General features: G+C 64.8%; 50 protein-coding genes, 1 tRNA gene and 1 pseudogene (2 of these 52 cut by a window edge). 16 read left to right on the forward strand and 36 right to left on the reverse strand.

Annotated features, from left to right (window positions below; all coding sequences use genetic code 11):
* The 11 genes from PEP31012_RS07540 to gatC form a co-directional block, all read right to left on the reverse strand.
* On the reverse strand, nt 1-1,314 hold the 5' portion of the coding sequence (locus PEP31012_RS07540; protein WP_174978145.1) for a GspE/PulE family protein. 405 nt of this gene lie to the left of the window's left edge; the window shows 1,314 of its 1,719 coding nt (coding positions 1-1,314); it begins with the start codon at nt 1,312-1,314; its stop codon lies beyond the left edge, outside the window.
* Nucleotides 1,298-1,759, reverse strand: coding sequence for a hypothetical protein (locus PEP31012_RS07545; protein ID WP_150588686.1), 462 nt, complete (start codon nt 1,757-1,759; stop codon nt 1,298-1,300). Before PEP31012_RS07545 ends, PEP31012_RS07540 begins: the two co-directional genes overlap by 17 nt.
* Nucleotides 1,749-3,104, reverse strand: a complete 1,356-nt coding sequence (gene pilO2, locus PEP31012_RS07550; RefSeq protein WP_150588687.1) for a type 4b pilus protein PilO2 — start codon at nt 3,102-3,104, stop codon at nt 1,749-1,751. Before pilO2 ends, PEP31012_RS07545 begins: the two co-directional genes overlap by 11 nt.
* A gap of 1 nt (nt 3,105) precedes the next feature.
* The gene (locus PEP31012_RS07555; protein WP_150588688.1) at nt 3,106-4,884 is read right to left on the reverse strand and encodes a secretin N-terminal domain-containing protein; all 1,779 of its coding nucleotides are present in this window, start codon (nt 4,882-4,884) and stop codon (nt 3,106-3,108) included.
* A gap of 50 nt (nt 4,885-4,934) precedes the next feature.
* The gene (locus PEP31012_RS07560; RefSeq protein ID WP_150588689.1) at nt 4,935-5,522 is read right to left on the reverse strand and encodes a toxin co-regulated pilus biosynthesis Q family protein; all 588 of its coding nucleotides are present in this window, start codon (nt 5,520-5,522) and stop codon (nt 4,935-4,937) included.
* 55 nt (nt 5,523-5,577) lie between these two features.
* On the reverse strand, nt 5,578-6,225 hold the full coding sequence (locus PEP31012_RS07565) for a type 4 pilus major pilin (protein WP_174978146.1): 648 nt from the start codon (nt 6,223-6,225) through the stop codon (nt 5,578-5,580).
* Between the two features lie 505 nt (nt 6,226-6,730).
* On the reverse strand, nt 6,731-7,537 hold the full coding sequence (locus PEP31012_RS07570) for a polyphosphate kinase 2 family protein (RefSeq protein WP_150588691.1): 807 nt from the start codon (nt 7,535-7,537) through the stop codon (nt 6,731-6,733).
* A 127-nt stretch (nt 7,538-7,664) separates the two neighbouring features.
* Entirely contained in the window at nt 7,665-9,137 is a 1,473-nt protein-coding gene (gatB, locus tag PEP31012_RS07575) for an Asp-tRNA(Asn)/Glu-tRNA(Gln) amidotransferase subunit GatB (protein WP_150588845.1), read from the reverse strand.
* Nucleotides 9,138-9,264: 127 nt separating this feature from the next.
* Nucleotides 9,265-9,753: a hypothetical protein gene (locus PEP31012_RS07580; RefSeq protein WP_425494939.1), complete on the reverse strand. Its 489-nt coding sequence runs from the start codon at nt 9,751-9,753 to the stop codon at nt 9,265-9,267.
* 17 nt (nt 9,754-9,770) lie between these two features.
* Nucleotides 9,771-11,261 (reverse strand): Asp-tRNA(Asn)/Glu-tRNA(Gln) amidotransferase subunit GatA, encoded by a 1,491-nt coding sequence (gene gatA, locus PEP31012_RS07585; protein WP_150588693.1) that lies wholly within the window; start codon nt 11,259-11,261, stop codon nt 9,771-9,773.
* A gap of 122 nt (nt 11,262-11,383) precedes the next feature.
* Nucleotides 11,384-11,683 carry an Asp-tRNA(Asn)/Glu-tRNA(Gln) amidotransferase subunit GatC gene (gene gatC / locus PEP31012_RS07590; RefSeq protein ID WP_150588694.1) on the reverse strand — a complete coding sequence of 100 codons (300 nt, stop codon included), beginning with the start codon at nt 11,681-11,683 and terminating at the stop codon, nt 11,384-11,386.
* Between the two features lie 550 nt (nt 11,684-12,233).
* On the opposite strand from gatC, the gene PEP31012_RS07595 reads away from it, so the two are divergent.
* The 5 genes from PEP31012_RS07595 (at nt 12,234) to rodA (ending at nt 18,438) form a co-directional block, all read left to right on the forward strand.
* Nucleotides 12,234-13,277 (forward strand): rod shape-determining protein, encoded by a 1,044-nt coding sequence (locus PEP31012_RS07595; protein ID WP_010805637.1) that lies wholly within the window; start codon nt 12,234-12,236, stop codon nt 13,275-13,277.
* A gap of 184 nt (nt 13,278-13,461) precedes the next feature.
* On the forward strand, nt 13,462-14,430 hold the full coding sequence (mreC, locus tag PEP31012_RS07600; protein WP_150588695.1) for a rod shape-determining protein MreC: 969 nt from the start codon (nt 13,462-13,464) through the stop codon (nt 14,428-14,430).
* Nucleotides 14,431-14,439: 9 nt separating this feature from the next.
* On the forward strand, nt 14,440-14,952 hold the full coding sequence (gene mreD, locus PEP31012_RS07605; protein WP_150588696.1) for a rod shape-determining protein MreD: 513 nt from the start codon (nt 14,440-14,442) through the stop codon (nt 14,950-14,952).
* Nucleotides 14,953-14,995: 43 nt separating this feature from the next.
* On the forward strand, nt 14,996-17,290 hold the full coding sequence (gene mrdA, locus PEP31012_RS07610) for a penicillin-binding protein 2 (RefSeq protein ID WP_150588697.1): 2,295 nt from the start codon (nt 14,996-14,998) through the stop codon (nt 17,288-17,290).
* The gene (gene rodA, locus PEP31012_RS07615) at nt 17,290-18,438 is read left to right on the forward strand and encodes a rod shape-determining protein RodA (RefSeq protein WP_150588846.1); all 1,149 of its coding nucleotides are present in this window, start codon (nt 17,290-17,292) and stop codon (nt 18,436-18,438) included. The genes mrdA and rodA overlap by 1 nt, the downstream gene beginning before the upstream one ends.
* 88 nt (nt 18,439-18,526) lie before the next feature.
* On the opposite strand, the gene PEP31012_RS07620 is transcribed toward rodA, so the two are convergent.
* The 3 genes from PEP31012_RS07620 to PEP31012_RS07630 form a co-directional block, all read right to left on the reverse strand.
* The gene (locus PEP31012_RS07620; protein WP_246171175.1) at nt 18,527-19,240 is read right to left on the reverse strand and encodes a tetratricopeptide repeat protein; all 714 of its coding nucleotides are present in this window, start codon (nt 19,238-19,240) and stop codon (nt 18,527-18,529) included.
* Between the two features lie 201 nt (nt 19,241-19,441).
* Nucleotides 19,442-19,864 (reverse strand): DsrE family protein, encoded by a 423-nt coding sequence (locus PEP31012_RS07625; RefSeq protein WP_150588699.1) that lies wholly within the window; start codon nt 19,862-19,864, stop codon nt 19,442-19,444.
* 38 nt (nt 19,865-19,902) lie between these two features.
* Complete coding sequence (locus PEP31012_RS07630; protein WP_150588700.1) at nt 19,903-20,289, reverse strand: hypothetical protein; 387 nt, start codon at nt 20,287-20,289, stop codon at nt 19,903-19,905.
* Here PEP31012_RS07630 and PEP31012_RS07635 point away from each other — a divergent pair.
* Nucleotides 20,288-20,581, forward strand: coding sequence for a hypothetical protein (locus PEP31012_RS07635; RefSeq protein WP_150588701.1), 294 nt, complete (start codon nt 20,288-20,290; stop codon nt 20,579-20,581). The genes PEP31012_RS07630 and PEP31012_RS07635 overlap by 2 nt on opposite strands.
* Here the strand turns inward: PEP31012_RS07635 and queD are convergent.
* The 12 genes and pseudogenes from queD to def form a co-directional block, all read right to left on the reverse strand.
* Entirely contained in the window at nt 20,571-21,011 is a 441-nt protein-coding gene (gene queD / locus PEP31012_RS07640) for a 6-carboxytetrahydropterin synthase QueD (protein WP_425494940.1), read from the reverse strand. The genes PEP31012_RS07635 and queD overlap by 11 nt on opposite strands.
* A gap of 12 nt (nt 21,012-21,023) precedes the next feature.
* Nucleotides 21,024-21,659 carry a 7-carboxy-7-deazaguanine synthase gene (gene queE, locus PEP31012_RS07645; RefSeq protein ID WP_150588703.1) on the reverse strand — a complete coding sequence of 212 codons (636 nt, stop codon included), beginning with the start codon at nt 21,657-21,659 and terminating at the stop codon, nt 21,024-21,026.
* Between the two features lie 21 nt (nt 21,660-21,680).
* On the reverse strand, nt 21,681-22,418 hold the full coding sequence (gene queC / locus PEP31012_RS07650; protein WP_150588704.1) for a 7-cyano-7-deazaguanine synthase QueC: 738 nt from the start codon (nt 22,416-22,418) through the stop codon (nt 21,681-21,683).
* A gap of 210 nt (nt 22,419-22,628) precedes the next feature.
* Nucleotides 22,629-22,704: transfer RNA gene (locus tag PEP31012_RS07655), tRNA-Phe, on the reverse strand.
* A gap of 105 nt (nt 22,705-22,809) precedes the next feature.
* Nucleotides 22,810-23,550 carry a response regulator gene (locus PEP31012_RS07660; RefSeq protein WP_150588705.1) on the reverse strand — a complete coding sequence of 247 codons (741 nt, stop codon included), beginning with the start codon at nt 23,548-23,550 and terminating at the stop codon, nt 22,810-22,812.
* Nucleotides 23,551-25,842, reverse strand: coding sequence for a sensor histidine kinase (locus PEP31012_RS07665; RefSeq protein WP_281355423.1), 2,292 nt, complete (start codon nt 25,840-25,842; stop codon nt 23,551-23,553).
* A gap of 199 nt (nt 25,843-26,041) precedes the next feature.
* Nucleotides 26,042-26,644: pseudogene (locus tag PEP31012_RS07670) on the reverse strand (DUF4390 domain-containing protein); the annotation flags it as partial.
* Complete coding sequence (rsmB, locus tag PEP31012_RS07675) at nt 26,641-27,954, reverse strand: 16S rRNA (cytosine(967)-C(5))-methyltransferase RsmB (RefSeq protein WP_150588708.1); 1,314 nt, start codon at nt 27,952-27,954, stop codon at nt 26,641-26,643. The gene rsmB and the pseudogene PEP31012_RS07670, both read right to left, overlap by 4 nt.
* A 204-nt stretch (nt 27,955-28,158) precedes the next feature.
* Entirely contained in the window at nt 28,159-29,019 is an 861-nt protein-coding gene (gene htpX, locus PEP31012_RS07680) for a zinc metalloprotease HtpX (protein WP_150588709.1), read from the reverse strand.
* Between the two features lie 210 nt (nt 29,020-29,229).
* Entirely contained in the window at nt 29,230-30,213 is a 984-nt protein-coding gene (gene fmt, locus PEP31012_RS07685; RefSeq protein ID WP_150588710.1) for a methionyl-tRNA formyltransferase, read from the reverse strand.
* Nucleotides 30,214-30,243: 30 nt separating this feature from the next.
* Nucleotides 30,244-32,007 carry an ArnT family glycosyltransferase gene (locus PEP31012_RS07690; RefSeq protein WP_150588711.1) on the reverse strand — a complete coding sequence of 588 codons (1,764 nt, stop codon included), beginning with the start codon at nt 32,005-32,007 and terminating at the stop codon, nt 30,244-30,246.
* A 160-nt stretch (nt 32,008-32,167) separates the two neighbouring features.
* Entirely contained in the window at nt 32,168-32,671 is a 504-nt protein-coding gene (gene def / locus PEP31012_RS07695) for a peptide deformylase (protein ID WP_150588712.1), read from the reverse strand.
* A 234-nt stretch (nt 32,672-32,905) separates the two neighbouring features.
* Between def and dprA the strand changes: the two genes are divergently transcribed.
* The 3 genes from dprA to PEP31012_RS07710 all read left to right on the forward strand — a co-directional run bounded on the left by dprA (nt 32,906) and on the right by PEP31012_RS07710 (nt 37,699).
* On the forward strand, nt 32,906-34,288 hold the full coding sequence (gene dprA / locus PEP31012_RS07700; RefSeq protein ID WP_246171176.1) for a DNA-processing protein DprA: 1,383 nt from the start codon (nt 32,906-32,908) through the stop codon (nt 34,286-34,288).
* 91 nt (nt 34,289-34,379) lie between these two features.
* Nucleotides 34,380-34,769 carry a thioredoxin family protein gene (locus PEP31012_RS07705; RefSeq protein ID WP_150588713.1) on the forward strand — a complete coding sequence of 130 codons (390 nt, stop codon included), beginning with the start codon at nt 34,380-34,382 and terminating at the stop codon, nt 34,767-34,769.
* A 227-nt stretch (nt 34,770-34,996) separates the two neighbouring features.
* Nucleotides 34,997-37,699, forward strand: coding sequence for a DNA topoisomerase III (locus PEP31012_RS07710; protein WP_150588714.1), 2,703 nt, complete (start codon nt 34,997-34,999; stop codon nt 37,697-37,699).
* Nucleotides 37,700-37,806: 107 nt separating this feature from the next.
* Here the strand turns inward: PEP31012_RS07710 and PEP31012_RS07715 are convergent, their stop codons facing one another.
* Nucleotides 37,807-38,775 carry a LysR family transcriptional regulator gene (locus PEP31012_RS07715; protein ID WP_150588715.1) on the reverse strand — a complete coding sequence of 323 codons (969 nt, stop codon included), beginning with the start codon at nt 38,773-38,775 and terminating at the stop codon, nt 37,807-37,809.
* Between the two features lie 429 nt (nt 38,776-39,204).
* Here PEP31012_RS07715 and hemN point away from each other — a divergent pair, with 429 nt between their 5' ends.
* Nucleotides 39,205-40,746 carry an oxygen-independent coproporphyrinogen III oxidase gene (gene hemN / locus PEP31012_RS07720; protein ID WP_246171177.1) on the forward strand — a complete coding sequence of 514 codons (1,542 nt, stop codon included), beginning with the start codon at nt 39,205-39,207 and terminating at the stop codon, nt 40,744-40,746.
* A 95-nt stretch (nt 40,747-40,841) separates the two neighbouring features.
* Here hemN and PEP31012_RS07725 read toward each other — a convergent pair whose 3' ends face one another.
* Together PEP31012_RS07725 and PEP31012_RS07730 are read right to left on the reverse strand one after the other, a co-directional pair.
* Entirely contained in the window at nt 40,842-41,039 is a 198-nt protein-coding gene (locus tag PEP31012_RS07725) for a YbdD/YjiX family protein (protein WP_150588716.1), read from the reverse strand.
* Between the two features lie 16 nt (nt 41,040-41,055).
* Entirely contained in the window at nt 41,056-43,122 is a 2,067-nt protein-coding gene (locus PEP31012_RS07730) for a carbon starvation CstA family protein (RefSeq protein WP_150588717.1), read from the reverse strand.
* 365 nt (nt 43,123-43,487) lie between these two features.
* Here PEP31012_RS07730 and PEP31012_RS07735 point away from each other — a divergent pair, with 365 nt between their 5' ends.
* Together PEP31012_RS07735 and PEP31012_RS07740 are read left to right on the forward strand one after the other, a co-directional pair.
* Nucleotides 43,488-44,873 (forward strand): cache domain-containing protein, encoded by a 1,386-nt coding sequence (locus tag PEP31012_RS07735; protein WP_150588718.1) that lies wholly within the window; start codon nt 43,488-43,490, stop codon nt 44,871-44,873.
* Entirely contained in the window at nt 44,870-45,502 is a 633-nt protein-coding gene (locus PEP31012_RS07740; protein WP_150588719.1) for a response regulator, read from the forward strand. The genes PEP31012_RS07735 and PEP31012_RS07740 overlap by 4 nt, the downstream gene beginning before the upstream one ends.
* An 80-nt stretch (nt 45,503-45,582) precedes the next feature.
* Here PEP31012_RS07740 and PEP31012_RS07745 read toward each other — a convergent pair whose 3' ends face one another.
* From PEP31012_RS07745 to PEP31012_RS07755, 3 genes are all read right to left on the reverse strand, one after another.
* Nucleotides 45,583-46,017: a type II toxin-antitoxin system VapC family toxin gene (locus PEP31012_RS07745; protein ID WP_150588720.1), complete on the reverse strand. Its 435-nt coding sequence runs from the start codon at nt 46,015-46,017 to the stop codon at nt 45,583-45,585.
* Between the two features lie 15 nt (nt 46,018-46,032).
* Nucleotides 46,033-46,233, reverse strand: a complete 201-nt coding sequence (locus PEP31012_RS07750; protein WP_130024507.1) for a DNA-binding protein — start codon at nt 46,231-46,233, stop codon at nt 46,033-46,035.
* 253 nt (nt 46,234-46,486) lie between these two features.
* Nucleotides 46,487-48,373, reverse strand: a complete 1,887-nt coding sequence (locus PEP31012_RS07755; RefSeq protein ID WP_246171178.1) for a phosphoenolpyruvate carboxykinase (GTP) — start codon at nt 48,371-48,373, stop codon at nt 46,487-46,489.
* Between the two features lie 537 nt (nt 48,374-48,910).
* Here PEP31012_RS07755 and PEP31012_RS07760 point away from each other — a divergent pair.
* Nucleotides 48,911-49,921: a D-2-hydroxyacid dehydrogenase family protein gene (locus tag PEP31012_RS07760; protein ID WP_150588721.1), complete on the forward strand. Its 1,011-nt coding sequence runs from the start codon at nt 48,911-48,913 to the stop codon at nt 49,919-49,921.
* A 147-nt stretch (nt 49,922-50,068) separates the two neighbouring features.
* Here PEP31012_RS07760 and PEP31012_RS07765 read toward each other — a convergent pair whose 3' ends face one another.
* Both PEP31012_RS07765 and PEP31012_RS07770 read right to left on the reverse strand, forming a co-directional pair.
* Complete coding sequence (locus tag PEP31012_RS07765; protein ID WP_150588722.1) at nt 50,069-50,470, reverse strand: PaaI family thioesterase; 402 nt, start codon at nt 50,468-50,470, stop codon at nt 50,069-50,071.
* A gap of 137 nt (nt 50,471-50,607) precedes the next feature.
* Nucleotides 50,608-51,195: a hypothetical protein gene (locus tag PEP31012_RS07770; protein WP_246171179.1), complete on the reverse strand. Its 588-nt coding sequence runs from the start codon at nt 51,193-51,195 to the stop codon at nt 50,608-50,610.
* Nucleotides 51,196-51,578: 383 nt separating this feature from the next.
* On the opposite strand from PEP31012_RS07770, the gene PEP31012_RS07775 reads away from it, so the two are divergent.
* Nucleotides 51,579-51,986: a DoxX family protein gene (locus PEP31012_RS07775; protein WP_150588724.1), complete on the forward strand. Its 408-nt coding sequence runs from the start codon at nt 51,579-51,581 to the stop codon at nt 51,984-51,986.
* A gap of 222 nt (nt 51,987-52,208) precedes the next feature.
* Complete coding sequence (locus PEP31012_RS07780) at nt 52,209-52,769, forward strand: Spy/CpxP family protein refolding chaperone (protein ID WP_150588725.1); 561 nt, start codon at nt 52,209-52,211, stop codon at nt 52,767-52,769.
* A gap of 71 nt (nt 52,770-52,840) precedes the next feature.
* On the opposite strand, the gene PEP31012_RS07785 is transcribed toward PEP31012_RS07780, so the two are convergent.
* Both PEP31012_RS07785 and PEP31012_RS07790 read right to left on the reverse strand, forming a co-directional pair.
* The gene (locus PEP31012_RS07785) at nt 52,841-53,527 is read right to left on the reverse strand and encodes a Fe2+-dependent dioxygenase (RefSeq protein WP_150588726.1); all 687 of its coding nucleotides are present in this window, start codon (nt 53,525-53,527) and stop codon (nt 52,841-52,843) included.
* Nucleotides 53,528-53,542: 15 nt separating this feature from the next.
* Nucleotides 53,543-55,813, reverse strand: coding sequence for a TonB-dependent receptor (locus PEP31012_RS07790; protein ID WP_150588727.1), 2,271 nt, complete (start codon nt 55,811-55,813; stop codon nt 53,543-53,545).
* A 684-nt stretch (nt 55,814-56,497) separates the two neighbouring features.
* On the opposite strand from PEP31012_RS07790, the gene PEP31012_RS07795 reads away from it, so the two are divergent.
* A protein-coding gene (locus PEP31012_RS07795) for an AfsR/SARP family transcriptional regulator (protein WP_174978147.1) crosses the window boundary here: on the forward strand, nt 56,498-56,986 show its 5' end (the start). It continues 3,198 nt past the right edge of the window; the window shows 489 of its 3,687 coding nt (coding positions 1-489); the start codon lies at nt 56,498-56,500; its stop codon lies beyond the right edge, outside the window.

Consider the following 56,986-nt stretch of genomic DNA (forward strand, 5'->3'; position numbering starts at 1 on the left):
CGCCGGCAACTTGCAGTGATCGCACAGCACCGGGATCAGCTTCTGATACACCATCGCGGTGAGAAAGTTGGGGGAGGTCACGGCCGAGACCGGCATGCCGATTTCATCGCTGATCAGACGCGGAATGATGCCGAACGCACTCGACGCGTGCACGGTCGAGAGCACCTGGTGCCCCGTCTCGGTCATCGATTTCGCAAACGAGCCGGTCTCGACGTCGCGAATCTCGCCGGGCATGAGCTTGTCCGGGTCGCCGCGCAACAGCACTTTCGCGGCCGCCCCGAAAGCCGATTCGCCGTGGCCGTCTTCGGCACGCCGCTGAATCGGGATCTGCGTCACATGGGGCTGGATGTATTCGACCGGATCTTCGATGGAGAAGAATTTCTTACCGGCGTCGCGCTCGTACATCATCATGGTGCGCAAGGTCGTCGACTTCCCCGAGCCCGTCTCGCCAGCGATGATTGTCAGCCCAGGGCTACGGTACACGGCGTTCTCCAGCACTTCGACCTGATCGTCGGAGTAGCCGAGTTCGGCAAGCGTCATGACGTCGTCGTCGACCGCCTCGTTGACGAGCAGGCGCAGTACGACATCGACGCCGCGATTCTCCTTGATGCTCTGCAAGCGCAGTTGATACTTGCGATTGCGCAGGGTCAGGGGAATCGAGCAGCTCTGGTGCTGATCCTCGTCGAAGTGATTGTGGCTTCGGCTGCTGGGGTCGGCGCGCGAGTTGTAGGCCGCCGAGACGGCGTCGAGCATCGCATGGTAGTCGCGCGACAGACGATCCACCTCGCTGGTGGCGCGCAGCTTGCCGTGAATGCGCATGCGCACGCGCACATGACGCCCCTCGCGAAACTCGAAATGGATGTCGGAGGCCCGTGCGTCGATGGCGCGCTCGATGATCAGATCGAAATTCCGATACGCGCCGGTGCGCTGCTCCTCGGTGCGTGCGCCAGCGTCGCCGTTCTGTTGCAGACGCGACTGCATGAGCAGAATCTCTTCGGTCGTACCGACGTAGACACCTTCGAGATCGAGCCGATGCGTCGCCCGCACAGCCTGTTCGAAACGCGAGAGCAGATCGGAGCCCTGCATGCGCACAAACGTCGTGTGTTCGAGCAACACGAGGAACAGGCGCGGCTTGATGGCCACGAGCACCAGCGATCCGTTCTCGGCGCCCGCCAGGGTGATGCCGAGATCCTGCCGCCAACCCTGTGTCTGGATGTCTTCCAAGCGAAGGTCGGCGATGGGCCGCGCCACCGCACCGCCGCGTGGGTTGACGCGCGAGAACGCGGCTTGGAAACGGTCAGAAATCGTCGCCATTGCGTCGCCCCGGTGAGCCCAGTCTTGCGTTGCTCGTGGGTGCCGGTCCCATCGCATTGGGCAACAGCAGGCGACGTGGCTTGCCGCCGCGCGCCACGTCGACGAAGTCGCTGCCGATCTTCACCACCCGCCAGTCGCCGAACCGGTCCCCATCGCGCACGTTGTAGCCAAAGCGGCCATCGACACGCAGATAGGCCACCGTGGTGTCGTCAACGCCATGAATGAACAGCAGCTCCGGCGACACGTCGGTCGGCGCGCCCGCGGCGGGCTGACGCTCGGACGCCGTTGTCGCACTCTGGGCGTCCGCGGCCTCCTGCGACGACTTGAGATGCGCGCGCGCAAACGTGTCGATCGTCTCGGCGGCGCGCACCGACGTGAGCGCCATCGGCAACACGAGCAGTGCAGCCGTCGCGAACCCTGCGGTGAGGCGAAGCTTAGTGGACATAGTAGGTTCCTTGAGCGGAGAAGACGGGTTTGGTGTCGTCGATCACGATCGTCAGCTCGTGCAACGACATGTTGCCGGCGCGCATCATCAAACCGGCCACGGAATCGACGAACGCCAGATGCCCGGCCATCTTCCACTCGCCCTTGGCGATCGGCGGCGGCACATCGCTGCGTCCCGCCACTTGCGGCGGCGCGTTGACGAGCGGTTCGGGCATCGAAAGCGAGATGTCCATGCCGTAGTCACCGAGCGATTGCAGACGGGCACCGGCCGTGCGCATGAACTGCGTGCGCGGCACGGGCGTCACGCGCGCATCGCCGTCGTCCGGTTCGTCTTCGTCGTCGGTGAGCCGTTGCGCGGCAGATTTGACAGTCGTGGCGGAGGCACGCTTGGCGACCGGCGGCACGGCGTCGACGGGCGCCAGGGCCTCCGTGGCGTGATCGAGATCGACGATCAGGGCGTTCGGGCGCTGCGAGAGGAGCAGATCGAACGTGCCGCCCTCCAGACGACGCCACTGAATCTCGCATTCCCGGGTGTTGCACGAAATGGCGACAGGCCGCCACCCGCCCGCGCTCGCCGGCAAGGTCTGAATCGTGTATTGCAGGCGTCGCGCGTACGAAGCCCCGGACGAGAACGGTTCGGCGGCGATCGCGCGAGCAAGCGCCTGCTTGTAGGCGTCGACTGGATCGACCCGATTGGCGGCCGCAAGCTTCGCCTTCTGCATGTCGTCATACCAGGACCATCCCCACCAAGCGCCGCCGCCGACCAGGCAGAGCACGGCGAGCGAGAGCGTCGCGATTTTCAGTTGCCGCGCAGGCAGTGGCTTGCGCACCGCCTGCAAACGCGCATCGCGCGACGAATCCTGGTCAGCCTGCTTCGCGATGTCGCCGAGCGTAAGTGCCACGTCGGCAACGCCGAAACTCAAGGGCGCGACGCCGGCAATCGTGATCTCGCCCTCGACCTCCGCGGCCCATTGCTCAAGCCTCGCGCGCACGTCCGCCGCCGGCATCACCAAATCCAGTTCCGGACGGTGATCGCGCAACGTCAGGAAGAGCGTTGCCGACGCATCGTCGGGATCGGGATGCAGGAACGCCACGTTCGGCGCATCGACCATCGCACCGAGCACCGCGCCCAGCGCGCAATACTCCGGCGCGCCTTGGCCCTTGACGGGCGCCGCCATCGAGAAGAGACCGACGGTGCGCGTGCCGGCGCCGTCATCGGCCACCGCGAAGTGCGACGCATCGCGGCTCCTGGCAAGCCCACGGATCTCCGTGGCCTCCTTCTGCAGGCCGATCAACGTCTCCCACTGCGCACCGACGACGAGATGGTTGGACAATATGCGTGTCATGTCACACGCCCTCGGTCAGTTCCGGCGAAATCAGGATGACGACCTCCTTGACCTGCTGACGCGCCTCCTTTGTGCCGCCTTCGTAGTTGAAGATGCCGTCGCGATCGGTCGAATCGTCCTTGCGACGGAAGCCGCTGAGCACCAGCGTATCGCCCGACTTGAGCGACGCCCGCTGCATGGTCTGGATCGATGCCGTGATCGGCAACTGCATGAAGGTACCCACGCCGAGGCCGTCGTCGCCGCTCCCGCGTCCGCCCTCGCCCTGGCCGCCAATGCCCACCTGCACGCCATCGGTGCCGATTTTCGCGCTCACGTCGGCGCCGGAGCCCTCCCCGCCGCCCGCGTTACTGCCGCTCGGCGTTTCCTTGCCCGTGCGCAGGTTGATCTTGTCGAGCTTCCGAAGATCGGACATGTCGATCTGCACCTGCAACATCACGCTTCGGTTGTCCATGAGCGTGGGCAACAGGTTCATCACGAAGCCCGTGGTCAGCACCGACTGTTCGGCGGTCACAACCGCTTGTCCGCCATAGTTGCCCGGCGTCATCTTCGTTTGCGCGACGAAACCCTGGTTCTGGGTGACGGCGACCGGCGCGGGCTGGTTGTTCAGCGTGACGACCGTGGTGTCGATCACGGTGCTCACGCGCCCCTGCTGGCTGAGCGCGCGGATGAAGGCGTTGGATCCCTTGAATCGGCCGGTATCGATCGTTCTGAGTTGCATCCCGCCTTTGCGCGACATGAGCGAGCCGCCGGCCGCCGGGCCCGCCAGGCCCAGCGTGATGCCGCTCGCCGCCTGATACACGAGATCCCAATCGACGCCCGTGGCCGAGTTCTCCTCGAGCGAGACGGAATACACCTGCACGCGCAGCTTGACCTGTCGGCCGAGCACCGCGTTCTCCGCGTCGATATAACTCGCGACGCGTTCGATGACATCGGCCGTGTCGCTCACGACCAGCGAACTCGTCACGACCGACGGCGTCACGCGCCCGCCCTCGGAGAGCATGTCGCTCACCGTCTTGACGAGATCCGACCAGTAATCGAGTTCGGATTGCACGCTGACGTTGGCGTCGGCATTGAAGCTCAGATCGACGCCGCCGGCCGACCCACCCGGTCCGCCGCCGCCCGCGGCACCGCGACTGGCCTGCATTTGCGACGCCTTGCCCACCGAGGCCCGATACGACGAGCTGCCGGGCATCATCTTGATCTGGAAGGTGCGCGTGACATACCGCGCGAAGTGCACGACACCGTCACGATAGGTCCAGTGCGTGCCGGTTCGAAAGGCGATGGTGTCCAACAGGCCCGACAGCGTGCCTGAATAGTGCAATGGGACCGTGGGCTCGCCCGTCTCGGCGCAATTGAGCTGGAAGAGGTTCGTCGGATTGCCGCCGCCGCCACTGCCGCCACGATTCGGGCCGCGAGCGCCGCTGCCGCCCCCCGCCGCACACGACACGTCCGAGGCCATGCGAATGGTCAGGCCGTTGCCGCGTGCCACCTGGGCCAGCACGACCGACATCGGTAACGCGGCGCCGGTCGCGAAGCGCACGTTGCGCTTGAAGAAGTCCGGCAACGCAATCGACGCATTGATCGGGACGGAACGCTTCGCCAGCCACGCCCCCTCGACGTGCTCGATGGCCCGGATCGGGGCCGCCGCGTGCGTGTCGAATGCCGATTGCGCGCTCGTCTGCGCCTGCGAAACGTTGGCGTCGGTCTTGGAGAGCATGCCCGGCGTGCCGCACGCTGTCAGGAACATAGTGGCGCACAACACGCCAAGTCGCTTACTCATGGATTACCGCTTCCGTGATGAAGGCTGCGCCGGGGGGAGCGCAACGCTTGTTATTGTGTGGCGTGAACGACGCGCAGCACGCGGTTGGCCTCGTAGACTTTCACGCGAATGGGGGCGTCGGTGTTCTGCAACGAGACCACGACCTGCTCGACGATGCCCAGGAAGTCACCCGTGAACGTGGCCGGATACTCGATAGGGAAGTCGCGATCGATCTCCCAGGCGAGTTGCCAGCCGTGTGCCTCCAGATAGCGCTGCAGCGCTACAGAGACGCGGCCGTCACCCGGCGACATGAGCAGTTCGAGCAGCTCGCGCACTTCGACCTGTGCAAGCGGTTCCGACGCGGCGATGGCCAGCGATGGCAGTTCGGGTGATGTGGGCGATGTTGGCGACGGGGGCAACAAGGGCATCAAGCCCCCGTCCGGCCGCGCATCGGTCGACGGCGCCGTGTCCAGCGCACTCGCGAGCGGCGGTGGCGGCGAGACCGCCGCCGCCCTGCCGGACATCAACGGTTTGTGACTGGCGAAGGCGATCTGCAGATCGGGCGATCGAGGCGCCTCGCGAAACGGCTCGACAGCGACAACCGTACTCGACCAGACGGTTGTCGCCACAGCAGCGCTCAGCACGCTTTTGATGGGCATGGTTTCCTCACGTCGAATTCAATGCCGAAATGCCGGACGGGGTTCGATCCTGCGATCAGGAGCCGCTGATGGTGAATTCGAGCTTCGCCTTGGTCAGGTCGTTCTTCTGGCCCGAGTCTTCCCCCCCCAGATTCGACGATTGACAAGCCGCCGCCAGGTTGCTCATTTCGAAGGGCTTCTTCAGATTCTTGAGATTCGCCCCGTTCACGGTGACGGTCGCGAAGTTCGAGTGCAACGTCGTCATGAACTTCTGACATTGATCGCTGGGAACATCCTCCGACGTCACCTGAACCCCGAAATTTGGCCCGTCGTTGATCTTGGTCGTGATGGGCGCCATTTTCAGCGTGCCGCCGAAGCGGTTCAGATATTCACCCGCCGTTCCTGCCGGCGACGGGGTGATCGAGCCGAACAGTCCCATCTTGTCCATATCCTGCGGGGTCGTCTTCGCCGTCAACTGCCCCGAAAGCACGGCGTTCTGAATTGACACCACGGCCATCTGCCAGTCCTTGATCTCCTGGTTCACGCGCACGGAGTTCATCAGCCGCGGCACACCCACCATCGCCCCAGCCATGATCAGCCCCATGACCGCGACGGCGACGGACAGCTCCACCAGCGTCACACCGCGCTGACCACGCTTGGCCAACCGCCCCATCATCTTGTTCTTCATTTGCACGAGTGCGCCCTCGTTCACTTGCATGTCCATACCCCTCTTCCTGAGCAAATCGATTGGAAAAGTCGCGCGCCTTTGCGGTGACATCCGTGCGCTGCGACAGGGGCGATTTATGCCTGAACGCTCGACATCGCGTTATCGCGTGTTGTCTGAACTTTTCGCAAATTGACAATTCCGGGGAGCAAGAAAGCCCCCATTTGCGCGCCAATTCCGATAAGACGATGCCTATCGCCAAAGGGCGAACGAGCGCCTGCGAGGGAGTTCAGCGCAAGGAGGGGCGAGGATCGACGCGAACGAGTGTCGCGATAGGGGGCGTCGTGGCCTTCAGATTCGACCCAACCGCAGCGAGAGTATTCCCATCGTCGCGTGCCGATGTCATTATTCAGCGGTTTCACAAGGCGCGTGGCGCGCCTGCGTACGCAGATCGGGACGTCGACGCAACGCCCCGTGGCAGACCGGATGAAAGGCGGATTTGCGCCGCCCGCCGCCGAAGACCGGACGTCGAAGGCGGGACGCCGGAAGCATCAGTGCATCGCGCTCATTCCACCTTCATGCCCGCGAGTTCCGGCCGCGCGGCCGGATAGGACAGATTCAGGTCAGTCAGCGCCTGCACCAGCAGCTCGGCCACCATCAGGTTACGGTGACGCTTCGAGTCGGATGGCACGACATACCACGGCGCATGGTCCGTCGACGTCGCCGATAACGCTGTCTCGTAAGCCTTGGTGTAGTGCGGCCAGAAGCTGCGTTCCTTCAGATCGTTCAGTTCGAACTTCCAGTGCTTGTTCGGATCGTCGATGCGCTCCTGCAGGCGCTTACGCTGCTCGTCGGACGAGATGTACAGAAAGCACTTGACGATGCGCGTATGGTTGTCCGCCAGCAGACGCTCGAAGTTGTTGATGTGCGTGTAGCGTCGTTTGCACTCGTCGGCGTCTATCCAGTCGTGCACGCGCGTGATGAGCACGTCCTCGTAATGACTGCGATTGAAGATCACCAGCTCGCCCGCCCCCGGCACGACGCTATGGACACGCCATAGAAAATCGCGCGCCAGCTCCGTAGGCGTGGGCGACTTGAAATTCGCCACGCGAATGCCAAGCGGATCGACATTCTGGAACACCGCGCGGATGGTGCTGTCCTTGCCGCTGGTGTCCATGCCCTGCAACACGAGCAGAACACGCTGCCGGCTGTTGGCGTGCAGGAGCGTCTGCAACTCGTCGAGCTTGAGCGTCAGCTCGGCCATGCGCGCCTTGTCGTCGCCTTTGCTTTCGCGCGTGAACGGCGTGTCGGCCGGATCGTAGTCCGACAGGTCGAGCTTCTTGCCGAGCGGTACGCGGTATTTCTCGAACATCGCCAACTCCTCGTGACAGGCTTGCCGGCTAGTATCGCGCAAAAACAAAAGCGCGGTGCCGACCCGGCCACCGCGCTTGTTACCTGAGGCGTTCCCGCCGCCGCGATGGCGGCTGGATCTGCCCGCGTCAAGCCCCGAGCTTCTTCTTGAGCAGCTCGTTGACCTGGGCCGGATTGGCCTTGCCCTTGGTGGCCTTCATCGCCTGGCCGACCAAGGCGTTGAACGCCTTCTCCTTGCCCGCGCGGAACTCTTCGACAGACTTGGCGTTGGCAGCCAGCACCTCGTCGATGATCTTCTCGATCGCGCCCGTGTCGGTGATCTGCTTCAGGCCCTTCGCTTCGATGAGGCGGTCTGCCGCGCCCTCATCGGCGGCGCGCTCTTCCCACATCAACTGGAAGACTTCCTTGGCGATCTTGTTGGAGATCGTGTTGTCGGCGATGCGGGCGAGCAGCCCCGCGAGCTGCGCGCTCGACACGGGGCTGTCGGCAATACCGATGTCCTCGCGGTTCAGCAGCGACGACAGCTCGCCCATGATCCAGTTCGCGGCCGGCTTGGCGCTGGCCTTGCCCGCCTTCGCGACCACGGCTTCGAAATAAGCGGCTTGCGCTTTCGACTGGGTGAGCACGGCGGCGTCGTAGTCGGACAAGCCGTACGCTTCGACGAAGCGCGCCTGCATGCCCGCCGGCAGCTCGGGCAGCGCGGCGCGCACACGTTCGATCCATTCGTTATCGATCACGAGCGGCAGCAGGTCCGGATCCGGGAAGTAGCGATAGTCGTGCGCGTCTTCCTTGCTGCGCATCGAACGGGTTTCCTTCTTGTCCGGATCGTACAGGCGTGTTTCCTGCACTACCGTGCCGCCGTCCTCGATCAACTCGATCTGGCGACGCACCTCGTACTGGATCGCCTCTTCGAGGAAGCGGAACGAGTTCAGGTTCTTGATTTCGGCGCGCGTGCCGAATTCCTTCTGACCCACCGGACGCACAGAGACGTTGGCATCGCAACGGAACGAGCCTTCCTGCATGTTGCCGTCGCAAATGCCGAGCCACACCACCAGTCCGTGCAGTGCCTTGGCGTAAGCCACGGCCTCGGCCGCGCTGCGCATGTCGGGCTCGGTCACGATCTCGAGCAGCGGCGTGCCGGCGCGGTTCAGGTCGATACCGGTCATGCCGGCGAAGTCTTCGTGCAGCGACTTGCCCGCGTCTTCCTCGAGGTGCGCGCGCGTGAGCGTCACGACCTTTTCATAGGCCTCGCGGCCGGTGCGGGCATCCGCCTCGACCTGGATCTTCAGCGAGCCGCCCTGCACCACCGGGATCTCGTACTGGCTGATCTGGTAGCCCTTCGGCAGATCGGGGTAGAAGTAATTCTTGCGCGCGAAGATGCTGCGCGGCGCAATCGTCGCCCCAATGGCCAGGCCGAATTCGATCGCGCGCTCGACAGCCCCGCGATTGAGCACCGGCAACACGCCCGGCAGCGCCAGATCCACGGGACAGGCCTGCGTGTTGGGGGCCGCGCCGAACTGCGTCGATGCGCCCGAGAAAATCTTGGAAGCGGTGGAGAGCTGTGTGTGCGTCTCCAGACCAATAACGACTTCCCATTGCATAAGGTTCACCCTGTCTCAACTTGTCGGCATGGCGCGTTCGCCCTGCCCTTGCCGCCGGTCGTCCCCGCGACGGTGACGCGCCGGCCTCTGTTCCTGTTCGCCGATGCTGGCTGGCGTTGGTTCGCGTCTACCGGCGAGTATCCGCCGCGCAAATCCCAGAGCGCGGATCGAAACTCACCGGCCAGGCGTTCTGGTAAATGCCCGGCGTGCAATACGCCTCGCAGTTGGCATGGCCGATGGTCACGTTGCCCGGATCCTGCCAGATGAGTAGCTTGCAGCTTCCACGGTTCGCCTGCAGTTCGATGCTCGGGCGCCACTTCGTCTGGTGGAAGTCCGCCAGATTGAAGTGGCAGCTTCCGCGCTGGCCGACCCACAGACGCCAGTCGAGCGACTGCACCTGATTGGACGACACCTTGAGCGTCGCCTGCTCGCGAAACCCGTCTTCGTCCGTCTGCGAGCAGTAGCCCGACAGATTGATCTCGCGATAGGCGATCGGCGTCGGACGCCCGATCGGCAGGCTGCACGACGCGAGCGTGAGCACGAGGCCGGCGAGCGCCAGCCCCTTCGATGCCCATGCGCCGGCGTGCGCCGCCTTCGGCGCGAGCGACGTCGTCAAGTGCTGGCGGCGCACGATCAGATGCCCGCCGGCGCGCGCGTGTGCCAGTCGGTCGCGCGCTGGAACGCGTCGGCCACTTGCAGCAGGCGGGCTTCGTCGAAGTAGTTGCCGATCAGTTGCAGGCCGACCGGGCGCGCTTCGCGTCCGGTGCCGACCGGCAGGCTCATCCCCGGCAGACCGGCCAGGCTCACCGACAGCGTGTAGATGTCGGCCAGGTACATCTGCACCGGATCGGCGCTCTTCTCGCCAAGGTTCCAGGCGACCGACGGCGCCACCGGCCCCATGATGACGTCGCAGTGCGCGAACGCATTCTGGAAGTCCTGCGCGATCAGACGGCGAATCTTCTGTGCCTGCAAATAGTACGCGTCGTAGTAGCCGTGCGAGAGCACATACGTGCCCACGAGAATGCGGCGTTTGACTTCGGTGCCAAAGCCTTCGGCGCGCGACTTCTTGTACATGTCGAGCAGATCGCGGTACTCGGCCGCGCGGTGGCCGTAGCGCACCCCGTCAAAACGCGACAGGTTCGACGACGCTTCGGCCGGCGCCAGCACGTAGTACACGGGAATCGACAGCTCGGTCTTGGGCAGCGACACCGGCACGCGCACGGCGCCGAGCGCTTCGAATTCGCGCAACGCGTTGTCGATCGCTTCGCGCACGTCGGCGTCGAGGCCTTCACCGAAGTACTCGGCCGGCAAGCCGATGCGCAGACCGGCCAGCGGCTTGTCGGCCGTGGCGCCGTCGAGCGGCTTGCCCAGACCGCGCGCGAAGTCTTCGTCGGCGCGCTCAAGGCTGGTCGAGTCGCGTTCGTCGAACCCCGCCATGCCGTTGAGCAGCCACGCGCAATCGGCCGCGCTGTGACCGAGCGGGCCGCCCTGATCGAGCGACGAGGCGAACGCGATCATGCCGTAACGCGACACGCGGCCATAGGTCGGCTTGATGCCGGTCACGCCGCAGAACGCCGCCGGCTGACGGATCGAGCCACCGGTGTCGGTCCCGGTGGCGACCGGCGCGAGACGCGCGGCCACCGCGGCGGCCGACCCGCCCGACGAGCCGCCGGGCACGGCGCGCGTGTCCCACGGGTTCTTCACCGGGCCGTAGTAAGAGTTTTCGTTCGACGAGCCCATGGCGAACTCGTCCATATTGGTCTTGCCCAGCGTGACCATGCCCGCGTGCGCCAGGCGCTCGACGACGGCGGCGTCATACGGGCTCACGTAGTTCTCGAGCATGCGCGAGCCGGCGGTACTGCGCCAGCCGCGCGTGACGAACACATCCTTGTGGGCGACGGGAATCCCCAGCAACGGCCGGTTCGCCCCCTCGCCGGCGGCAATGCGCGCGTCGGCGGCACGCGCCTGCGCGAGGCTCGCGCTGGCGTCGACGTGCACGAACGCGTTCAGATCGGCGGCCCCGGCGATGCGGTCGAGGTAATGCTGCGTCAGCTCGACGCTCGAGACGCGCTTGGCGTCGAGCGCGGCGCGCAAATCCTGCAAGTGAATCAGATCTTGTTCCATGGTGGCTGCTGTGCGTTATAGCGCATGAAGGCATGAGGGCATGCGGGGCGCCCAGGGCGCGCGGCAATGCGTTGCGCGAGCGTCCGGCGCACCGGACTCATACATCGCGCAACGCGCCGGACTCATTCGATGACCTTCGGCACCAGATAGAGGCCGTCCTGCACGGCGGGCGCGGGACGCTGATTGGCCTCACGATCGACCTGCTCCGTCACCGCGTCGGTGCGCAGGCGCTGGGCGACGGCCTGAATTTGCTCGATCGGATGCGCCAGCGGGGCGACGTCCGTCGTATCGACCGATTGCATCTGCTCGACGAGTGCGAAGAAGCCGTTGAGCTCCTTTTCCATGTGAGCCGCCTCGTCATCGGCCAGCTCGAGACGCGCGAGGTGAGCGATGCGTTTGACGTCTGAGAGATTCAAAGCCATGAAGAAATCCCGAAAAAGTGCGCATTGGAGAACAGCCGGGTGCATGCCTGACGCCAAAATTAGGGACAGAATGCGGAGAATGCGCGGACGCGATCCGGGTCGTCTGCGGTTTTACTCCGTGCACCGGGCTGCGCAGGAGGGCTGGCGCGCCGTGCCACAAGGCTCCCAGCGTAAGCGACGGGGGCGTCGAATGGGGTGTCAACGTGCTCGTTTTTCCTGCAAAACCTGCGAAATTATAAGGTATCATTGCGCATTAAATTTGCGTCGGAGCGTGTTTTTGCACCCTTCGCCGCTGTCGCGCAGGTGGGCCACGGCCAGTCCGGGGGGCGCGACAGACGATCGCGCAGTCCATTGGAAGACCCTGACGCGACGAATGGATAACGGCAGACCCGCCTCCTGCCCAGTACCGCATTCCTCGGTTTGTCCGCACGTTTCGCGAGCCGCCGCGTGGCGCCTGGCGAATTTTTTGCGAACAGGCCGGAACCCAGATGACAGGCCGCCGTCCCAGTCACATCCATTGGGACGGCCTCACGCAGACACAGGATTTTGCATGTTCGGTTTTCTTCGAAGCTATTTCTCCAACGACCTGGCCATTGACCTGGGCACGGCCAACACGCTCATTTACATGCGCGGCAAGGGCGTCGTGCTCGACGAACCGTCGGTCGTCGCCATTCGCCAGGAAGGCGGCCCGAGCGGCAAGAAGACGATTCAAGCTGTCGGCAAGGAAGCCAAGCAGATGCTCGGCAAGGTGCCGGGCAACATCGAGGCGATCCGCCCGATGAAGGACGGCGTGATTGCCGACTTCACCGTGACCGAGCAGATGATCAAGCAGTTCATCAAGATGGCGCACGAGTCGCGCCTGTTCTCGCCGTCGCCGCGCATCATCATCTGCGTGCCGTGCGGCTCGACCCAGGTCGAGCGCCGCGCCATCAAGGAAGCGGCCCACGGCGCCGGCGCCTCGCAGGTGTACCTGATCGAAGAACCGATGGCCGCGGCCATCGGTGCCGGCCTGCCGGTCTCCGAAGCCACGGGCTCGATGGTGGTCGACATCGGCGGCGGCACGACCGAAGTGGGTGTGATCTCGCTGGGCGGTATCGTCTACAAGGGTTCGGTCCGGGTGGGCGGCGACAAGTTCGACGAAGCCATCGTCAACTACATCCGGCGCAACTACGGCATGCTCATTGGCGAACAGACCGCCGAGGCGATCAAGAAGGAAATCGGTTCGGCCTTCCCGGGCTCCGAAGTCAAGGAGATGGAAGTCAAGGGTCGCAACCTCTCGGAAGGGATTCCGCGCGCCTTCACCATTTCGAGCAATGAAATTCTCGAAGCCCTGACCGACCCGTTGAACCAGATCGTGTCGTCGGTGAAGATCGCACTGGAGCAGACCCCGCCGGAACTGGGCGCCGATATCGCCGAGCGCGGCATGATGCTCACGGGCGGCGGCGCGCTGCTGCGCGATCTCGACCGCCTGCTCGCCGAAGAAACCGGCCTGCCGGTGCTCGTCGCCGAAGACCCGCTCACCTGCGTGGTGCGTGGCTCGGGCATGGCGCTCGAGCGCATGGACAAGCTCGGCAGCATCTTCTCCTACGAGTAAGCCAACGTGCGTGGTTCGTCGTCCGGCGCGGAGGGGCCAGGCCTTTCCCCCTTCGCCCGACACGACCGGCCACGCAGCAAGACCATGCGCACGGAGCTTGTCGTCATGCCGCGCCGTCGCACCCGACTGACACCATTCGCGCACCGCGGCGCCTCGCTGCGCGTGCTCCCCTGAAGGGCCCACCATGCAGTACAGTCCGCCGCCACTGTTCAAACAGGGTCCGTCGGCGTTGGCCCGGCTGATCTGTTTCGTCGCGCTTGCCATCGGCCTGCTCGTGGTCGACTCGCACTACAACACGCTGGAGCGGGTTCGATCCGTCGTCGGCACCGCCCTGTATCCGGTGCAGCGCATGATGCTGATGCCGCGCGACGCCATTCTCGGCGTAGCGGGCTTTTTCTCGACCGAATCGCAACTCTCGGGCGAGAACCGGGCGCTCCTCCAGCAGAACCTCGAACTCTCCGTGCAGGCCCAGCGCAACGACCAGTTGGTCGCCGAGAACGAACATCTGCGCCAGATGCTCGCCCTGCGCGCGCGCCTGCCCGTGCCAAGCATTCCTGCCGAGATCGAATACGACACGCGCGACCCGTTCACGCAGCGCGTGGTCATCGACCGCGGCGCGAAGCATGGCGTGAAGCTCGGCGCCCCGGTCGTCACGGAACAGGGCCTGCTCGGCCAGGTCTCGCGCGTCTTCCTGCTGCAAAGCGAAGTCACGCTGCTCACCGACAAGGAACAGGCCGTGCCGGTGCAGGTCACGCGCAGCGGTGTGCACAGCGTGATCTACGGCGGGCTGCGCGGCGACGTGCTCGACCTGCGCTTCATTCCGCTGTCGGCCGACGTCAAGGTCGGCGACGAAATCGCCACCAGCGGCCTGGACGGCATCTACCCCGCCGGCCTGCCCGTGGCGCGCATTACCAAGGTCGACCGCGTCTCCGACACCGCGTTTGCGCGCATTCTGTGTCAGCCGGTCGCCAATCTGCGCAGCCAGCGCCAGGTGCTGGTGCTGCAATACACCACACCGCTCGCCCTGCATCCGGACGCCGCCGCCGATCTCGCGCGCGCCTCCGATCCGTCGGCCAGCGGCGACAAGCCCGGCCAGAAGGGCGGCACGCGCGCCGATCCGAAGCGCGCACCGGCCGCCCGCAAGGGGCATTGAGGAATCGATATGTCACGACCGCAATACATTCTGCTGCCGGTCAACCCGTACTTCATCGCGCTCAGTCTCGTGGTGGCGTTCCTGGTCAACCTGATGCCGTGGGGGCATGCCCCCGCCATGCCCGACTTCGTCGCACTCGTGCTGATGTTCTGGAACATCCACCAGCCGCGCAAGGTGGGCATGGGCGTAGCGTTCGTCGTCGGGCTGCTCATGGATGTGCACAACGCCGGCCTGCTGGGCGAGCACGCGCTCGCTTACACGCTGCTGTCGTACGGTGCGATCATGATTCACCGCCGTGTCCTGTTTTTCACGCTGCTCGGTCAGGCGCTGACGGTACTGCCGTTGCTGTTGCTCGCGCACGTGGTGCCGTTCATCATTCGTCTGGCGACCGGTGCGGCGTTTCCGGGCTGGTGGCCGCTCGCGGCGGGCTTTGTCGAAGCCCTGCTCTGGCCGGTGATCAGCATCCTGTTGCTGGCGCCGCAGAAACGCGCCGTCGACCGCGACGACACGCGTCCGATCTGATGGGCCCCGCCCCCACCCGATCGCACCACCGAGCCCCGCCCGCATGACCGAGTTCAAGAATCCCCAGCAACAACTGCAGACGTTTCATCTGCGGATCACGGCGGCTGCATGTTTCGTGCTGATCTGCTTTGGCCTGCTCGGCGTACGCTTCGTCTACCTGCAGGTCTTCCGTCATAACCAGTACGCACTGCAAGCCGACGAGAATCGCGTCTCGCTCGCGCCGATCGTGCCCAACCGCGGCGTGATCATGGATCGCAACGGCGTGGTGCTCGCGCGCAATTATTCCGCGTACACGCTGGAAATCACGCCGTCGAAGATCGGCCGTCCGCTCGAAGATCTCATCACCGATCTGTCCGACGTGATCGAGATCACGCCACGTGACCGCGCCCGCTTCAAGAAGCTCATGGACGACAGCAAGAGCTTCGAGAGCCTGCCGATCCGCACCCGCCTGACCGACGAGGAAGTCGCGCGCTTCACCGCGCAACGTTTCCGTTTCCCCGGCGTGGATGTGCACGCCCGGCTGTTCCGTCAGTACCCGCTCGGCGAGACCGCTGCGCACGTGATCGGCTACATCGGCCGGATCTCGCAGCGCGATCGCCAGCGTATCGAGGCGATGAGCGACGAGAACGACAGCGACAGCGCCAAGTACGACATCCGCCGCGACGTCAACAACTACAAGGGCACCGATTACATCGGCAAGATCGGTGTCGAGCAGAGTTACGAGACCCAGCTCCACGGCATCACCGGTTTCGAGGAAATCGAAGTCACCGCAGGCGGCCGCCCGGTGCGCACGATCTCGCGCACCCCGGCCACGCCTGGCGACAATCTGGTGCTGTCGCTCGACATCAAGCTCCAGGAGGTGGCCGAGCAAGCCTTCGCCGGCCGACGCGGCGCGGTCGTCGCCATCGAACCGAAGACGGGCGACGTGCTCGCGTTCGTGTCGGCGCCGAGCTTCGATCCGAACATGTTCGTCGAAGGTATCGACCAGCAGAACTGGGACGCGTTGAACAACTCGCCCGACCGGCCGCTGCTCAACCGTCCGTTGCGCGGCACCTATCCGATCGGCTCGACGTACAAGCCGTTCATGGCGCTCGCCGCGCTCGAACTGGGCAAGCGCACCACGAGCTGGGGCTTCCAGGACACCGGCGCGTTCACGCTCGGCAACCATACGTTCCGCAACGACGTGCGTAACGGCCAGGGCTGGATCGACATGTACCGCTCGATCGTGGTCTCGAACGACACGTATTACTACATGCTCGCGCACGATATGGGCGTGAATGCGATTCACGACTTCATGGTGCCGCTCGGCTTCGGTCAGCTGACGGGCATCGACATCGAAGGTGAAGCGCGCGGCATCCTGCCGTCGACCGAGTGGAAGCGCAAGGCGTACAAGAAGCCCGCACAACAGAAGTGGTACGACGGCGAGACGGTCAGCCTGGGCATCGGACAAGGCTACAACTCGTTCACGATCCTGCAACTGGCACACGCCACGGCGACGCTGGCCAACAATGGCGTGGTGATGAAGCCTCACCTCGTGAAGGCCATTGAAGATCCCGTCACGCATGCGCGCCAGCTCACCGTGCCGCACGAAAGCGCCAGGCTGCCCTACAAGCAAGCCAACATCGATTTCGTCAAACGCGCGATGGTCGGGGTGATCAAGGAAGGCACGGGCCGCCAGGCGTTCCTGGGCGCGCCCTACGAGGCCGGCGGCAAGACCGGCACGGCGCAGGTCTACTCGCTCGGCAAGAATGAGAAGTACAACCACAACGCCATCCCCGAATTCAAGCGCGATCACGCCTTGTTCATCGCCTTCGCCCCCGCCGACGATCCGAAGATTGCCATCGCGCTGATCGTCGAGAACGCCGGATGGGGTGCCGCACAAGCCGGCCCGATCGCGCGCCGTCTGCTCGATTACTACCTCATCGACGAGCCGAAGGAACGCGCTGCGGAAGCGGCCGCGTTGCAGGCCGGCGCCTCCGTTCCCGGGGCCGCATCGGGCGCCTCGGCCGTATCCGCCGCGCCGGACGCCGCGCCCGCCAGCGCCGCCGAACTTGGCGGCCGCGCCACAGGCGGCACGACGACCGTGGCACGCGTCGCCACCGGTGCGCTTCCCAGTGCGCTTCCCAGTGCGCGTTCCAGCACCGTGCCCGGCACCGCCAACGCGGCGACCGGCGCATCGCGTGCCGTTGATGGCAAGGCGGCCGCAGCCGGGACGACCTCGCCATCCGGTGCGCCGAAACCCGACCCGGCGCCGCATCGTCAGCCCGCCGTGAGTCCGACCGTCGCCGACGAAGCCCGACATCGCGCCGCCATACGCGCGCAAGGAGGAACGCCATGATGGCGCTCGACAAACATACGTGGAAAGAGCAGGTCAAGCGCCTGTTCGTCGGCTTCGACAAACCGCTGGCGCTGATCGTCTTCCTGTTGCTGTGCGTGGGACTGGTCACGCTCTACAGCGCCAGTATCGATGTGCCCGGGCGCGTCGAAGATCAGGTGCGCAACATCGTGCTGACGTTCATCCTGATGTGGCTGCTGGCAATGCTGCCCACGCAGACACTGATGAAGTTTGCGGTGCCGCTCTACACGGCCGGGGTGGCGCTGCTCATTGCGGTGGCGATGTTCGGACTGACGAAGAAGGGCGCGAAGCGCTGGCTGAACGTCGGGATGGTGATCCAGCCGTCCGAGATCATGAAGATCGCCATGCCGCTGATGCTGGCGTGGTACTTCCAGAAGCGCGAGGGCAATATCCGCTGGTTCGACTACCTCGTCGCGATGGCCTTGCTCGGCGTGCCCGTGGGTCTGATCGCCAAACAGCCTGACCTCGGCACCGGCCTGCTGGTGGCCGCCGCTGGACTTTACGTGATTTATCTCGCGGGCCTGTCGTGGAAGCTCATTCTGCCCGTACTTGTCGCCGTGGTGATCGGCATTGGTACCATCCTCGCCGTGCAGGACAGGATCTGTCAGCCGGAAGTCGAATGGTACTTCCTGCACGACTACCAGAAGCATCGCGTGTGCACGCTGCTGGATCCGACGTCCGATCCGCTCGGCAAGGGCTTCCACACGATTCAGTCGGTGATTGCCATCGGATCGGGCGGGACGACCGGCAAGGGTTGGCTCAAAGGGACGCAGGCCCACCTCGAATTCATCCCCGAGAAACACACCGACTTCATTTTCGCGGTGTTCGCGGAAGAGTTCGGGCTGATGGGCGAGGCGGTGCTGCTGGTGCTGTATCTGCTTCTGGTTGCGCGCGGGCTGGTGATTGCCGCCTCCGGGGCCACCTTGTTCGGGCGACTGCTGGCGGGGGCCGTCACGATGATCTTCTTCACCTACGCCTTCGTGAACATGGGCATGGTGAGCGGCATTCTGCCGGTGGTTGGCGTCCCGCTGCCGTTCATGAGCTACGGCGGTACCGCACTGGTGACGCTCGGCCTGGGCATCGGCATTCTAATGAGCGTGGCGCGCGAGAAACGCCTCATGCAGAGTTGACGCACCCGCACGCCACGCTGGCAAGACGGCAGGGGCAGGGGCATCACCCTGCGCCCTGCCGTTTTTTCGTCTGGGTGAAGCGCGGCGACTAACGGGCCGGTGCAGGGGACGGGGTTGGCGCGGGCACTCGATTCATCGCGTCGAGCTTGCCCTGGGCAGCGACGTCGCCCTGGGCGGCGGCCTTTGCGTACCACAGGCGTGCCCGGCCGAGATCTGGCGTGACGACGCCATAACCCCGCTCGTAGTAGCTCGCCACGATGTACTGCGACGGCAGATCGCCACCGCGCGCGGCTTTCTCGTACCAGGCGAACGCCGTCTTGTAATCCCTGGGCACGCCGCGTCCGATGAAATACTCGTTGGCGATGGCCGCCTGCGCCTGCACGTGGCCTTGCTTCGCCGCCTTTTCGTACCAGAGATTGGCCTGGGGAATCGATTTGCCGACGACATAGCCGTCGTCGAACATCTTGCCGTAGACATATTGCGCCTGGGTCATGCCCGCGTTCGCGGCGCGTTCGAGCCACTGCACCGCGCCGCTCGGATCGGGCGTACCGCCCTCGCCGTTGAGCAGCATCATGGCGTAGTCGAATTGGGCGAGACGATTGCCCTGCTCGGCCGCCCGGCGGAACTCGCCGAGCGCCTGCGACTGCTGGCCCGCCTCGTAGTGCTGCACGGCTTGATCGGTCAGCGCCTGGGCCGGGGCCTGTGCGGCGGCTACGGCATAGGGAATCGGTTGGCACGCCGTGCCCACCAGCGTGGCGGCGACACCGGCAAGCAACCGGCGCATGGCGTAAGACATCGACATGGCGAACCTCCTGAGACAGGCGTTGGACGTATTGTGCGCCAAATGGAAAAGACGCGCCGGCACGCCCGTTCGCCCCGGCCATCGCTGTGTCGCCGTGACGCTGTGCCTCCGTGTCGCCGCGCCTACGCTGTGCACCGCGTCCGCCAACGCAAAAGCCCCGGCACGCTGGCCAGGGCCTTTGTGTCGTGGAAGACGGCCGACTTACGGCTTGATGTACGCGTACCCCTTCTGCTGCAAGCGCGTGATTTCGACCACACCCGACGGCGTAAAGTCCGCGTCGAGCACGAACTGGTCCTTCTTCAGGTTGCGCTGCTTCATCGTGATTTCGCATACCTCGAACTTGACGCCGCGCGCATGCAACGCCGAGATCAGCGGTCCGACGGTCGCGGCATCCTTGTAATTCTCCATCAGAAAGTCAACGCCTTTGGCATGCGCGACGACCACGACGTCGGTATCCGGCACCGTATCGAGTTGGTTGCGAACATTGCGCAACGCGGCCAGCGCCTGTTGCTCGGCGTCGTTGATGTGATACACGACCTTGTCGCGGGCGAACGCCTGCGTGGCGGGCGCGGCGAATGCCGTGAACAGGAATGCGGCCAGCAAGCCGCGCAGCAGCGTCTTCATTGATGGAGTCCCCTATGGATTACATGGTGCCAGCCGCATCATAGCGCGTCGGCCCGCCGCGGCGCATGGCTCGAGGATGGCACGCCGGGCACCGCGTCCCGCGCCGAATATGGCGGCGGCGCCTCCCATGCCGCGTCGGTCTGCGTTGTCGCGTCGGCGCAGACGGCTCGCCCCTCTTGTGGCGGAACCGACAGCAGCGCTCGGCCCGCGGCTCGCGAACTCGCGAAATCGTCCCGGAAATCGCCGTGATCGAGCGGCGGTGCGCCGGGCCGCCACCGAGGGAACACGGCAGCCACCGGTCGATTGGCCACCTGCTCGAGGGCGTGCAGATTACCTTGCGAATCTCGCCGCCGCATCGCGACGAGCTGCACCAAGGGCTGCGAGTTCTGCGCAATCACGTCGCTGCTCGCTGAAATTCTTGCCATGCCAACTCCTGAAAATAAAAAACCCGCCAGACTCGAGATCTGGCGGGTGGAAACTGTCGGTCATGTCGCGACCGGTGGTCGTCGAATTCGGCGGCGGAGTATCGAATTTGTCGCGTCGTGGGCATCATCCCAGCCCGGACGAACGTCATGGATGCCCATTCACATCGATCAAAGCGCCAGCCAAACGCCGCGCAGACGGCGGTTGGCGGTGGTCGAAGGTAGTCGAAGGTGGTCGAAGGTCGTTGAAGGCGGCAAATGGCAGGCGATGGCGCAAGGGCAAATTACGCCGTGACTTCCGACCAGCAGTTCGGCGTTTCGTACAGGCGCAGGCGCACCAAGCGCAAGTCGCGGCCGTAGTGCGCGTCGAAGACATGGCTCAGCGTGTCGAAGGCCACCGCCGCCAGATTCTCGACGGTCGGCACGCGATCGAAGACCACCGTCTTGTGGTCGGGCATCGTCTCGAGAAAATTGCGCACCGCCGTGTCGCCTTCATAGACGAGGAACGCATGGTCCCACACCGACACGAGATGCTCGTTGGCCAGCGCTTTCACGTCGGCAAAGTCCATCACCATGCCGTTGTCGGACGCGCCGCTCTCGCGGCTCACTTCGCCCGCGAGCGTGATCTCGAGCACGTAGCGATGCCCGTGCAGATTGCGGCACTGGCTTCGGTGATCGGGAATGCGGTGGCCCGCATCGAATTCGAGTTTCCGGGTAATCGTAATCACAGCAACGGCTCAGGGAATATTCAGGTATTTGTGCGTCTGCATCGACAACGACCAGCGCGGATGCGCCTTGCAATAGTCGATGGCCAACTTCGTATTGGTGTCGCGCAGGGGTCCGTCCATCGGCTGGAGGTAGAAGTGCTGGAAATCGAGCGCCTCGTAATCGGTCAGGCGCTGGCGATCCTGCGGCACCACGACTTTCAGCTCGTCGCCACGCGTGACGATCAGCTCGGCATCGGCCTTCGGGCTCACGCATACCCAGTCGATCCCCGCGGGGACGGCTTGCGTGCCGTTGGTCTCCACCGCAATGCGGAAATCCTCGGCATGCAGCGCGTCAATGAGCGCCGCGTCGAGCTGCAGCAGCGGCTCACCGCCGGTGCACACGACGAACCGGTGTGCGCGGTCGCCCGCCGGCCACAACGCCGCGATCTGCGCCACGAGATCGGCCGGCGTGCGGTACTTGCCGCCAAGCTCGCCGTCGGTGCCGATAAAGTCGGTGTCGCAGAACTGGCAGACGGCGTCCGCGCGGTCCTCTTCGCGGCCGGTCCACAGGTTGCATCCTGCAAACCGGCAGAACACCGCCGGGCGTCCGGCGTTGGCGCCCTCGCCCTGCAAGGTGTAGAAGATTTCCTTTACCGCGTACGTCATGGTATCTCGATTCTCCCGGGATCAGGCCGCGCCGCGATGCTGATCGTGATGGCGCGCGCGCCACTGCTCGTAGCCGCGCTGGCGCAATTGGCACGCCGGACATTCGCCGCACCCGTAGCCCCACGCATGCAGCACGCTGCGCTCGCCCAGATAGCACGTGTGCGTGTCTTCGCGCACCGTCTCGACCAGCACGTCGCCACCCAGGTCCTGTGCCATCTGCCACGTGTCGGCCTTGTCGATCCACATCAGCGGCGTCTCGACGATAAAGCGCTGGTCCATGCCCAGATTGAGCGCGACCTGCAGCGCCTTCATGGTGTCGTCGCGGCAGTCGGGATAGCCCGAGAAATCCGTCTCGCACATGCCGCCGACCAGCACGCGCAAACCGCGTCGATAGGCAATGGTCGCACCAATCGTCAGGAACAGCAGATTCCGGCCCGGCACGAAGGTGTTCGGCAGATGGTTCGCCGCCATCGCGATCGTGGTCTCACGCGTGAGCGACGTCTCGCTGATCTGGCCCAGGATCGACAGGTCGATCATATGGTCGTCGCCCAGACGCGGCGCCCACTGCGGAAAACGCACCCGCAGCTTGGCCAACACGTCGGTGCGGCATTCCAGCTCCACGCTGTGGCGCTGGCCGTAATCGAAGCCCAGCGTCTCGACGCGCGCATAGCGCGACAGCGCCCACGCGAGGCAGGTGGTCGAATCCTGTCCACCGGAGAACAGGACCAGAGCGGAATCGGTGCTTGTCGTCATGATCATGCGCTAGCAGTATCGCCCTCGCCGTCAGGACGACGGGGGCCGGGGCACGCGCTGGCGGCCGCCCTTCAGGCAGCCCACGTGCGGGATATGTCACGCGATTGTGAACCGCGACGCCCCGTGTTGCTATGGCCGGGACGTGATACCCATCATCGGGCAGCGTTTTCGTTCAAACGCAAAAAGGGCTTGCGATATGCGCAAGCCCTTCGAATTTGGTGGCCTGGGTCGGAATCGAACCAACGACACGCGGATTTTCAATCCGCTGCTCTACCAACTGAGCTACCGGGCCAAGAGAAAGCGATTATAGAGACTGCAGACATTTCGCGCAAGCCCCTCGTCGAAAAAATCTGCAGGAAAGCGGCATGGCAGCGCACCTGAGCGCGCCGCCATGCCATCACGTCTTGCTCTTCGAGAGTTCCACGCCCAGTTGCTTGAGCTTGCGATACAGGTGAGTGCGCTCCAGCCCGGTCTTCTCGGCCACACGCGTCATGCTGCCGTGCTCCTTGGCCAGATGGTAGGCGAAGTAGGCACGCTCGAACGCATCGCGCGCCTCGCGCAGCGGAACATCGAATGAGATGTCGCCTGACATGCCGGCCACCGCGCCCGCAGCGGCGCCCTCAAGATCGTGGGCACCGAGCGAGGCATGGTGCAGGGCGGAGCCGTTCAGGCCCGCGCCCGCGTGGCGCGGCTCGCTCTCGCCAAAGACGCCCGCGTCCGGCGCGTCGTCGTCGGCTTCGAACGCGCTGGGCGCACCGCCCGACGCATCGCGCTTGCCGCGCGCAAGCCCCTGCTCCACCGCCTGCAACAGCTTCTGCAAGGCGATGGGCTTTTCGAGGAAATTGAGTGCCCCGATTTTGGTCGCCTCGACGGCGGTATCGATCGTGGCGTGGCCCGACATCATGATCACGGGCATCGTCAGCAACTGCTGCGCCGCCCACTCTTTGAGCAACGTTACGCCGTCGGTATCGGGCATCCAGATATCGAGCAGCACGAGATCGGGGGTGTGCGCGGCGCGGAAGGCGCGCGCCTCCTGCGCGTTCTCCGCAACTTCCACGACATGCCCCTCGTCGCTCAGAATCTCGGAGAGCAGCTCCCGGATCCCCATTTCGTCGTCCACCACCAAAATGGTTGCCATTTACGCTACCTTCGTGTGTTCTGCCGGCTTGTTGCGCGACAGTTCCTGGTCGTCAGCCAATTGAGTAAACAAGATCGAAATCTGTGCGCCTGCACTGCCTTCGCCCTCGGGTAAGGACCGGTTGCGAATGTCGATGCGCGCGTGATGCTCGTCGACGATCTTCTTGACCATCGCCAGCCCGAGCCCGGTGCCCTTCGACTTCGTCGTCACGTAGGGCTCGAATGCGCGGGTCAGAATGCGCGCCGGGAAGCCCGGCCCGTTGTCCGTGATCGTCAAGCGCACTGCCGTGCGTTTCGGTTCACCGGGATGCATATCCGTTCCTGCGTATTCTACTGTCTTCGTTTCCACCGTGATAAGAGGGTTTTCGGTCGCGCTGACGGCGTCTTGAGCATTCTGCAGCAGATTATGAATAACCTGGCGCAATTGCGTCGAGTCGCCGCGAATCTCCGGCAGGCCCGCGTCCAGATACGGACGAATCGCGCCGCGCCCTTCCTCCACCCCATATAACGTCAGCACCTCGCCGATCAACTCGTTGAGTTGCAGCGAATGCATGATCGCCGGCGGCAGACGCGCGTAGTCGCGGAAATCGTCGACCATGCGCTTCATGGCCGCCACCTGGTTCACGATGGTCGTCGCGCCGCGGCGCAGCACTTCGGCATCGGCCGGCGGCAGCTTGTCGGACAACTTCATTTGCAGCCGCTCGGCGGAGAGCTGAATCGGCGTGAGCGGATTCTTGATCTCATGCGCCAGACGCCGCGCCACCTCGGCCCATGCGACCGAACGCTGGGCCGAAATCACGTCGCTGATATCGTCGAACACCACGACGTAGCCACCGCCGGCACGCGTCGGCACCCCGGCCACCGCGACCATCGGCTCGGGCAGATGCGAGCCGCGCACGAGCAGCGTGACGGCATCCGTCTCGCCCGGCAGCGTCAGGCCGATCTGCTGTTGCCAGTGCCCCCCCGGACCGAGATCGGCGTTCGCGTCGCGATCAGCGAACGCACGACGCAACGTCTCGCCGAACTCCACGAGCGCCGGAATATTCGCCGGCGAGCGGTTAAGCTCGCCCTGGAAGCTCTGCTTGAAGATGCGCTCGGCACCGGCATTGGCGGTCGTCAGACGGAAGTCGCGATCGAACACGAACACGCCGGCCGTCAGGCTGGACAGAATACTCTCCAGGTGCGCCTTCGAACTTTCGAGCGCGAGCCGGTTGCGCTCGACCGTGGCGCGCGCGTCGGACAACTGGCGCGTCATGGCATTGAACGCCTGCGTGAGGAAGCCGAGTTCGTCGTTGGTACGCACCTCCCCCTTCGGCGACAGGTCACCGGCCGCGACTTCCTGCGTACCGCGCGCGAGCAGGAAGAGCGGTCGCGCGAGCTGGTTGCCGAGCGCCAGCGCGAGCATCATCGCCACGAACGTGGCGAGAAACAGCGATAGCGTCAGTGTGCCGATGTACATCTTGCGAAGGCCCGTGCGGCCAAGCGCCTTCTCCTGGTATTCGCGATAGGCGCTCTGCACCGCCTCGGCGTTCTGCGCCAGATTGGCCGGCACCAGTTGCGTGACTTGCAGGAAACGCTCTTCGTCCTGCAACGACGAGGTGTACCCCGAGGGGATGCGGATCACCACGCGCCAGCGCAGTTGATCTTTCGCCTGGTGCCTGTCGTAGCCCTCGCTGCCGCCTTCGATGGCCGTGTAGCCGCGCGACTGCGTGCGGGCCTGACGCAGCATGAGCGGCGTTGGCAGATCCGGCACCAGCGCATTGAAGTTGCCCGAGGCCGACGCGAGCACACGCCCGTTGCCGTCGACGATGGTGGCGTCCTGCAGGCCAAACTGGTCGCGCATGCGCAGCAGGGTGAGCGTTCCGCCCTTCTCGCCTCGCGACGCGAGGTTGTCGGCCACGAGCTGCGCCTTTGCGCTGAGATCCGACAAACCATTGTTCAGGATGGCGCGGCCCAGTTCGAGCCCGGAATCGAGCGCGGTCTCGACGCGCACGTCGAACCACGACTCGATGCTGCGCGAGACGAACTGCAGCGACACGAGGTAGATGATGCCGCCCGGCAGCACGCCCACCAGTGCGAAGAAGATCGCCAGTTTGGCGAGGAGTCGCGTGCCGAAGCGTCGCTGGCGCAGGCGCGCGAGAATAATCCAGACGAGCGCGCCGACGATAAAGACAAAGATGAACGCCACTGCGATATTCGCGGTGTAGAGCAGCGAATAGTAGCGATCGAAAAATTCGGTATTGGCCGACGCGAGCGCCAGCAGGCCGAACAGCCCGATGGCGACGAGCGCCATCGTGACGATCAGCGTGCGAATGACGATGTGCTTGAGCAGGCTGCCGCCATTATTTGACACGGGCGGCTCCGGGCGGCAGCGCCGCACTGAAGGCGAGCGGCAGGGTGCCCCTCAGACGGAACGCGTGATTCGGGGCGTCGACGGCCACGCTCGCGGCCACGATCGGTGTCGCAGGCACGAGGGTCGACGTTGACGCCGACGCCGGCGGCGCAGGCGTGAACAGGAAGCGCGCCCAGTCGGAGCTGAGATTCCAGTCGCGATTGTTCACGGCGTCGATCTGGAACGGCTTGGGCATCAAGGCATTGTCGAGCCGCATGCGCACCGAGGCCTGATACTGCGTGCCCGGCTTGACGACACCCTTGTCGATGACGCGCCAACCGCTCACATTGCGCACGAGCGCGAGCGCGTCGCGCAACGAGGCGAAGCCGAGTTGCAGTCCGCCATTGCTGCTGTTGCCGTTGTTGCTGGAGACGCGATACTGACGCGTGAGCGGCTGGAACCACAACCGCACGCTCTGCGAGGTGCTCACGACCTTCTCGTCGAACCAGTACCAGCGCGAGCGGGTGAGTTCGAAGTCGGTCGTGAAATACAGCGAGATGCCGCGATTGACCGCATCTTCCAGGCTACTGTTGAGTTCGAAGGCAAAGCGCGCATCGAGCGTCCAGCCACCCTCGGACGGTTCGAGCCGGGCTTCACGCACCTGGATGTCATTGTCGGCACGCGCGGGCGCAGCAAAGCCGAGCGCAAAAACGCACAGCAGCAGCGGCAGCAAACTGGTCAGTAGCCGTTGGGAGAAAGTCACCGTTTCTGGAAGCGAGCGTAATAGAAGCCGTCGTGGGCGCCGCCAGGGGTCATCAGCAATTGCCCGGGAGCGTCCAATCGTACCGCATCTGTGCGAACCCGTTCAAACCATTGCGCTTGCTGTTCATTTTCTGCCGGGAATATCGAGCACGTCGCATAGATCAACTCGCCGCCCACGGCCAGCGTTTCCCAGAGCGCCAGCACAATGCGCCGCTGCGCTTCGACCAGGGCCGCAATGTCGGCCTCGCGACGCAGCCAGCGAATATCCGGATGGCGTCGCACGATGCCGGACGCCGAACACGGCACGTCCGCCAGAATGCGATCGAACGGCACGCCGTCCCAGCCGCCGCCCGACCACTTCGACGGCATGCCGGCATCGCCGATGCGCACGTCCGCGGTGAGCCCCAGACGCTCGAGGTTTTCGTAGATGCGCGGCACGCGCAGGCGATCCGACTCGAGCGCCGTGACCTGCACGTCGGCCAGCTCGAGCAGATGGCCGGTCTTGCCGCCCGGGGCCGCGCAAGCGTCCAGCACCCGCAGGCCGGCGCGCGGCGGCTCGCCGAGCACGAGCGGCGCGGCCCGTTGCGCGCCGGCGTCCTGCACCGACACCCACCCGTCGGCAAAACCCGGCAGTCGGTCCACCGGCACGGCCTGTGCGAGCCGCAACGCCACCGGTCCAATAACCTCGGCGGCCATGCCTGCCGCCGCGAGACTCGCCTGCATGGCCGCCACGCTGACGCGGCGGGTGTTCACGCGCAGCGTCATCGGCCCGCGACTGTCGCCGGCGGCAAGCAACGTCTCCCATTGATCGGGGTAGGCTTGGCGAACCGTGTCGATCCACCACGCGGGGTAGTTCCGGCGGGCTTCGGGCTGCTTCGCGATCTCGGCCATCAGGGTCTCGCGCTCGCGAAGGAAGCGACGCAGCACGGCATTGGCCAACCCCTTCGCGGCGACGGTGCGACGCTGGACGGCAATCGCCTCCACGGCCTGATCGACGACCGTAAATTCGGTGTACGCAGCATCCTCGGTGGTATCTTGCAACAACGCGAAGGCGCACAGCAGGATGTCGCGCACGCGGGCTTGCAGTGCGGATTTGACGAGCAAGTCGAGCAGCGCGCGACTGCTGCCCAGGCGGCGCACGGCGCGGTAGGCGAGATCCTGTGCGGTGGCGCGCACGGTCGGTGGGCATTGCGTGGTGGCTTGCGCCAGCGCTTGCGGCAACGCGGTGCCCTTCTGGACGGATTCGAGGGCCTGCGCGGCGCGCTGCAGCGCGTAAGCCAGGGATTCGGTGGGCAGACTCGGTTGCGGCATGGGCTTTCTACAAACAAACATGCCCGCGCGACGGCGGGCATGGGGTCGATCGGACGGCTGTCGGGCCACAGGATAGCAGACTGGCGAGCCGTGCCAGAAGGCTACCCCCACGTGGGCAGGCGAAGCCTTGATCGCTGGGGCCGGTCCTCACTTTCGTGCGTGTTCTTGCGTGTTCTTGCGTGTGTCGCCGCGTGACGCGCACGATCAGACCGGATACTGGCCGGTGCGCGCCATCTCCATGAGTCGTGCCACGCGCTCTTCGGTCGCCGGGTGCGTCGAGAACAGATTGGCGATCGCGCCACCGGACAGCGGGTTCATGATCATCATCTGCGCCGTGGCCGGATGCTGCTCAGCCGCCTCGAACGGAATGCCCTGCGCATAGCGGTGAATCTTGTCGAGCGCCATCGCCAGCGACTGCGGATCGCCAGAGATTTCCGCGCCGCCTCGGTCCGCCTCGAATTCGCGGGCGCGCGAAATCGCCATCTGGATCAACGAAGCCGCCAACGGCGCGAGAATTGCCACGGCAATGCTCGCGATCGGGTTGGCCGGACGGCCGTTCTCGTCACGTCCGCCGAAGAACATGGCGAAGTTGGCGAGCGCCGAAATGGCACCGGCCATCGTGGCGGAAATCGTCGAAATAAGAATGTCGCGATGCTTCACGTGCGCCAGCTCGTGCGCCATCACACCGCGCAGCTCGCGATCGGAGAGCACGCGCAAAATGCCGGTCGTGGCCGCCACGGCGGCGTGCTCCGGGCTGCGGCCGGTCGCGAACGCATTGGGCGAGTCCTCGTTGATCAGGTAGACCTTCGGCATCGGCAGCCCAGCGCGCTGCGACAGCTCGCGCACCATGTTGTAGAACTGCGGTGCGCTCGTCTCGTCGACTTGCTGCGCGTTGTACATGCGCAGCACCATCTTGTCCGAGAACCAGTACGAAAAGAAATTCATCGCGAGCGCGAACGCCAGCGCGAGCATCATGCCTTGCCTGCCGCCGATCATGCCGCCCACCACCATGAACAACGCGGTGATGGCCGCCATCAGCAGGGTGGTCTTCATCCAATTGAACATGGTGTTCTCCTCTGCAAATCTTGATGACCCAATGAAGCCACGCACTTTGCGTGTCCCCGGGCGTTAGATGGTGCCGGTCGTCAAAAATTCAACGCCGCGGCCCCCGTTGCGAGACTTTTCAGACGTTCGCAGGCATTTCCCGCCGATTCAACGACGTTTTGTGGCCTTTCCGTACGGTTTCGACGATCGGAACGACCGAGTCGGTCGATATTACTGCGCCGGCGGCTGGCCGGTCGCGAAAACGTTCCCGGGGCTCAGTGCGAATCCCGCGAGGAATTCACGCACCGGCAGACGCTTACCGCCCGGCTTCTGGCACTCGGTCACGCGAAGCGCGCCGGTCCCACAGGCGACGACGATAGCGTCGGCACTCACTTCGAGCACGGTGCCGGGGGCAACCCCCGGCTTGCCCGCCACGGCGCTCGCACGCCACAGCTTGACGGGGGTGTCGTGCACTGTGCCAAGCGCCCCGGGGAACGGATCGAACGCCCGCACCTGCCGCGCCAGCGTCTCGGCGGGCTTGCGCCAGTCGAGCACGGCTTCCTGCTTCGCGATCTTCTCCGCGTAGGTCACCCCGGCCTCGGGCTGGGCGACGCTGGGCAGATGCCCGTCGCGCACGAGCTGGCGCAAGGCGTCGACGATCAACTTGCCGCCGAGCGCCGCCATACGGTCGTGCAGCGTCGCCGTGGTGTCCTCCGGACCGATGGGTTCGGCCTCGCACAGAATCATCGCCCCCGTATCGAGACCAGCGTCCATCTGCATGATGGTGATGCCGGTCTGCGCATCGCCCGCCTCGATGGCACGGTGAATCGGTGCCGCGCCGCGCCATCGTGGCAGCAGCGAACCGTGGATGTTCAGGCACCCGTAGCGGGGCAGATCGAGCACTTCCTGCGGCAGGATCAGGCCATACGCGGCCACGACCATGACATCTGGCGCCAGCGCGCGCAGTTGTTCGATGGCTGCGGCGGCTTCTTCCGGAAACTTGCCGTGACGGCGCAGCGACGACGGCTGCGCCACCGGCATGCCCCGTTCCTGGGCGTACCGTTTGACCGGACTCGCATGCAGCTTCATGCCCCGACCCGCAGGACGATCCGGCTGAGTGAGCACCAACTCCACAGGAAAACCAGCAGCATCGATGGCGGCAAGCGCGGTTTGTGCGAATTCCGGCGTACCGGCGAAAACGATGCGAAGCGTCATGACGAACTTCCTTGGGCGGAACGCGATAACTTACTTGACGGCGGCGGTGACGACAGGGGTGATAGGGGATGCAGCCACCACTGCCGACGGCGCCACGAAGGCGCGGAAGCGCTCATTGCTATCGCCGGCGCGGCCGCCCTGCCAGATCTCGCGCCAGCCTTCCGGCGCCGGAATGCGCGCATTGGCCTTGTCGAGCAACAGCAGCACACTGCAACGCGACGCCTGTGCCAGATCCTGAAGCTGTACCGGACGCACGTCGATGAAATAGTCGAGCATGGCACGCTCCGACTCGCCGACGTTGTACGACCCGACGCATCGGGTCGTCAATGGCGTGCCATGCGGCACCGCATGGACGAGCGACTCGCGCAGCGCGTCGAACGGCGTACGGTAGCTGCGGGCCTCGTTGATCCAGGGCAGCAGCAGCGTCGAGAGCGTTCCCCAGACGAACATCAGCCCGGCGAAACCGAACACCAGAGCGCCGAGCTGACGGCGATTCACGATCGCCGTGCCCCACAACGCGGCGACGATGACCGCCGTGAGCACCAGTCCCGGCGAGAACGGCAGCAGGTAATCGAGGGGCAACCACTTGCCGATCGGCCCGGCGGCGATGTGTCCGTTTCCGGTCAGTTGCAGCCCCCAGCGCACCCAGAGGAACAGCCCCAACCCGCTCATGAGGACAAGCGCCACACCGGACCAGGTCTTCTCAAGCCAGGTCGGCAGGCGCACGCCTGCGCCCAGCACCGCGATGGCGGGGAAGAGCGGCAACATATAAATATCGCGAATCGCCGACGACGCGACGAGCGTCGCCACGAATAGGCCGGTGTATAGCCAGAGCATGGCCTGTTCCGGGCACTCACCCAGAAAACGCCGCATCCCGCCGCCCTGCCGCAGTTGTGCGACCAGCGCGCCGATGGCGAGCCAGCCGGCCGGGAAGGTCAACCCGATCAGGCTCGCCGCATCGCTCCCATAGGTCGTGCGCTCCCCGCCGAGATGAACGAAGCCGAAAAACCGGCCGAAGTTGTTATCCCAGAACCATTCGATGAACAGCGGCTCGGAGGCATGCCAGAACAACGCCGGCCAGATGATCAGCCACGGCAGTGACGCCAGCACCGCCCAGCCGAGCGCGCCCGAATAGCGGCGCGTGCGGTAGGCCGGCACGGCAAGCACGGCCAACGCGGTGAGCCCCAACACGCCGGGCACCAGCAGGCCCTTGCTCAGGAAGGCGATACCCGCTCCCGTCCCGAACAGCAGCCCCCACAGGCGCGACGAGTTCTCGGCTTTGGCCAGGCGGGCGAGCGCCGCCAGCGCAAGCGCGGCGCCTGCCAGCTGTGGCACATCCGCCGTCAGTTTGTGAATGTTCTCAATGGCCCCGAAGCTGCCCACCATGAGCATGGGCGCGAGCCAGTTGAACGTGTCGGTATTTTGCGTATCCGCCGGGCCATAGAGGCGTTGCGCCAGCCGGCCGACACAGATCACCGCGATGACGAGCCAGGCGAGCACCGCGAGTTGCGCCGCATCGAAGACCGGCAGTACACCGGACGCCAAGCGTGCGAAGAACGCGCCCGTCCAGTACATCACGGGCGGCTTTTCCACGAAAGGATCGGCGGCCACGTGCGGCACGATCAAATCGTGTCCGCGAAAGAAGTTGAGCACCATGCCGACCGAATACGGCTCGTCGGCTTTCCAGGGGTCGCGATCGAACAGGCCCGCCAGCACAAAGGCGGACAGGAACGCGGCGCTCAGCCAGTAAATCGTGCGGGTGCGGGAGGACGGCGAAGCGATGGCGATGGACATCTCGGCAAACGGTCGGGGGGTTGGCCCGACGGCGGTCGTTCGATGACGCCCCGTCGCAGCGGCGGAAGGCGAGCGTGTGCGCCCGCGAGCGCTGCAAGTATAGAGGACTTTTCAGGGCGCGCGCCCGGGCTGGGCGCCGACGGACGGTTTCAGGCGCATTTCAGGCGCGTTCGACCTGCTTTTTCATCTTTTGCTTGATGCGATTGCGCTTGAGCGGCGAGAGGTACTCGACGAACACGCGGCCCTTGAGGTGATCCATCTCGTGCTGAATACACACGGCGAGCAGGCCGTCGGCGTCCAGCTCGAACGCCTCGCCCTGCTCGTTCACGGCGCGCACACGCACGCGGTCGGCGCGCTCGACTTCGTCATAGATGCCGGGCACCGAGAGGCAGCCCTCTTCATAGACCTTCTGCTCATCGCTGCGCCAGACGATCTCGGGATTGATGAACACGCGCAATTCGTCGCGCGTTTCCGAGAGATCCATCACGATCACTTGCTCGTGCACGTCGATCTGCGTGGCCGCGAGACCAATGCCGGGAGCGTCGTACATGGTCTCGGCCATGTCCTTGACGAGCTGGCGAATTCGGTCGTCGACCTTGGCAACCGGCTTGGCCACCTTGTGCAGACGCGGATCGGGATATTGAAGAATTGTCAGTAATGCCATGATGAAAACGGGAATTCGCCGCATTGCCCAACGGGTGGCCGCGAACGCACAATCTTGCGATGGCGGCTGCGTCGCGATGTGCGCGCCGCAACGGATGTTCGCCTTGGCCCCCCGGTCAATGCTTACCGGATGATGAAAAATTTTAGCATAGCGCCCTTCTCGACGCTGGCGGCCGGCGATGCGCTACCTGCCCAAGCGCCTTGCCCCGAGTCCTGCTCCGAGCCTCATCCCGACGTGCGTTCCTACGCCGTGGCCGGTCAACCCGCCCTTCACGCCGCCCCCTTGCTCGATACGCATCAGATCGGTGCTGACCGTGCGGAAATCAAGGACTGGCTGCGGTTATGCCACACGCCGGGGGTGCCGCCTGCGGCGGTGCGGCGTCTGTTGATGGCATTCGGCATGCCCGAGGCGATTTTTCGTGCGTCGCGCGTCAGGCTCGCTGAAGTGCTGCCGGACGCCCTCGTGGCCAGGTTGCTCGCGCCAATGTCCGCCGAGTTGAGTGCGCAGGTCGCCCGCACGCTCGACTGGGCGGGCCAACCCGGGTGTGCCGTCGTGACGTTGTCCGAGCCGGCCTACCCGCGCGCGCTGCTGGCGCTTGGCGACGCCCCGCCGATCCTGTATTGCCGCGGCGACGTCGGCCTGCCCAACCGAGCCGGGGGCGCGGCGGTAGCGCTCGTCGGCAGCCGCCGTGCCACGCCGCAGGGACGCGACAACGCGCGGCACTTCGCCCGCACGTTGGGCGACGCCGGTGTCATGGTCGTGTCGGGGCTCGCGGCCGGCATCGACGCCGCCGCCCACGAGGGAGCGCTCGCGACAACGGGCGGCACCTGTGCGGTCGTCGGCACCGGGGCCGATCTCGTCTACCCCGCGCACCATCGCGCCCTGGCCGAGCGCATCGCCGAACGCGGCCTGTTGCTGTCCGCGTTTCCCGTTGGCACACCGCCCCGTGCCGATCATTTCCCGCGTCGCAACCGGCTGATCGCCGCACTCGCGCAGTGCATCGTGGTCGTCGAGGCCGCAACGCATTCGGGTTCGCTGATCACAGCGCGTCTGGCGGGCGACCTGGGCCGAGACGTGCTCGCCGTGCCCGGCTCGATCCACGCACCGCAAAGCCGCGGTTGCCACACGTTGATCCGTGACGGCGCCACGCTCGCGACATCGCCCGAAGACGTTTTCGAAGCCCTGGGCATCGCGCCGCCCGCCAGTACAGTTGACACAGTGGTGGCGGGCGCGGTGGTCGAGCCGGGCCCATCGAGAGGCGCAAGACATTCGGGAGATGTCCGTGCAAGCGTGCGCGGCAAGCGCGCCCGCGCATCGCGCCGCCAGCCGTCTGCCAGCGCAACAACCGATCTGTTCGACGTTCACGACGACGGGCGCGTTGACGGCCCACCGTCAGTCCGCGCCGAAGCAGTGACGCCCAGGGACGCATCGCCCGGCATGGCAGCAGTCCTGGAAGCGCTGGGGTATGATCCGGTCAGCGCGGACACGCTGTGCGGGCGCACCGGCCTGGCGATCACCGCGATACTTGCGCATCTGAGCGTGCTCGAACTCGATGGCCACATCGCCCGGCTGCCCGGTGGACGGTTTGCCCGGCGGACCGACCCGGGCGTACGCTGACGCATGCCCCGACCGCCGAGGCCGATACCCGAAATGCGCTGCTCGCCGCTGCGTGCTCTCCCAATCCCCAAATACCGATTTCACCGACACCATGCCCGTTTTCGATCCCGTCGCCGACCGTTCCGCGCTCGCCGCCGCGCTGGCCGATGGCAACACGCGTCTCGTGGCCTGTTTGTGCGCGGCGTGGTGCGGCACTTGCCGGGAGTACGCGCTGGCGTTCGAACAGTTGGCTGCGCGCCATCCGGCGCTGTGTTTCGTCTGGGTGGATATCGAGACGCATGCCGACTGGCTTGACGATCACGATATCGAGAACTTCCCGACCCTACTGGTGCAGGACGCCCGGCAGGCCGCGGGACAGGCCCGTTTCTTCGGTCCCGTGCTGCCCGCCATCGGCATTCTTGAGCGCATGCTCGATGCGCACGTGCTGGGCGACGCCACGGTCGCCGCCCCCGCGCTGCGCGAGCATCTGCTTGCCGGATAACGCCCGCCGGAACCGGGTGGCAAGCGCCCCCCCGCAGCGCCCGCCGCCCCGCCACGGCCATGGCGCGGCACCGCCGTGCCCACCCTTGCCGACGGCTTGCGACGCGCTTATGATGTGCCGCTTTCGGGCACGCCGTGTGCCCGATCCGACGGCAACGCCGGATTGGCTATATGTTATAAAGCCAACGAATGTCGCTTGGCGACGCCCCCTCACCAATACCTAACGTCATGTCAAAAGCTCTGATCATTGCCGAGAAACCGTCTGTCGCGAATGACATCGCGCGGGCGCTGGGCGGCTTTACCAAGCATGACGAGTACTTCGAGAGCGACGACTACGTCGTCTCGTCGGCGGTTGGCCACCTCGTCGAAATCGGCGCGCCGGAAGACTATGAAGTCAAACGCGGCAAGTGGAGTTTTGCCAACCTTCCCGTGATTCCTCCGCATTTCGACCTCAAGCCGATCGCCAAGAGCGAGTCGCGGCTGAAGGTGCTTACTCGGCTCATCAAGCGCAAGGACGTGGACGTCCTGATCAACGCCTGTGACGCGGGACGTGAAGGGGAGTTAATTTTTCGCCTGATTGCCCAGCACGCGAAGGCGAAGCAGCCGGTTCGGCGTCTGTGGCTGCAATCGATGACGCCGCAGTCGATCCGCGACGGCTTCGGTCGTCTGCGCAGCGACGACGACATGCTGCCGCTGGCCGACGCCGCGCGCAGCCGCGCCGAAGCCGACTGGCTCGTGGGCATCAACGGCACGCGTGCCATGACCGCGTTCAACAGCAAGGGCGGCGGTTTCTTCCTGACGACGGTGGGTCGCGTGCAGACGCCGACGCTGTCGATCGTGGTCGAGCGCGAAGAGAAGATTCGCAAGTTCGTGTCGCGCGACTACTGGGAAGTGCGCGCCGATTTCGTTGCCGCCGCGGGCTTCTACGAGGGGCGCTGGTTCGATCCGAACTTCAAGCGCAACGAATTCGATCCAGAGCAGCGCGATTCGCGCCTGTGGAGTGTGGCGGCGGCCGAATCGGTCGTGGCGGCGGTGCGCGGCAAGCACGGCACGGTCACGGAAGAATCGAAGCCGTCGACGCAACTCTCGCCGCTGCTGTTCGACCTGACGAGCCTGCAGCGTGAGGCCAACGGCCGCTTCGGCTTCTCCGCAAAGAACACGCTGGGTCTGGCGCAAGCGTTGTACGAAAAGCACAAGGTGCTGACGTACCCGCGTACCGACGCACGCGCGCTGCCCGAAGACTATCTGGCCACCGTCAAGGAGACGATGGCCGTGCTCAAGGAGAGCAACAATTACCACCAGTTCGCCAACCAGATCCTGAACAAGGATTGGGTCAAGCCGAACAAGCGGATCTTCGACAACAGCAAAATCAGCGACCACTTCGCCATCATCCCGACGCTGCAGGCGCCGAAGAACCTCTCCGAGCCGGAGCAGAAGCTGTACGACCTCGTCGTCAAGCGCTTCCTGGCGGTGTTCTTCCCGGCGGCAGAGTACCAGGTGACGACCCGGATCACGGAAATCGTGGGCCATCACTTCAAGACCGAGGGCAAGGTGCTCGTCAACGCCGGCTGGCTTGCCATTTACGGCAAGGAAGCGCAGGGCGACGGGAAAGAGAGCAAGGACGGCAAGGAAGAGCAGCCGAACCTCGTGCCGGTCGCGAAGGACGAGAAGGTCGGTGTCGACAAGGTGGAAGCGGTCGGCCTGCAAACCAAGCCGCCGGCGCGCTACAGCGAAGCGACGCTGCTCTCGGCCATGGAAGGCGCGGGCAAGCTCGTTGAAGAAGGCGAGTGGCGCGAGGCGATGGCGGGCAAGGGGCTGGGAACTCCGGCCACGCGCGCGGCCATCATCGAAGGGTTGCTGACGGAAAAGTATCTCGTGCGCGAAGGCCGCGAGTTGCATCCGACGGCCAAGGCCTTCCAGTTGATGACGCTGCTGCGCGGGCTCGGCGTGGACGAACTCACATTGCCCGAACTCACCGGCGAGTGGGAAGCCAAGCTCTCGCAGATCGAGCGCGGCGGCCTCAAGCGCGACGAGTTCATGCACGAGATCGCGCAGATGACGCAGACCATCGTCAAACGCGCGAAGGAATACGACTCGGACACCATTCCCGGCGACTACGCCACGCTCACCACGCCGTGCCCGCATTGCGGCAGCGTGGTCAAAGAGAACTATCGGCGCTTCGCGTGCACGAGCTGCAGCTTCTCGATCTCGAAGATCCCGGGCGGGCGTCAGTTCGAAATCCCGGAAGTCGAAGACCTGCTCAAGAACAAGACGATCGGACCGCTGTCGGGTTTCCGCAGCAAGATGGGGCGTCCGTTCTCGGCCATTCTCAAGCTCTCGCCCGACGACGAGATGGGTTACAAGCTCGAGTTCGACTTCGGCCAGGACAACGGCGACGAAGACGGCGAGGCGCCCGATTTCACGGGGCAGGAGCCGGTCGGCAAGTGTCCGAAGTGCGGCGCGAGCGTGTTCGAGCACGGCATGCGTTATGTCTGCGAAAACGCCGTCGCCAGCCCGAAGACCTGCGACTTCACGTCGGGCAAGGTGATTCTTCAGCAGGAAATCACGCGCGAGCAGATTCACAAGCTGCTCACCGAAGGCAAGACGGATCTGCTGACGAACTTCAAGTCGTCGCGCACCGGTCGCACGTTCAAGGCGTATCTGGCCAAGCAGAAGGACGGCACCATCGGCTTCGAATTCGAAGCGAAGGCACCGAAGAAGACGGCGGCGAAGGCTGGCGACGCCGAGGCTGACGGCAAGGCTGCACCGGCGCGCAAGACGGCAGCGAAGACCGCGGCGGCAAAGACACCGGCCAAGAAGACTGCCGCCCGGAAAACGACGGCGAAGGCCAAGCCGGCCAAGTCCGCCAAGCACGAGGCGGCGTCCGGCGCATCGGACAACACCATCGAGGACGACGAAGCGCCGTTCTAGGCGGATCGGGTGTCGTGGGGTGTCGTATTGCCCGGTCGTCACCGGGCAATGAAAAACGGCCGCTCTCTCAGGAGTGGCCGTTTTGCCATGTCACGCCGCGGAAAACCTCACACCGACATTCCGGCGGCCGGTGCGCTCGACGACGGCATCTTGGGCGGTACCCAGCGCTCGGCGGCCGAAATGCCCTCGTTCTGACGGAAGTACTCGACGGTAAGATCGATGAAGCCGCGCGTCTTGGCCGACAGATACTTGCGACTTGGATAGACGAGCGAAACATCGACCGGCGTTTGCGAGTAGTTGCGCATCAGCGCGACGAGATCGCCGTCGCGCACATCGTTACCCACGAGGTACGACGGCAGGAACGCAATCCCGTGCCCCAGCAGCACCGACTGACGCAGCAGCGCCGTGTTGTTGCAGATGAACTTGTTCTGCACACGCACACGTACTTCGCCGTCCGGGCCGGAAAACACGCGATCTTCGCTCCAGATGTCATTCGGCAGCCCGAGCACACCGTGCTCGCCCAACTCTTGCGGCGTGACCGGTTCGCCGTGCTCGGCGATATAGGCCGGCGACGCACACAACATCACGCGCGTCTCGGCAAGCACACGCGAAATCAGGCTTTCGCTGTTGATCATGCGCGTGAGCAGAATGCCGCAGTCGTAGCCTTCCTCCACCAGGTCGATCGCCCGATCGGAGAGCGTGAGGTCCACCACGACCTTCGGGTGCAGCTCCTGGTACTTCTTGATGAGCGGCGCGAGGTTGCGCAGCCCGAACGACACCGGGGCGACGACCTTCAACGTGCCTTTCGGATCGCGTGAGGCGCTGGAGATGAGGGCATCGGCCTCGTCGACTTCGTCGATGATTTGCCGGCAGCGCTCCAGATACACCTGCCCCGCGCCGGTCAGCGACAGGCTGCGCGTGGTGCGATTGAGCAGACGAACGCCGAGATGCGATTCCAGTTCCGCGACGTGTCGCGTGACCACGGCGGCCGACAGATCCATCTGGGCAGCCGTACGGGCAAAGCTCCCGTTGTCGGCCACTTTGACGAAAACACGCATCGATTGCAGACGGTCCATGTAGTTTCCAAGCGTGATGTGCCGCGTCGTACTGGCGGGGACGTGCATGGGGGGCCAGCCATTCACTGGCGCTGCACCTGCCCGCGAGCACCAGTCGGCCCCCGCCCGAGGTTATTCCGATGCGAGCCGCGCGTGCCGCCTGGGCTATCGACACGGCGGGGGACTTCAATAAGGCGCTAGCTTACCGTAGGCCGCCAAAATTTGCCTGACATGGCAATGATTTGGGCGCATCGCCGCCCTATGAGACGCGCCGTTGTGGCCGTGGATTCGGGATCGATGCCGGACATCCGCAACGCGCAGACCGTCATCGGACCGTCATCGTTATCGCACGTGGGCCCGGCGCCATCAGCCGGGTATTTGACCCAGGTCACGGCGAGGCGTTCGTCGCGACGCTACAGTCGCATATCCCCTACTGTGACAGGCCGCGTCATGACTTCGCTCCGCCTTACGTCGACGCCTTGCGCCAACGCCTCAGACACCAGCAAACCGCGCAACGGTGCGCCATGCCCCGGCTGCGCGTCGTGTGTGTCGGCCGAAGGCCTCCGACAGTCACGGTGCAGCGCGAGCCCTGCGCCGCACAACACCGCCCACGCCGCGCCCCCGATACCCTTCGACGCGCAGCTGCTCGCCCGTTACGACGTAAGCGGGCCGCGCTACACCTCGTACCCGACAGCGCTGCAATTCCACGAGAACTTCGACGCAAGCGACTACGCGCGCGCAGCGGCGCAGTCCAAGCGCACCGGCAAACCGCTCTCCTTGTATGTTCACGTTCCGTTCTGTGACACGGTGTGCTTCTACTGCGCGTGCACCAAGATCGTTACGCACAATCGCGCTCACGCGCAGGCTTACGTCGAGCGCCTGCACAGCGAGATCGCGCGGCAGGCGTCGCTGCTCGGGGCTGGCCGCACCCTCGCGCAGATGCACTGGGGCGGCGGTACGCCGACGTTCCTCTCGTTGGAACAGATTGCCTCGCTCGTCGAGGCCATCAGCCGCCACTTCGTGATGACGCTCGACGACAGCGCCGAATACGCCATCGAGATCGATCCGCGAAGTGCCGGCCCGGCGTCGATTCGCGCCTTGCGCGCGCTCGGGTTCAATCGCCTGTCCATCGGGGTGCAGGATTTCGACCCTCGTGTGCAGACCGCCATTCATCGTGTGCAGCCGCGCGCGCTGGTCGAAGCGACGCTCGACGCGGCGCGAAGCTGCGGCTTCCGGTCGGTCAACTTCGATCTGATCTACGGCCTGCCGTATCAGACGCCCGAGTCGTTCGCGAACACGCTCGACGCCGTGATCGAGATGGCGCCGGAGCGTCTGTCGGTCTTCAGCTACGCGCATCTGCCACAGCAGTTCAAGATGCAGCGCTGTCTGCCCGACGCCCTGCCTGACGGCCCGCAAAAGCTGGCGCTGTTGCAGACGATCATCACCCGTCTGAGCGCCGCAGGGTATGTCCATATCGGCATGGATCACTTTGCGCGTCCTGACGACGAACTCGCCCGTGCGCAGGCCGCCGGCACCCTGTATCGCAACTTCCAGGGTTACAGCACACGGGCCGATTGCGATCTCGTCGGCGTGGGCATGTCGGCCATCGGCCGCGTCGGCGATAGCTATGCGCAGAACGCCAAAACCCTGAAGTCCTATTACGCGGCCATCGATGCCGGCGGACTTGCGCTCGCGCGCGGCGTGCGGCTCGATGCAGACGACCGGCTCCGTCGCGATGTCATTTCGCGCCTGATGTGCCACATGTCGCTGGACTTCGCCCCCATCGAAGCGGCCCACGAGATTGACTTCGTGACCTACTTTGCACGCGAGCTGGGCGAGTTGGCCGAGCTGGCAGCCGACGGACTCGTGGCCGTCGACGCCCATGGGTTGCGCATCCTGCCGGCGGGGCGTCTGCTGGTGCGCGTTGTCGCCCAGGTCTTCGATCGCTATCGCCGCGGCGACGCTCACTCGCGTTGTGCGAAAGTGATGTAAGCACGGCGTGGCTGACCTCATAAAAAAAGCGCCCGGCGAAGCTCACCGGGCGCTCTCATTTTCTGGGCGACAGAGGCCGTCAGGCTAACGACACCTCAGCAGCATCGTCCGCCGGTCTTGCCGCCATAGCGCGCTTCCTGACGCTCCCGAAAGAACGCCTCGTAGCTCATGACCGGCTGATCCGGGTGTGTGGCCTGCATGTGCGCGACATAGGTGTCGTAGTCGGGCAGGCCGACCATCAGACGCATGGCCTGCCCCAGATACCGCCCCACCTTACCGACTTCATCGAGCATGGCATCGCCCCCGGTCTCAGACCTGACGGCCGGTCGGCAGCGGCTCGAACGGCGTTTCGCGAGCCGTCGGCTTGTTGGCCTGGCGCGCCACGAGGATGGTGCGCACGCCAAAGATCGCCACGGACACGACCACGAACATGAACACGCCGGAGAGCGTTGCATCGACGTAATCGTTGAACACGATCTGCTGCATCTGCGCCACCGACTTGGCCGGCGCGAGCAACTTGCCGTCGGCGAGCGCCGCCTGATACTTCGCTGCGTGGGAAAGGAAGCCGACCTTCGGATTTGCATCGAATATTTTTTGCCATCCGGCCGTGAGCGTGCAGGCCAGCAGCCACAGCGTCGGCAGGATCGTCACCCAGGCAAAGCGCTCACGCTTGAGCTTGAAGAGCACGCACGTCGCGAGGATCAGCGCAATCGCGGCGAGCATCTGGTTCGAGATGCCGAACAGCGGCCACAGCGTGTTGATGCCGCCCAGCGGATCGACCACGCCCTGATACAGGAAGTAGCCCCACGCGGCCACGCACAGGCCCGTGGCGGTCAGGTTCGCGGGCCACGAATCCGTGCGCTTGAGCGACGGCACGAACGTGCCCAGCAGATCCTGCAGCATGAAGCGGCCCGCACGCGTGCCGGCATCCACGGCCGTCAGGATGAACAGCGCTTCGAACAGAATCGCGAAGTGATACCAGAACGCCATCATCGCTTCGCCGCCGACCACCCGGTGCAGGATCTGGGCCATGCCGACGGCGAGCGTCGGTGCGCCACCGGCACGCGAGATAATCGTGTTCTCGCCCACTGCGTGCGCGGTGGCGATGAGCACGTCCGGCGTGATGGAGAAGCCCCACCCCGAGACGACGTGCGCCACGGCTTCCGGCGTCGTGCCGATCACGGCCGCCGGGCTGTTCATCGCGAAGTACACGCCCGGGTCGATCACCGAGGCCGCAACCAGCGCCATGATGGCCACGAACGATTCCATCAGCATGCCGCCGTAGCCGATAAAGCGCGCATTGACTTCGTTATCGAGCAGCTTGGGCGTGGTGCCCGACGAGATCAACGCATGGAAGCCGGATACGGCGCCGCACGCGATCGTAATGAAGAGGAACGGGAACAGCTTGCCCGACCAGACCGGGCCGCTGCCGTCGACGAACTGCGTGAGCGCAGGCATCTTCAGCTCGGGCGCGACGACCAGAATGCCGATGGCCAGCGCCATGATCGTGCCGACCTTGAGGAACGTGGACAGATAGTCGCGCGGCGCGAGCAACAGCCACACCGGCAGCACGGACGCGACGAAGCCATAGCCGATCAGCATCCACGTCAGTTGCTTGCCATCGAACGTGAACAGCGGCGCAAAGGTGGCGCTGTCGTGCACGTTCTGGCCGAAATAGATCGCGGCCATCAGCATCACGAAGCCGATGATCGACACTTCGCCAATGCGGCCCGGACGAATGTAGCGCGTGTAGACGCCCATGAACAGCGCGATTGGAATCGTCAGTCCGACGGTGAACGTGCCCCACGGCGACCCCGCGAGGGCCTTGACCACGATCAGCGCCAGCACCGCCAGGATGATGATCATGATGAGGAACGCGCCGAACAGCGCGATCACCCCGGGAATCATGCCGAGTTCGGACTTCACGAGATCGCCGAGCGAGCGGCCGTCGCGACGCGTGGAGATGAACAGCACCATGAAGTCCTGCACCGCACCGGCGAACACCACGCCGGCGAGAATCCACAACATGCCCGGCAGATACCCCATCTGCGCGGCGAGCACGGGGCCGACGAGCGGCCCTGCGCCGGCAATGGCGGCGAAGTGGTGACCGAACAGCACGTAGCGGTTGGTCGGCACGTAGTCCAGTCCGTCGTTATGACGCCAGGCCGGCGTCATGCGCGAGCCGTCGAGTTGCGCGACGCGCGTCGCGATGAACTTGCTGTAGAAACGATAAGCGATCAGATACACGCAGACGGCCGCGATCACGATCCAGAGTGCGCTGACGGTTTCGCCGCGCGATAGCGCCACCGTGCCGAGCGCGCACGCGCCGACGACGGCTACCGCTGCCCAGGGCAGTTGTTGCCAGATACGATTCATAGTCTCTCCTCGGAACTGCCTCCTTCAGGCAGCAACCCGGGACGGTGCCGTTGCGGCACTGCCCCGCCTCTTGACGCGGCGCCATGACAGCGCCGTCGAACGTGGCTCACTGCGCGCGCCCCTCTTTCGGGGGTCTGTGCTCAGTGAGGGAGGGCGCAATTGCGCAGTCCATCGGCATGCGGACATCCGACCTGACGCAACACCGGCGAGACGCTGGCGAGTTACACTCGTCTGCCCCGGCCACGATTCGGCGTGTAGTATTGGCGTTTGCCCGCCCCGCCACAAGCGCGGAACTACGCAGCCTCGCTACGTGCTACTACGTAGCGAAGCTGCCTGAAACGCGGCACTGCAGCTTTCCGAATGTCATGAATCTCCGACAGAAATTTTTCGTCCTGGCGTTGCTGCCGGTGGCCTTGGCGATGGTCGCCATCGCGTTGGCGGTGCGACACCAGGGCAACGAGCTTTCGCGCGCGCAGCACGACGCCGTGCAAACCACGTCGCTGGCCAACAAGCGGGCGGAGCTGCTGCATTACGTGGGCCTTGCGCGCAACGCCATCCAGCCGCTGTACGACGGCCCCGACACGCCCGCCGCCCGCGAGGCCGCCCTCGCCATCCTCGCCCGTCTGGAGTTCGGCAAGGACGGCTACTTCTTCGTCTACGATCTCGAAGGCCGCAGCCTGATGCATCCGCGCCAACCCGAGCTGGTCGGCCACAACCTCTGGTCGCTCAAGGACGCGTCGGGCGCGCCCACGATCCAGCGCCTGATCGCGGCGGCACGCGCCGGTGGCGGCTACGTGCAATATCCGTGGGAAAAACCGTCGCTGCACCAGATGGCGCCCAAGCTCGGCTACGTGGTGGCCCTGCCGCGCTGGAACTGGATGATCGGCACCGGGATTTATCTCGACGACGTCGAAGCCACGCTGCGCGAGTCGGACGACCGCGCCCAGGCGAACATCGACCGCACGCTGATCTGGATCACCCTCATCGCGTCCTCGTGCCTGGCGATCGTGGCCTTGTGCGGGCTTGCCGTGAACATCAGCGAACTCAAGACCGCCGATGCGAAGTTGCGCCAACTGGCGCGTCAGGTGGTGGAGTCGCAGGAACTCGAGCGCGCGCGCATCTCGCGCGAGTTGCACGACGGCATCAGCCAGTTGCTGGTGTCGGTCAAGTTACTGCTCGAGTCGGCGTCGATGCGCCTTCCCGGTTCGCCCGCCGCCGCCAGCACCGCGCTGGGCGTGGCCATCGATCGGTTGAACGGCACGCTCGGGGAAGTGCGGCGCATTTCGCAGGCGCTGCGCCCGGCCATGCTCGACGATCTCGGCCTGGCCGCGGCCATCGACCAGCTCGCGCGGGAATTCGGCTCGCATGCGGGCCTGCCGGTCGAGATGCAAGTCGAAGGCGACGCGCCCGTGCTGGACGACAACATCAAGACGATGCTCTATCGCATTGCGCAGGAAGCCCTGACCAACATCGAGCGCCATGCGCACGCGTCGCGCGTCTCGATCCTGCTGAGGTTCAAACCTGACGGCATTCACCTGTCGATTGCCGACGACGGCCGCGGCTTCGATGTCACCGACGTGCATCACAACCCCAGCCATGGCATCGGCCTTCGCAACATGCGGGAGCGGCTCGACGCCGTTGGCGGCGTGCTCGGTATTCAGTCGTGGCCCGGCCTTACCACCATCAACGCGTGGGTGCCCCTCACGCCCGCTGCCGCGAAAGCGGCGCTTCGTGCAACCTCACGCCCATGACGCAAGCGCATCCCATTCGACTGCTCCTGATCGACGATCACCCACTCGTGCGCGACGGACTGCGCGCCCGCTTCGACGCTTCGCCCAACCTGCAAGTCGTCGGCGAAGCGGGCAATGCGCAGGAAGCGCTCACGCGGGCGAAGACGGCGTCGCCGGATCTCGCGCTGATGGACATCAGCATGCGCGGCACAAACGGCATCGAGCTGACGGCACAGTTTCGCGAGCAGTTTCCGCACATCGCCGTATTGATTCTCTCGATGCACGACAACGCCGAATATGTGCGGCAGGCCGTGCGTGCCGGCGCGCGCGGCTATGTGCTCAAGGACGCCCCCGCTCATGAGATCGTGACTGCCATCGAACGCGTGGCGCGCGGCGATTCGTACTACAGCGCCGCCATTGCCGCACGGGTGGTACAGGCCTCGACATCGCACGCGCCCATCGATTCGCTGACGCCTCGCGAACGTGAAATCCTCTCGCGGATCGCACGCGGATTGGCGAACAAGCAAATTGCCACGGAGATGGATCTGTCGGTCCGAACCGTGGAGACGCACCGGCTCAACATCAAACGCAAGCTCGGCATCGAAGGCCAGGCAGAGTTGATCAAGTTCGCGGTGGAAAATCGGCTGTAGGTCGCATGCGGGGCGTGCGCAGGGCGCGTGTCGATCGTGGGGCGCGCGGGCGCGGATGAGTCGGTCGACCTTAAGGCGGCTCACGCCGAGCGTGATTCATGCAGAAACGGGTTGTATACCTCCACACCGGTATTGGAAAAATCCTTGACGTTGCGCGTGACCACGACCAGTCGATGCACCAACGCGGTGGCCGCGATCAACTTGTCGATGGGGTGCTCCGAATGGGGCACGCGCAGACGTGCCCAAACGTTACAGATCGTCTGGTCCACCGGCAAAATCTCGCGCGCGTAATCGCGCTTCAGCTTCTCGAGCCATGTCTCGATCAGCGCCGCCTGTCGCGCATCATTCCGGTGCCGAAGGATTTTCACACCACGCTGCAATTCCCCCAGCGTGATAACCGAAAGGAATCGTGGTGATTGATCACGATCGGTCAGGCGGATAAAGCGCTGAACCCCTTCGTCACCGCCCCCGCATTTCCGACACTCGCTAATAACGTTCGTATCGAGTAAATACATCGGACGCCCGTCGCCTTAGTTGATACGTTCAAAATCGCTGTCCAGTCCGACATTCGGCATGGCCAGCAGTGCTTCGCCCAGCGAGCGAAACCCCGGAACCCGCGCCACGTTATCCAGAATCGTCAGCACCTCTTCTTCCGGCGTTCTCCCATACATGGCCGCGCGCGACCGGATCGATCGCATGAGCGGTTCGTCAATACCTTCGATCAACATCATGTGCATCAGCGCCTCCTGAGGTTCCGAATGGAAAAGTCGTTGTCCGAACAGAACAACAGGGAAAATGCTATCACCACACCCCTTTCGAAAACCGCCTGGATCCTTGCCTGGCAAGCCTTTCGGAAGTCTCACAAGACAACAAAAATCCCACCGAAGTCTCCCTCGGTGGGATCGCTGTGCGCACTACACCCAAGTGAGCGCCGATGCCGGCCGCCCGAGAGGTCAGCGCGTCGTCAGTCCAACATCGGACAAATCACGACTTCAGACGACGCTCGATGTCGGCCTTCGTGTCGAGCAGCGCCTGCGGCAGGCGATGATTGAACGTGTCGAACAGGTCGGTGTGGAGCTTCAGCTCTTCGTGCCAGGCGGCCGAGTCCATCGAGGTCACGTCGTCGAACTGCGACGGCGTGAAAGACAGGCCGTTCCAGTTCAGATCCTCATAGCGCGGCGTGATGCCGAAGGCGTTCTCCACGCCTTGCGCGGTGCCATCGATACGGCCAAGCATCCATGCCAGCACGCGCATGTTCTCGCCAAATCCCGGCCACACGAACTTGCCGTCCGCGCCCTTGCGGAACCAGTTCACGCAGTAGATCTTTGGCAACGCGGCGCCAAGCTTGTCGAGATGCGCGCCGGTATCGAGCCAGTGCTGGAAGTAGTCGCTCATGTTGTAGCCGCAGAACGGCAGCATCGCGAACGGATCGCGGCGCACCACCCCCTGCTGGCCCGCCGCCGCGGCCGTCGTCTCCGAGCCCATGGTCGCGGCCATGTACACGCCCTCGGTCCAGTCGCGCGCTTCCGTCACCAGCGGCACGGTCGTCGAGCGACGGCCGCCGAAGATGAACGCGTCGATCGCCACGCCGGCCGGGTTCTCCCAGTCGGCATCGATCGACGGACATTGCGAGGCCGGTGCCGTGAAACGCGAATTCGGATGCGCTGCCTTGCGGCCCGTCTCCTTCGCGCTTTCCGGTGTCCAGTCCTTGCCCTGCCAGTCAATCAGATGCGCGGGCGGCGTATCGGTCAGGCCTTCCCACCACACGTCGCCGTCGTCGGTCAGGGCCACGTTGGTGAAGATGACGTTTTCGCCAAGCGTCGCCAGCGCGTTCGGATTGGTCTTCTCACTCGTGCCCGGCGCCACGCCGAAGAAGCCGGCTTCCGGGTTGATCGCGTACAGACGGCCGTCCTTACCCGGCTTGATCCAGGCAATGTCGTCGCCAATGGTCTCGACCTTCCATCCGTCAAAACCCTTCGGCGGAATCAGCATGGCGAAGTTGGTCTTGCCGCAGGCCGACGGGAATGCCGCCGCGACGTGATATTTCCTGCCCTCGGGCGACGTCACGCCCAGGATCAGCATATGTTCGGCCAGCCAGCCTTCGTCGCGGCCCATCGTCGACGCGATGCGCAGCGCGAAGCACTTCTTGCCAAGCAGCGCATTGCCGCCGTAGCCCGAACCATAGCTCCAGATTTCGCGGGTTTCCGGGAAGTGAACGATGTACTTCGTGTTGTTGCACGGCCATGCCACGTCCTGCTCGCCGGCGGCGAGCGGCTTGCCGACCGTGTGCACGCACGGCACGAACTCGCCGTCGGTGCCCAGCACGTCGTACACGGCACGGCCCATGCGCGTCATGATGCGCATGTTCACGGCCACGTAAGGCGTGTCGGACAATTCCACGCCGATATGGGCGATCGGCGAGCCGAGCGGGCCCATCGAGAACGGCACGACATACATCGTGCGACCGCGCATGCAGCCCTGGAACAGGCCATCGAGCGTCGTGCGCATTTCACGCGGATCGACCCAGTGATTGGTCGGACCGGCGTCTTCGCGGGTTTCGCTACAGATGAACGTGCGGTCTTCCACCCGGGCGACGTCCGACGGATCGGACAGCGCGAGAAACGAGTTTGGGCGCTTGGCCGGGTTGAGCCGCTTCATCGTGCCGGCGGCCACCATCTGCTCGCACAGACGGTCATATTCCTCCTGCGAGCCGTCGCACCAGACGACGCGCTCGGGCTGGGTGATCGCGGCGATGTGCGACACCCAGTCGATCAGCTTGCGATGACGCACCCAGGCGGGCAAATCACGGGTTGCGACATTGGACGAGGAGGAGGCGTTGAGCGCGCTGGCGCCCACACTGGCTTGCGTCATGGGGGTTGTCTCCATGCAGAGTCGGGAAATCGGGGCAGGCGCCGTGCGTGCATCGCGCAGGCACCTCGAATCGCCGGGCAACCCTTCCGGTTGGGGATACCGGTCGGGCAGGATAGCCCCGGCGATCACCGCGTGCGCTGAACATCGAGGCGCACGCAGGCACGGGCCGCACGAAATTGGGCGCGTGTTGTGTCGCTTGCGACACACGCAAAACCACACGCGAGAAGGCAGGGGGCAACACGCGCACCGATACGTGCGCAGCAGGCGTCTCGCTCACCGGGTCCGACTTGCTTTTGCGGGGTGGGTTCGATTTTTTGCCATCGTGTTGAGGCGGTTTCGCCATGGTTGCCAGGACACCTGCCATACTATGCAAAACGAGGCGTCAGCATACCACCGCGCCAGTCGCGCCGGTGCTGCGTCGCAACAAGGCCGGCGCGGGGTTGCCCCGACAATCACTGCCCCTGTCGGCGGCCTCCGACTCATGTTCCGCCTGCGCAGAACGCTCGCCGTCCTGCGCCGATCCGATTACGTTTTGCCATGAAAATTGCCATTCTCGACGACTATCAGGACGCCGTTCGCAAGCTCGACTGCTTCTCCCTGCTGGCCGGTCATGACGTCAAGGTCTTCAACAATACGGTCAAGGGCGTCGGGCAACTCGCTGCCCGCGTCGGCGAAGCGGAAGTCCTCGTGCTGATTCGCGAGCGCACCGCCATCACCGCCCAGCTCATCGACAAACTGCCGCGTCTGCGCGTCATCAGCCAGACCGGGCGCGCCGGCGCGCACATCGACATCGACGCCTGTACCGCACGCGGTGTGGCGGTGCTCGAGGGCGTCGGCTCAGCGACCGCGCCGGCCGAACTCACCTGGGCACTGATCATGGCCGCCCAGCGTCGCATTCCTCAATATGTCTCCAGCCTCAAGCACGGCGCCTGGCAGCAGTCCGGCCTGAAATCGTCGAGCATGCCAGCGAACTTCGGGTTGGGTCAGGTGCTGCGCGGCCAGACGCTCGGCCTCTGGGGCTACGGCAAGATCGGCCGTCTCGTGGCGGGCTACGGCCGCGCGTTCGGCATGGAAGTGATGGTATGGGGCCGCGAGGGATCGCGCGAAGCCGCAGCCGCCGATGGCGTGCGCGTGGCGAACAGCAAGGAAGAACTTTTCACGCAAAGCGACGTGCTGTCGTTGCACTTGCGCCTGAACGACGAGACGCGTCACCTCGTCAAGCTCGATGATCTGCTTCACATGAAACCGACCGCGCTGTTCGTCAACACGAGCCGGGCGGAACTGGTCGAAGAGAACGCCCTGATCACGGCGCTCAACCGGGGTCGGCCCGGCATGGCGGCCATCGACGTCTTCGAGAGCGAACCGATTCTGCAAGGCAACCCGCTGCTGCGCCTGGAGAATTGCGTGTGCACGCCGCACATCGGCTATGTCGAGCGTGAAAGCTACGAGCTGTATTTCCGCGTGGCCTTCCAGAACATCGTCGACTTTCTGAACGGCGACCGCTCGCACGTCGCGAACCCGGCCGCCCTGCTCGGCTTCGGGCGCTGACATCCACAGCGCCGGCGAGGCGCCTGCGCCATCGTGTCCCGATGTCGCAGGAAGGTCTCGCCGTCCTGGCGACCCAGCGCGAATGCCGGGCCCATCACGGCACATCATGTCGGGGCGAGCGATGCCGGTCGCCTCGCGCCCGCCGGTTCACAGCAGCGCGTACGTGGTCGTCGCGTGCACGGCCATCTTGCCCGACGCGTCGAGAATCTCGATCTCGCCGAACACCAGGTTCTTGCCGCGACGCAAAATTCGCGCGATCACGCGCAAATCACCCTCGGTGACCGGACGCATGAACTGCGTGTTGAGCGTGACCGTCGTCATCGGCTGGAAGCCGCCGAGCGCAGCCGAGAGGGCCACCACCATCGCCGTGTCGGCCACGGCCATGAATACCTGCCCGCAGATCACGCCGCCACCATGCTTGAATGCGGCGTCAAACGGCAATCGCAACTCGCTTTGCTCCGGACCGGTCGCCTCGATCTGCAGATTCAGTTGCCGCACCCACGGCGAGACGAGTCCTTCGAGCATCTTCTGCGCTTGCACCAGCTCCATCCTGAGCGTCCTCCCGTTTCGTTGTGACGCCGATGATAGCCCCAAAACAGAAGCGCCACCCGGCGAGGGGTGGCGCTTGGGTCATCCGCTTGGGTCACGCGCCTCGGTCATGCAGGCGAACGACGCTCAGCGAACGCTCATCCGTTCGTCTTGTCGTGACGAATCCGACGGCTCTGGTGATTTTCGCGGTGCTGCACGCCGGCCTGCTCGCCCGCGCTCACGCGACCGTTCTTGCCCGCGTGCGCTTCGGCGGCGTCGACATGCGCCTGCCCCCGCTCGAGATTACCGGCCTGCCGGTGGCTCAGCGTGCCGGCGGCTTGCCCTTGCGCGATGCGCTTCTCCTGATTGACATTGCGCTGTACGTCGGCCTGCATGCGCTCGGACGACGCCGATGCAGGATTCCCCACCCGGTCGTTGTGCTTGAGCTGCTCGATCTTCGCGCTCTCCATGTTCTGGGCGCGGGCAATGCGGGCCTTCTCGGCCGCCGTATCGCCGGTGTGATCGGCGTGCGCCTGCATCCGGTCGATCTTCGCCTCGCCCTTCTCGAGCCGCGATGCTTCCTTCGTCGTCAACTGACCGCTCTTGAGCCCATTGTCGATGCGCTGCTGTTGCGCGACGTCGCGTGACGTCTCGGTCGTGGGCGTCTGGGCAAACGCCTGCGAGGCGAACACACCGCCCAGGGCCAGGGTTACGGCGCTCAGAATCATGGTTTGACGGACGTTCATGATGGAATCCTTATTGGCTTTGCAGTGCTTTGAATGGGCCTGAACACGAATGCGGCGACGCGTCTTCAGGAAACCGGCGGGGATCCGGGCCGTTGGCGGAATTGCCAGCGAATGACCGTGTCCTTATGCGGATTAACGCCGTGGGCGAGCGCGGCGCCGACAGCCAGCGTGTAACCGAGCAGTCCGAAAAGTAACGGCTTGTAATCGGCCCGTCTGTCCCGATTCGCGCCATGTCCCTGAAATCGCTAGGACATCCGCAGACAGCGCCGTAACGATTTGATACAGTGGTGCCCATTTGGCCGGCACGCGGCGCTTGCGAGCGTGCCATTCCGTACCTCTCAGCCCCCTAACGCGAACCCGCGAGTCAAGAAGGAGCCTCCCCCATGCAGAGCACCAGAGACGATCTCGGCAAACTGATCCTGCGCCTCACCCTCGGCATCCTGCTGCTGTTTCACGGCGTGAACAAGGTCATCAACGGGATCGGCTTCATCGAGGGCATGGTCACGTCGCACGGCCTGCCGAGCTTTCTCGCCTACGGCGTCTATCTCGGCGAGTTGCTCGCCCCGGTACTGCTGATTCTCGGCGTCCTCACCCGCCTGGGTGGCCTGCTCGTCGTGGGCAACATGGTGGTCGCGTTCACGCTGGTGCATCTGAACCAACTCGGCGATCTCGCGAAGACCGGCGGCTGGTCGCTCGAACTGCAAGCCTTCTATTTGTTCATGGGCGTTTGCGTGATGCTCTTCGGTGCCGGCCGCTACAGCGTGTCGGGCGGTCGCGGCGCCTTGGACTGATCGAACGACAACACACGTCAGGCGCGCACCGTCGCGCGACGATCATGACGGCCCGCCCTTGTCGACCCCCGGCAAGGGCGGGCCGAGTCGTTTCGGAATATTGCGAATCCCGGCGCTGGTAACGTCAGGTAATACACCGGTTGCACTTTGCAACGAGTTCGGTGCGGCGATGCCTTACTCTGAAACTGCCAATTCCGGCAGTATTCACAGGGAGTCAACACCATGCGCAAACTGAAGATCGCCACCGCGTCGGCCATCCTCGTCGCCACCTCGATGTTCGGCATCGCCCACGCCGCCGACACAACGGCACCGGCCACGGCACCGCACGCCGCGACTTATCACACGCGCGGCGAGCACGGCCCCTGGGGGCTCGGCAACCTGCACAAGCTGCACGATCAATTGAAACTCGACGCGCAGCAGGAACAAGCCTGGCAGCAGGCCGTGAACACGTCGAAGCAGAACCACGACGCCATGCGCAAGAACGGCGAGCAGCTCCGCCAGATGATCGCGCAGTCGAAGGATCAGAAGATCCTCGACCTGGCCGGCATGCGCGCCGCCCGCGAGAAGGTGTTCGATCAGAACCGTCAGTTGCGCAGCCAGACGGAAGATGCCTGGTTGAACGTGTACAACGGTCTGAACAACGACCAGAAAACGCTCGTGAGCACCACGATCAAGGCGCGCTGGGCCAAGATGAAGGCCTGGCACGACAAGGCAAGGCATCATCGTGGTCCGATGCACAAGAGCGCCCCGGCGCTGCAACCGCCGGCCGGTCAAGCGCAATAGATTGAGCGCAATAAGTCAGATGCGGGCGAGCCGCGCGCCGCCGGGCAGGGCCGCCCGGGGCGCGTCGGCGCTCAGGTCTCGCTCCACAGACGCAGCAGGTTGTGATAACAGCCGACGAGCGTGCGCCGCGCGGTCTCATCCGCGTCCGACGCATTGAGACGCTGGATTGCGTTGTCCATGTCGAAGAGCAGCGTGCGCTGCGTGTCATCCCGCACGAGGCTTTGCACCCAGAAGAAGCACCCGACCCGCGTGCCGCGCGTAATCGGATTCACGCGGTGCAGGCTGGTCGCCGGATACAGCACCATGTCGCCCGCGGCCAGCTTCACCTGGTGCGCGCCGTATTGATCTTCGATCACCAGTTCGCCGCCGTCGTACTCATCCGGCGATGCGAGAAAGAGTGTGGCGGAGATATCGGTGCGGATGCGCATGCCGCTACCCGGCTGCAAACGAATCGCCCCGTCCACGTGATGGCCGAAATGCATGCCTTCGCCGTAGCGGTTGAACATCGGCGCATAAACCTTGTTCGGTAACGCCGCACTGATGAACAACGGGTTGCGCTCCAGCGCGCCGAGAATCACGTCGCCCAGTTCGCGAGCCACGGCCGAGTGCTCGTCGATCTGCTGGTTCTGCTTGACGGGCGCGCCCTGATAGCCCGCCGTGGCCAGCCCGTCGACCCAAGCGTCGCCCGCATTGTCGAGCGTTGCGCGAACCCAGCGCACCTGCTCGGCACTGAGGGCATTCGGAATGCGTAGCAACATCGGCGTGCGTCTCCGTCAGAACCGGTAAGTGCCCGTGAGCAGCGCCGTGCGCCCGATGCCCGGCGCGGCCCGGCCGCCATCGGACGGCACCAGGGCATCGAAGTAGGTCTTGTTGAACACGTTGAGCAGGTTGAGGCGAATGTCGTATTTCGGCTGATGGTAAGCGATCGTGGCGTCCCAGCGCGTGTAGCCGCCCACGCGAATCAGGTTCGTGTTCGCAGCATAGCGCATCGACATGTACTTCATGCCGCCGCCCACTTCCCAATGGCCGAGCGTATAGGTCGACCAGAGCGTCAGCGAATGTCGCGGGGTGTTGGCCAGCACGTTGCCCTGCGTGCCGTCGTTCGCCTGCACGACTTCCGAATTCAGGAACATGTAGCCGCCCATCACCTGCCAGTTCGGCGTGATGCGGCCCGTCGCGCTCACCTGCGCGCCGCGAATGCGCACCTTGCCCGCGTTCGTATATTCGCCCGACGTGCCGGTCTGCGTGCGCGCATTGTCCTGCGTGACCTGGAACAGCGCGGTGTTGATCGCCAGGTTGTCGTCGAACAGGTTCCACTTGCTGCCGACCTCGAACGACTCGTTCGTCGCGGGCGGCAGGGCTTGTGTGTTGTTGGTGACGGTCAGCGTTTCAAGCGACGGGTTGAACGACGTGCCGTACGAGAAGTAATACGACTGTGCGTCGCTGGGCTGATAGATCACCCCCGTGCGCACGCTCGTGTAGTTGACCGTTTGCGTCGCGTAGCCCGGCGAGCTGACGGTATTCGATAGCTGCGCCTTGAAACGATCCCACCGCAGGCCGCCCACGACCTTCCAGTGGCGGTTCAGTTCGACCGTATCGTTCGCGTAGAACGCAACCGTCTGTGCTGTGCCCTGCGCCAGATTGCCGGTGGTCGTCGTCACATTCGGCAGATTCGCGTAGTAGGCCGTACTACTGGCGGGAATCCAGCCGAGGAAGCCCGTCGATTGCCCGGCGCCGGTGCGCGAATACGCCTGGTTCTCGTACGTGTCCTGTCCGAGCTCCGCGCCGGCGATCAGGGTGTGCTTGATCGGTCCCGTCGAGAACGTCTTCACGACGTCGGTCTGGTTGAACAGCGACGAGTCGGTGATCTTGCGGTCGTGGCTCTGCAACTGCACCCAGAGCTGATCGAGCGAATACGACGGCACGCCCGCCGTCGGGCGGACGGACAGCGACGTGAATCCGCCATTGCCGTTGGCAATGCCCACGGCATGCGGCGAGGTTTCAATGGCGTCAATGACGTAGCGGCTGTACTGCGTCTGGTTCGTGACCTTCAGGCTGTCGTCGACCTTGTGCTCGATCTTGGCCGAGAGGCTCATCACGTCCTGCACCGTGCGGTCGGTCGTCAGGCCGTAGAACTGTTGCTTCGAGACCGGCAGCGGACTGCCGTTGTAGCCCACGGTGCCATAGTCCGCCATGTCGCGGTTGTGCTGGACGAGTGCCGAGAGCGTGATCTGCGTGGGCGTGCCAATGCCCAGCTTCAGCGTGGGGGCGACGCCCCAGTCCCGATTGTTCATGACGTCGCGCGTGGTGTGAATGTCCTGCGCGAAGCCGTTGATCCGGAAGGCGGCGGTGTCCGAGAGCGGATGGTTGAGGTCGAACGAGGCGCGATACTGGTCGTGCGTGCCAATCGTGCCGGAGACTTCATTGAGCGGCTTGAGATTGGCCTGCTTGCTCACCTGATTGATGACGCCGCCGGTCGAGCCGCGGCCGAACAGCATCGAGGATGGGCCTTCGAGCACTTCGATGGCCTCCAGATCGAACGTATCGCGATAGTACTGGCCACGATCGCGGAAGCCATCGAGGTAGATGTCGGTGCGCGCCGCGAAACCGCGCAAGTTGATGTTGTTGCCGATCTGTCCGCCCTCGGCGCCGCCGAGCGTAATGGCCGGCGAATTGCGCAGGGCATCGGCGAACGACGTGGCGCCCTGCGCCTGCATGACCGCCTTGTCGATCACGGTGACCGATTGCGGGATGTCGCGGATCGCCGTAGGCACCTTGCCGCCGACGGTCGAGATGTCACGCTGGTATTCGTCACGAATCGACGTGCCGGAGACTTCGGTCTGCGGAAGTGTGGCGGCCGGTGCCGCGCCTTGCGCCGTGCTCTGCGCCGGGGCCTCGGTCGTCGTCGGCGTCTTGCTTTGGGTCGCGCCCTGGGTCGGGACGGCAACCGTGCTCTGCGCCATGGCGGGCGAGGCGTAAGTGACGGCGAACGGCGTGGCGAAGAGGGCCATCATTGCCACCGTCAGAGGCTTTCGTTGCATCATGATCGATCGGTTTCGAAATGCGTTGTGGTCGGAAAAGGGCGGGAGGACGCCGAGGAATCGCGCCGAGACCCACGCAGACGTCTCCCCTGCTCGCGGTCGGCTCCCTCAACATGGAGCGCGAATATAAATGAGAATGATTTACATTACAATCTCTTTGCGGCGATTGACGTAAATCGGCCACAGTGCGGCCACAGTGCGGTCACGTGCGGTCACGTGCGGTCACGTGCGGTCACGTGCGGTCACGTGCGGTCACGTGCGGTCACGTGCGGTCACGTCCTGGCACCGTCACCGGACGCCCGGTCAGAAGCGGCGTTGCCCGCGCGACGAGCCCCCGCCGGGACGGCGCAACGCCCGCAATATCGTGCGAATTCCTCAGGTATTGCCGACGAATTCGTGACACATGTTTATACTTTGGGCTGCAGTACATCATGCATTCGGCCGGAGCCCCCCCGGAACGGCCTTGACGTTTCGTCAGATTGCCGATGGCCCGGCCCCCATGGCATCCCGTGCCAGGCACCGGGTTTGTCGGTTTGGCTCAACGACATCATGAATTCGCCGCGCCGATGCCACCCTCGCGGGTGTGCGTCGGTGCTGCCTATTTGCCGTCCAGGGACAATGCAAGCCACCAGATCGCTCTACCTGCTCGGACCAATGCGGGTCGAACAAGGCAAACAGGCGTGCGCCGTGAAATACACGAAAGCGCGCGGCCTGCTGGCCTATCTCGCCCTGCAGCCGGGCTTTCACACGCGCGGCGCACTCGCTGACCTGTTCTGGCCCGATGAAGATGGTCAGGGAGGCCGCGACAAGCTCAAGCGCATGCTCTTCCACCTGCGCGACACCCTCGGCGACGAACTCTTCGAATCCGATCGTCAGGTCGTGCGTCTGCGCCCGGAAACCGGTCTGTGGATCGACGCACACGTCTTCGCGAGCATGATCGAGCAGGCCCATCGCACGCTCGACGCCGTGACGGGCCTGGATCTGGCGGCCCATCTGCAGCATCTGGCCGATGCCGTCGCCCTCTACCAAGGGCCCTTTCTGCACGGACTGTCGGTACGCGACACACCCGATCTCGAACAATGGATCGAGCTGCAACGCGACGAATATCAACGCCGCCGCGTCTTCGGCGAAAGGCTGCTCGCCGACGGTTACGCGCGTCTGGGTGACCTCGATCAG

The organism is Pandoraea eparura (assembly GCF_902459725.1).
Lineage (GTDB): Bacteria > Pseudomonadota > Gammaproteobacteria > Burkholderiales > Burkholderiaceae > Pandoraea > Pandoraea eparura.

What these genes read in the sequence shown, in the direction of transcription:
- PEP31012_RS07760 (WP_150588721.1), top strand. Translation starts at nt 48,911, where the DNA reads ATGAAAATTGCCATTCTCGACGACTATCAGGACGCCGTTCGCAAGCTC.
- fmt (WP_150588710.1), bottom strand. Translation starts at nt 30,213, where the DNA reads ATGACGCTTCGCATCGTTTTCGCCGGTACGCCGGAATTCGCACAAACC.
- PEP31012_RS07625 (WP_150588699.1), bottom strand. Translation starts at nt 19,864, where the DNA reads ATGAAGACGCTGCTGCGCGGCTTGCTGGCCGCATTCCTGTTCACGGCA.
- PEP31012_RS07560 (WP_150588689.1), bottom strand. Translation starts at nt 5,522, where the DNA reads ATGCCCATCAAAAGCGTGCTGAGCGCTGCTGTGGCGACAACCGTCTGG.
- hemN (WP_246171177.1), top strand. Translation starts at nt 39,205, where the DNA reads ATGACTTCGCTCCGCCTTACGTCGACGCCTTGCGCCAACGCCTCAGAC.
- PEP31012_RS07620 (WP_246171175.1), bottom strand. Translation starts at nt 19,240, where the DNA reads ATGTCGATGTCTTACGCCATGCGCCGGTTGCTTGCCGGTGTCGCCGCC.
- pilO2 (WP_150588687.1), bottom strand. Translation starts at nt 3,104, where the DNA reads ATGACACGCATATTGTCCAACCATCTCGTCGTCGGTGCGCAGTGGGAG.
- mrdA (WP_150588697.1), top strand. Translation starts at nt 14,996, where the DNA reads ATGACCGAGTTCAAGAATCCCCAGCAACAACTGCAGACGTTTCATCTG.
- PEP31012_RS07780 (WP_150588725.1), top strand. Translation starts at nt 52,209, where the DNA reads ATGCGCAAACTGAAGATCGCCACCGCGTCGGCCATCCTCGTCGCCACC.
- PEP31012_RS07750 (WP_130024507.1), bottom strand. Translation starts at nt 46,233, where the DNA reads ATGATGTTGATCGAAGGTATTGACGAACCGCTCATGCGATCGATCCGG.
- gatC (WP_150588694.1), bottom strand. Translation starts at nt 11,683, where the DNA reads ATGGCTTTGAATCTCTCAGACGTCAAACGCATCGCTCACCTCGCGCGT.
- PEP31012_RS07740 (WP_150588719.1), top strand. Translation starts at nt 44,870, where the DNA reads ATGACGCAAGCGCATCCCATTCGACTGCTCCTGATCGACGATCACCCA.
- PEP31012_RS07565 (WP_174978146.1), bottom strand. Translation starts at nt 6,225, where the DNA reads ATGGACATGCAAGTGAACGAGGGCGCACTCGTGCAAATGAAGAACAAG.
- PEP31012_RS07725 (WP_150588716.1), bottom strand. Translation starts at nt 41,039, where the DNA reads ATGCTCGATGAAGTCGGTAAGGTGGGGCGGTATCTGGGGCAGGCCATG.
- PEP31012_RS07635 (WP_150588701.1), top strand. Translation starts at nt 20,288, where the DNA reads ATGCCAACTCCTGAAAATAAAAAACCCGCCAGACTCGAGATCTGGCGG.
- htpX (WP_150588709.1), bottom strand. Translation starts at nt 29,019, where the DNA reads ATGTTCAATTGGATGAAGACCACCCTGCTGATGGCGGCCATCACCGCG.
- rodA (WP_150588846.1), top strand. Translation starts at nt 17,290, where the DNA reads ATGGCGCTCGACAAACATACGTGGAAAGAGCAGGTCAAGCGCCTGTTC.
- PEP31012_RS07570 (WP_150588691.1), bottom strand. Translation starts at nt 7,537, where the DNA reads ATGTTCGAGAAATACCGCGTACCGCTCGGCAAGAAGCTCGACCTGTCG.
- PEP31012_RS07630 (WP_150588700.1), bottom strand. Translation starts at nt 20,289, where the DNA reads ATGGCAAGAATTTCAGCGAGCAGCGACGTGATTGCGCAGAACTCGCAG.
- PEP31012_RS07595 (WP_010805637.1), top strand. Translation starts at nt 12,234, where the DNA reads ATGTTCGGTTTTCTTCGAAGCTATTTCTCCAACGACCTGGCCATTGAC.
- PEP31012_RS07765 (WP_150588722.1), bottom strand. Translation starts at nt 50,470, where the DNA reads ATGGAGCTGGTGCAAGCGCAGAAGATGCTCGAAGGACTCGTCTCGCCG.
- PEP31012_RS07790 (WP_150588727.1), bottom strand. Translation starts at nt 55,813, where the DNA reads ATGATGCAACGAAAGCCTCTGACGGTGGCAATGATGGCCCTCTTCGCC.
- queE (WP_150588703.1), bottom strand. Translation starts at nt 21,659, where the DNA reads ATGACGTACGCGGTAAAGGAAATCTTCTACACCTTGCAGGGCGAGGGC.
- PEP31012_RS07555 (WP_150588688.1), bottom strand. Translation starts at nt 4,884, where the DNA reads ATGAGTAAGCGACTTGGCGTGTTGTGCGCCACTATGTTCCTGACAGCG.
- PEP31012_RS07690 (WP_150588711.1), bottom strand. Translation starts at nt 32,007, where the DNA reads ATGTCCATCGCCATCGCTTCGCCGTCCTCCCGCACCCGCACGATTTAC.
- PEP31012_RS07745 (WP_150588720.1), bottom strand. Translation starts at nt 46,017, where the DNA reads ATGTATTTACTCGATACGAACGTTATTAGCGAGTGTCGGAAATGCGGG.
- PEP31012_RS07545 (WP_150588686.1), bottom strand. Translation starts at nt 1,759, where the DNA reads ATGTCCACTAAGCTTCGCCTCACCGCAGGGTTCGCGACGGCTGCACTG.
- PEP31012_RS07775 (WP_150588724.1), top strand. Translation starts at nt 51,579, where the DNA reads ATGCAGAGCACCAGAGACGATCTCGGCAAACTGATCCTGCGCCTCACC.
- PEP31012_RS07755 (WP_246171178.1), bottom strand. Translation starts at nt 48,373, where the DNA reads ATGACGCAAGCCAGTGTGGGCGCCAGCGCGCTCAACGCCTCCTCCTCG.
- PEP31012_RS07715 (WP_150588715.1), bottom strand. Translation starts at nt 38,775, where the DNA reads ATGGACCGTCTGCAATCGATGCGTGTTTTCGTCAAAGTGGCCGACAAC.
- mreC (WP_150588695.1), top strand. Translation starts at nt 13,462, where the DNA reads ATGCAGTACAGTCCGCCGCCACTGTTCAAACAGGGTCCGTCGGCGTTG.
- PEP31012_RS07770 (WP_246171179.1), bottom strand. Translation starts at nt 51,195, where the DNA reads ATGAACGTCCGTCAAACCATGATTCTGAGCGCCGTAACCCTGGCCCTG.
- PEP31012_RS07710 (WP_150588714.1), top strand. Translation starts at nt 34,997, where the DNA reads ATGTCAAAAGCTCTGATCATTGCCGAGAAACCGTCTGTCGCGAATGAC.
- PEP31012_RS07735 (WP_150588718.1), top strand. Translation starts at nt 43,488, where the DNA reads ATGAATCTCCGACAGAAATTTTTCGTCCTGGCGTTGCTGCCGGTGGCC.
- queC (WP_150588704.1), bottom strand. Translation starts at nt 22,418, where the DNA reads ATGATCATGACGACAAGCACCGATTCCGCTCTGGTCCTGTTCTCCGGT.
- PEP31012_RS07660 (WP_150588705.1), bottom strand. Translation starts at nt 23,550, where the DNA reads ATGGCAACCATTTTGGTGGTGGACGACGAAATGGGGATCCGGGAGCTG.
- gatA (WP_150588693.1), bottom strand. Translation starts at nt 11,261, where the DNA reads ATGGAACAAGATCTGATTCACTTGCAGGATTTGCGCGCCGCGCTCGAC.
- rsmB (WP_150588708.1), bottom strand. Translation starts at nt 27,954, where the DNA reads ATGCCGCAACCGAGTCTGCCCACCGAATCCCTGGCTTACGCGCTGCAG.
- PEP31012_RS07705 (WP_150588713.1), top strand. Translation starts at nt 34,380, where the DNA reads ATGCCCGTTTTCGATCCCGTCGCCGACCGTTCCGCGCTCGCCGCCGCG.
- PEP31012_RS07665 (WP_281355423.1), bottom strand. Translation starts at nt 25,842, where the DNA reads ATGGCGCTCGTCGCCATCGGGCTGTTCGGCCTGCTGGCGCTCGCGTCG.
- gatB (WP_150588845.1), bottom strand. Translation starts at nt 9,137, where the DNA reads ATGCAATGGGAAGTCGTTATTGGTCTGGAGACGCACACACAGCTCTCC.
- def (WP_150588712.1), bottom strand. Translation starts at nt 32,671, where the DNA reads ATGGCATTACTGACAATTCTTCAATATCCCGATCCGCGTCTGCACAAG.
- mreD (WP_150588696.1), top strand. Translation starts at nt 14,440, where the DNA reads ATGTCACGACCGCAATACATTCTGCTGCCGGTCAACCCGTACTTCATC.
- PEP31012_RS07785 (WP_150588726.1), bottom strand. Translation starts at nt 53,527, where the DNA reads ATGTTGCTACGCATTCCGAATGCCCTCAGTGCCGAGCAGGTGCGCTGG.
- PEP31012_RS07730 (WP_150588717.1), bottom strand. Translation starts at nt 43,122, where the DNA reads ATGAATCGTATCTGGCAACAACTGCCCTGGGCAGCGGTAGCCGTCGTC.